The sequence below is a fragment of the Lysinibacillus sp. 10T31 genome (genome assembly GCF_056394365.1).
This window is the reverse complement of record NZ_JBFTHS010000033.1, coordinates 1-50,778: the sequence shown is the minus strand read 5'-3', so window position 1 is coordinate 50,778 and position 50,778 is coordinate 1. Positions and strand designations below refer to the sequence as shown.

The 50,778-nt window shown below is 35.8% G+C and carries 51 protein-coding genes and 2 riboswitches; of the genes, 35 read left to right on the top strand and 16 right to left on the bottom strand.

The window, feature by feature from the left end; translation table 11 throughout:
• Positions 1-225 precede the first annotated feature (225 nt).
• Both AC1DCY_RS18430 and AC1DCY_RS18425 read left to right on the top strand, forming a co-directional pair.
• Complete coding sequence (locus AC1DCY_RS18430; RefSeq protein ID WP_477352512.1) at positions 226-543, top strand: PadR family transcriptional regulator; 318 nt, start codon at positions 226-228, stop codon at positions 541-543.
• On the top strand, positions 543-1,088 hold the full coding sequence (locus AC1DCY_RS18425; RefSeq protein WP_477352510.1) for a DUF2812 domain-containing protein: 546 nt from the start codon (positions 543-545) through the stop codon (positions 1,086-1,088). The genes AC1DCY_RS18430 and AC1DCY_RS18425 overlap by 1 nt, the downstream gene beginning before the upstream one ends.
• A gap of 166 nt (positions 1,089-1,254) precedes the next feature.
• Here AC1DCY_RS18425 and AC1DCY_RS18420 read toward each other — a convergent pair whose 3' ends face one another.
• From AC1DCY_RS18420 to AC1DCY_RS18395, 6 genes are all read right to left on the bottom strand, one after another.
• Positions 1,255-2,169, bottom strand: coding sequence for a Nif3-like dinuclear metal center hexameric protein (locus tag AC1DCY_RS18420; RefSeq protein WP_477352508.1), 915 nt, complete (start codon positions 2,167-2,169; stop codon positions 1,255-1,257).
• Positions 2,170-2,835: 666 nt separating this feature from the next.
• On the bottom strand, positions 2,836-4,116 hold the full coding sequence (locus AC1DCY_RS18415) for a Na+/H+ antiporter NhaC family protein (RefSeq protein WP_477352506.1): 1,281 nt from the start codon (positions 4,114-4,116) through the stop codon (positions 2,836-2,838).
• A gap of 108 nt (positions 4,117-4,224) precedes the next feature.
• Positions 4,225-4,331: riboswitch (SAM riboswitch) on the bottom strand.
• A gap of 232 nt (positions 4,332-4,563) precedes the next feature.
• Complete coding sequence (locus AC1DCY_RS18410; protein WP_477352504.1) at positions 4,564-4,911, bottom strand: hypothetical protein; 348 nt, start codon at positions 4,909-4,911, stop codon at positions 4,564-4,566.
• Between the two features lie 30 nt (positions 4,912-4,941).
• Complete coding sequence (locus AC1DCY_RS18405) at positions 4,942-5,271, bottom strand: fluoride efflux transporter FluC (protein ID WP_477352502.1); 330 nt, start codon at positions 5,269-5,271, stop codon at positions 4,942-4,944.
• Positions 5,268-5,630 carry a fluoride efflux transporter CrcB gene (gene crcB / locus AC1DCY_RS18400; protein ID WP_477352500.1) on the bottom strand — a complete coding sequence of 121 codons (363 nt, stop codon included), beginning with the start codon at positions 5,628-5,630 and terminating at the stop codon, positions 5,268-5,270. The genes AC1DCY_RS18405 and crcB overlap by 4 nt, the downstream gene beginning before the upstream one ends.
• A 1,294-nt stretch (positions 5,631-6,924) precedes the next feature.
• Positions 6,925-7,215, bottom strand: a complete 291-nt coding sequence (locus AC1DCY_RS18395) for a VOC family protein (protein ID WP_477352498.1) — start codon at positions 7,213-7,215, stop codon at positions 6,925-6,927.
• Positions 7,216-8,043: 828 nt separating this feature from the next.
• Between AC1DCY_RS18395 and AC1DCY_RS18390 the strand changes: the two genes are divergently transcribed.
• Positions 8,044-9,786, top strand: coding sequence for an ABC transporter ATP-binding protein (locus AC1DCY_RS18390; RefSeq protein ID WP_477352496.1), 1,743 nt, complete (start codon positions 8,044-8,046; stop codon positions 9,784-9,786).
• Entirely contained in the window at positions 9,783-11,516 is a 1,734-nt protein-coding gene (locus tag AC1DCY_RS18385; protein WP_477352494.1) for an ABC transporter ATP-binding protein, read from the top strand. Before AC1DCY_RS18390 ends, AC1DCY_RS18385 begins: the two co-directional genes overlap by 4 nt.
• Positions 11,517-11,577: 61 nt before the next feature.
• Here the strand turns inward: AC1DCY_RS18385 and AC1DCY_RS18380 are convergent, their stop codons facing one another.
• Entirely contained in the window at positions 11,578-11,949 is a 372-nt protein-coding gene (locus AC1DCY_RS18380) for a hypothetical protein (RefSeq protein ID WP_477352492.1), read from the bottom strand.
• 174 nt (positions 11,950-12,123) lie between these two features.
• Here AC1DCY_RS18380 and dacB point away from each other — a divergent pair, with 174 nt between their 5' ends.
• From dacB to fdhA, 12 genes are all read left to right on the top strand, one after another.
• Positions 12,124-13,557 carry a D-alanyl-D-alanine carboxypeptidase/D-alanyl-D-alanine endopeptidase gene (gene dacB, locus AC1DCY_RS18375; protein ID WP_477352490.1) on the top strand — a complete coding sequence of 478 codons (1,434 nt, stop codon included), beginning with the start codon at positions 12,124-12,126 and terminating at the stop codon, positions 13,555-13,557.
• Positions 13,558-13,879: 322 nt separating this feature from the next.
• Positions 13,880-14,380: a sigma-70 family RNA polymerase sigma factor gene (locus AC1DCY_RS18370; protein ID WP_477352488.1), complete on the top strand. Its 501-nt coding sequence runs from the start codon at positions 13,880-13,882 to the stop codon at positions 14,378-14,380.
• Entirely contained in the window at positions 14,377-15,636 is a 1,260-nt protein-coding gene (locus AC1DCY_RS18365; RefSeq protein WP_477352487.1) for a DUF4179 domain-containing protein, read from the top strand. Before AC1DCY_RS18370 ends, AC1DCY_RS18365 begins: the two co-directional genes overlap by 4 nt.
• 181 nt (positions 15,637-15,817) lie before the next feature.
• On the top strand, positions 15,818-15,955 hold the full coding sequence (locus AC1DCY_RS18360; RefSeq protein WP_477352486.1) for a DUF3953 domain-containing protein: 138 nt from the start codon (positions 15,818-15,820) through the stop codon (positions 15,953-15,955).
• 69 nt (positions 15,956-16,024) lie between these two features.
• A complete protein-coding gene (locus tag AC1DCY_RS18355; RefSeq protein WP_477352484.1) occupies positions 16,025-16,465 on the top strand; it encodes a hypothetical protein in 441 nt (146 codons plus the stop codon).
• Between the two features lie 120 nt (positions 16,466-16,585).
• Positions 16,586-16,792 carry a transcription initiation factor TFIIIB gene (locus AC1DCY_RS18350; RefSeq protein WP_477352483.1) on the top strand — a complete coding sequence of 69 codons (207 nt, stop codon included), beginning with the start codon at positions 16,586-16,588 and terminating at the stop codon, positions 16,790-16,792.
• 157 nt (positions 16,793-16,949) lie between these two features.
• Positions 16,950-17,414 (top strand): DUF3291 domain-containing protein, encoded by a 465-nt coding sequence (locus AC1DCY_RS18345; RefSeq protein WP_477352482.1) that lies wholly within the window; start codon positions 16,950-16,952, stop codon positions 17,412-17,414.
• A gap of 551 nt (positions 17,415-17,965) precedes the next feature.
• A complete protein-coding gene (locus AC1DCY_RS18340; protein WP_477352480.1) occupies positions 17,966-19,585 on the top strand; it encodes a spore germination protein in 1,620 nt (539 codons plus the stop codon).
• A 3-nt stretch (positions 19,586-19,588) separates the two neighbouring features.
• Entirely contained in the window at positions 19,589-20,779 is a 1,191-nt protein-coding gene (locus AC1DCY_RS18335) for a Ger(x)C family spore germination protein (RefSeq protein ID WP_477352478.1), read from the top strand.
• Between the two features lie 2 nt (positions 20,780-20,781).
• The gene (locus AC1DCY_RS18330) at positions 20,782-21,018 is read left to right on the top strand and encodes a hypothetical protein (protein ID WP_427424064.1); all 237 of its coding nucleotides are present in this window, start codon (positions 20,782-20,784) and stop codon (positions 21,016-21,018) included.
• Between the two features lie 34 nt (positions 21,019-21,052).
• Positions 21,053-22,171 carry a GerAB/ArcD/ProY family transporter gene (locus AC1DCY_RS18325; RefSeq protein WP_477352476.1) on the top strand — a complete coding sequence of 373 codons (1,119 nt, stop codon included), beginning with the start codon at positions 21,053-21,055 and terminating at the stop codon, positions 22,169-22,171.
• A 1,126-nt stretch (positions 22,172-23,297) separates the two neighbouring features.
• On the top strand, positions 23,298-24,512 hold the full coding sequence (gene fdhA, locus AC1DCY_RS18320) for a formaldehyde dehydrogenase, glutathione-independent (RefSeq protein WP_477352474.1): 1,215 nt from the start codon (positions 23,298-23,300) through the stop codon (positions 24,510-24,512).
• A gap of 894 nt (positions 24,513-25,406) precedes the next feature.
• On the opposite strand, the gene AC1DCY_RS18315 is transcribed toward fdhA, so the two are convergent.
• A complete protein-coding gene (locus AC1DCY_RS18315) occupies positions 25,407-25,835 on the bottom strand; it encodes a HEAT repeat domain-containing protein (protein ID WP_477352472.1) in 429 nt (142 codons plus the stop codon).
• A 940-nt stretch (positions 25,836-26,775) separates the two neighbouring features.
• Positions 26,776-27,108 carry a hypothetical protein gene (locus AC1DCY_RS18310; RefSeq protein WP_477352469.1) on the bottom strand — a complete coding sequence of 111 codons (333 nt, stop codon included), beginning with the start codon at positions 27,106-27,108 and terminating at the stop codon, positions 26,776-26,778.
• Positions 27,109-27,785: 677 nt separating this feature from the next.
• On the opposite strand from AC1DCY_RS18310, the gene AC1DCY_RS18305 reads away from it, so the two are divergent.
• From AC1DCY_RS18305 to lepB, 3 genes are all read left to right on the top strand, one after another.
• The gene (locus AC1DCY_RS18305) at positions 27,786-28,718 is read left to right on the top strand and encodes an LCP family glycopolymer transferase (protein WP_477352468.1); all 933 of its coding nucleotides are present in this window, start codon (positions 27,786-27,788) and stop codon (positions 28,716-28,718) included.
• A 251-nt stretch (positions 28,719-28,969) separates the two neighbouring features.
• Positions 28,970-29,182 (top strand): hypothetical protein, encoded by a 213-nt coding sequence (locus tag AC1DCY_RS18300; protein ID WP_477352466.1) that lies wholly within the window; start codon positions 28,970-28,972, stop codon positions 29,180-29,182.
• A 323-nt stretch (positions 29,183-29,505) separates the two neighbouring features.
• Positions 29,506-30,063, top strand: a complete 558-nt coding sequence (lepB, locus tag AC1DCY_RS18295; protein ID WP_477352464.1) for a signal peptidase I — start codon at positions 29,506-29,508, stop codon at positions 30,061-30,063.
• A gap of 50 nt (positions 30,064-30,113) precedes the next feature.
• On the opposite strand, the gene AC1DCY_RS18290 is transcribed toward lepB, so the two are convergent.
• Positions 30,114-30,320 carry a hypothetical protein gene (locus tag AC1DCY_RS18290; RefSeq protein ID WP_477352462.1) on the bottom strand — a complete coding sequence of 69 codons (207 nt, stop codon included), beginning with the start codon at positions 30,318-30,320 and terminating at the stop codon, positions 30,114-30,116.
• A 217-nt stretch (positions 30,321-30,537) separates the two neighbouring features.
• A riboswitch (purine riboswitch) is annotated at positions 30,538-30,637 on the top strand.
• Between the two features lie 65 nt (positions 30,638-30,702).
• Here AC1DCY_RS18290 and AC1DCY_RS18285 point away from each other — a divergent pair.
• From AC1DCY_RS18285 to AC1DCY_RS18265, 5 genes are all read left to right on the top strand, one after another.
• Positions 30,703-31,893 (top strand): MFS transporter, encoded by a 1,191-nt coding sequence (locus tag AC1DCY_RS18285; protein ID WP_477352460.1) that lies wholly within the window; start codon positions 30,703-30,705, stop codon positions 31,891-31,893.
• 41 nt (positions 31,894-31,934) lie between these two features.
• Positions 31,935-32,114 carry a hypothetical protein gene (locus tag AC1DCY_RS18280; RefSeq protein ID WP_477352458.1) on the top strand — a complete coding sequence of 60 codons (180 nt, stop codon included), beginning with the start codon at positions 31,935-31,937 and terminating at the stop codon, positions 32,112-32,114.
• Positions 32,081-32,287 carry a hypothetical protein gene (locus AC1DCY_RS18275; protein WP_477352456.1) on the top strand — a complete coding sequence of 69 codons (207 nt, stop codon included), beginning with the start codon at positions 32,081-32,083 and terminating at the stop codon, positions 32,285-32,287. The genes AC1DCY_RS18280 and AC1DCY_RS18275 overlap by 34 nt, the downstream gene beginning before the upstream one ends.
• Positions 32,288-32,367: 80 nt before the next feature.
• Positions 32,368-32,676, top strand: coding sequence for a hypothetical protein (locus AC1DCY_RS18270; RefSeq protein ID WP_477352454.1), 309 nt, complete (start codon positions 32,368-32,370; stop codon positions 32,674-32,676).
• A gap of 437 nt (positions 32,677-33,113) precedes the next feature.
• Positions 33,114-35,720 (top strand): cation-translocating P-type ATPase, encoded by a 2,607-nt coding sequence (locus AC1DCY_RS18265; RefSeq protein WP_477352452.1) that lies wholly within the window; start codon positions 33,114-33,116, stop codon positions 35,718-35,720.
• A 55-nt stretch (positions 35,721-35,775) separates the two neighbouring features.
• Here the strand turns inward: AC1DCY_RS18265 and AC1DCY_RS18260 are convergent, their stop codons facing one another.
• The 3 genes from AC1DCY_RS18260 to AC1DCY_RS18250 all read right to left on the bottom strand — a co-directional run bounded on the left by AC1DCY_RS18260 (position 35,776) and on the right by AC1DCY_RS18250 (position 37,930).
• The gene (locus AC1DCY_RS18260; RefSeq protein WP_477352450.1) at positions 35,776-36,261 is read right to left on the bottom strand and encodes a DUF3231 family protein; all 486 of its coding nucleotides are present in this window, start codon (positions 36,259-36,261) and stop codon (positions 35,776-35,778) included.
• 519 nt (positions 36,262-36,780) lie between these two features.
• Positions 36,781-37,068 (bottom strand): hypothetical protein, encoded by a 288-nt coding sequence (locus AC1DCY_RS18255; protein ID WP_400934886.1) that lies wholly within the window; start codon positions 37,066-37,068, stop codon positions 36,781-36,783.
• Between the two features lie 151 nt (positions 37,069-37,219).
• Positions 37,220-37,930, bottom strand: coding sequence for a cupin domain-containing protein (locus AC1DCY_RS18250; protein ID WP_477352514.1), 711 nt, complete (start codon positions 37,928-37,930; stop codon positions 37,220-37,222).
• A 49-nt stretch (positions 37,931-37,979) separates the two neighbouring features.
• Here AC1DCY_RS18250 and AC1DCY_RS18245 point away from each other — a divergent pair, with 49 nt between their 5' ends.
• From AC1DCY_RS18245 to AC1DCY_RS18215, 7 genes are all read left to right on the top strand, one after another.
• Positions 37,980-38,111: a hypothetical protein gene (locus AC1DCY_RS18245; protein WP_477352447.1), complete on the top strand. Its 132-nt coding sequence runs from the start codon at positions 37,980-37,982 to the stop codon at positions 38,109-38,111.
• A gap of 351 nt (positions 38,112-38,462) precedes the next feature.
• Complete coding sequence (locus AC1DCY_RS18240) at positions 38,463-38,822, top strand: BlaI/MecI/CopY family transcriptional regulator (RefSeq protein ID WP_049664645.1); 360 nt, start codon at positions 38,463-38,465, stop codon at positions 38,820-38,822.
• Positions 38,823-38,833: 11 nt separating this feature from the next.
• Positions 38,834-40,129, top strand: coding sequence for a M56 family metallopeptidase (locus AC1DCY_RS18235; protein ID WP_477352445.1), 1,296 nt, complete (start codon positions 38,834-38,836; stop codon positions 40,127-40,129).
• 415 nt (positions 40,130-40,544) lie between these two features.
• Positions 40,545-40,766, top strand: coding sequence for a transcriptional regulator (locus AC1DCY_RS18230; RefSeq protein ID WP_402993337.1), 222 nt, complete (start codon positions 40,545-40,547; stop codon positions 40,764-40,766).
• 430 nt (positions 40,767-41,196) lie between these two features.
• Positions 41,197-42,027, top strand: coding sequence for a helix-turn-helix domain-containing protein (locus AC1DCY_RS18225; RefSeq protein WP_477352442.1), 831 nt, complete (start codon positions 41,197-41,199; stop codon positions 42,025-42,027).
• Positions 42,028-42,333: 306 nt separating this feature from the next.
• A complete protein-coding gene (locus AC1DCY_RS18220) occupies positions 42,334-43,695 on the top strand; it encodes an NtaA/DmoA family FMN-dependent monooxygenase (RefSeq protein ID WP_477352440.1) in 1,362 nt (453 codons plus the stop codon).
• The gene (locus tag AC1DCY_RS18215; protein ID WP_477352438.1) at positions 43,688-44,683 is read left to right on the top strand and encodes an ABC transporter substrate-binding protein; all 996 of its coding nucleotides are present in this window, start codon (positions 43,688-43,690) and stop codon (positions 44,681-44,683) included. The genes AC1DCY_RS18220 and AC1DCY_RS18215 overlap by 8 nt, the downstream gene beginning before the upstream one ends.
• Positions 44,684-45,005: 322 nt before the next feature.
• On the opposite strand, the gene AC1DCY_RS18210 is transcribed toward AC1DCY_RS18215, so the two are convergent.
• The 3 genes from AC1DCY_RS18210 to AC1DCY_RS18200 all read right to left on the bottom strand — a co-directional run bounded on the left by AC1DCY_RS18210 (position 45,006) and on the right by AC1DCY_RS18200 (position 48,409).
• The gene (locus AC1DCY_RS18210; RefSeq protein ID WP_477352436.1) at positions 45,006-45,563 is read right to left on the bottom strand and encodes a methyltransferase family protein; all 558 of its coding nucleotides are present in this window, start codon (positions 45,561-45,563) and stop codon (positions 45,006-45,008) included.
• A gap of 112 nt (positions 45,564-45,675) precedes the next feature.
• On the bottom strand, positions 45,676-48,054 hold the full coding sequence (locus AC1DCY_RS18205) for a heavy metal translocating P-type ATPase (protein WP_477352434.1): 2,379 nt from the start codon (positions 48,052-48,054) through the stop codon (positions 45,676-45,678).
• On the bottom strand, positions 48,047-48,409 hold the full coding sequence (locus AC1DCY_RS18200) for an ArsR/SmtB family transcription factor (RefSeq protein ID WP_049664658.1): 363 nt from the start codon (positions 48,407-48,409) through the stop codon (positions 48,047-48,049). The genes AC1DCY_RS18205 and AC1DCY_RS18200 overlap by 8 nt, the downstream gene beginning before the upstream one ends.
• A 327-nt stretch (positions 48,410-48,736) precedes the next feature.
• Between AC1DCY_RS18200 and AC1DCY_RS18195 the strand changes: the two genes are divergently transcribed.
• The 4 genes from AC1DCY_RS18195 to AC1DCY_RS18180 all read left to right on the top strand — a co-directional run bounded on the left by AC1DCY_RS18195 (position 48,737) and on the right by AC1DCY_RS18180 (position 50,575).
• A complete protein-coding gene (locus tag AC1DCY_RS18195) occupies positions 48,737-48,958 on the top strand; it encodes a hypothetical protein (RefSeq protein ID WP_477352432.1) in 222 nt (73 codons plus the stop codon).
• Positions 48,939-49,160, top strand: coding sequence for a transcriptional regulator (locus AC1DCY_RS18190; RefSeq protein ID WP_477352430.1), 222 nt, complete (start codon positions 48,939-48,941; stop codon positions 49,158-49,160). Before AC1DCY_RS18195 ends, AC1DCY_RS18190 begins: the two co-directional genes overlap by 20 nt.
• Positions 49,157-49,399 (top strand): Y-family DNA polymerase, encoded by a 243-nt coding sequence (locus AC1DCY_RS18185; protein WP_477352428.1) that lies wholly within the window; start codon positions 49,157-49,159, stop codon positions 49,397-49,399. Before AC1DCY_RS18190 ends, AC1DCY_RS18185 begins: the two co-directional genes overlap by 4 nt.
• A 675-nt stretch (positions 49,400-50,074) precedes the next feature.
• Positions 50,075-50,575, top strand: a complete 501-nt coding sequence (locus tag AC1DCY_RS18180; RefSeq protein ID WP_477352426.1) for a hypothetical protein — start codon at positions 50,075-50,077, stop codon at positions 50,573-50,575.
• Positions 50,576-50,778 lie beyond the last annotated feature (203 nt).

Sequence of the window (50,778 nt, the reverse complement as noted above, 5' to 3'; positions counted from 1 at the left end):
TTTGTAAAGAAGTCTTAGAACTGCTAATTTTTCATCTTTTGAGTGGTTACTTCGAGCCATAAAAAAATGCCCCCCTAGATAAACAGATTTTTATTTTTTAATCTGTCTACCTAAAGGGGAGCATATCAGACTTGTGAGGGGATTTTTTTAGAGTTGCTCTATATATCACAAAATGATATATTATTTAATGATATATCGTTTTATGATATATTGGAGGTGTAGACAATGAAATCATTAGAGCAGTTAACAGATTCTGTTTTTTATATTATGGCTGCCTTAACGGAGCCTCGACATGGCTATGCAGTGATGAGTTTAATAGAGGAGACAACAAAGGGTACTTTTGTAGTTGGTCCAGCATCCCTTTATACAATTATTAAAAAACTATTAGCTGAACATCTTATTCAGTTACATGATGATTCGGATTCTCGGAGAAAGGTCTATGTCTTAACGGATAAAGGTCGAGAAATATTGCTCGAAGATATTGAAAGAAGAAAGGTCATGATTCAGTTGGCAGAGCAGGGACTACAAAGGGGGCAAAAATAGTGCGAAATAAGAGATATATGGCATCATATGGTTTAGCCTTTTCTGAGGAGCGCGATATGAAAAAATTAAGCGATAAAGCGGCAAAAGGCTGGCATTTAAAAAAAATTCGATGTGCTGGCTATGGGCTAGAGAAAGGTGAACCAGAAGACGTCATTTTTAGTATTGATTATCGTAAATTACCGAAGGATGAAGAAGAGGAGTATTTTGAGCTATTTGCTTACGGTGGCTGGACACATGTTTGTTCTAGTGCCGATATGCATATATTTAAGGCAGCACCAGAAACTACCCCCATTTATAGTGACGCCGAGTCTTCGATTGATAAATTAGCGCGTCTTGCAAAGCCTGTAAATCTAGTAGCATCCATATCTCTTGCTTTAACGATGGTTTTGTGGGTATTTATGACATTTACCACTGGGACAATTCATCACATTGCAGAGCAAGGATTTACATATTCCTTTATTTTTACTGTTCCAGCAGTGATGACTTCTGGTGGAGTTTACTATCATATGTGGAAAAACCTACGATTAAAATCAAAGCTTATATAAAGAACGAACAGCTGAAGCTTTAACGGGTTTACTTCTGGGGTGCAAAATTAATAATCACAATGAAATTCACAGGCTAAAACACATAATTTTCTTTATGTAAATCACAGTTAAATTCGCAAAAAAAGAGCTTGGGCTACCAAGCTCTTTTAAATATCGTTTAATACCTTTATAACCACCATTTCTCTTGTGGGATTAAAACTGTCTCAATGTTAAAGTTCTTCTCGAACCACCCCTTCATCAAAGTTTTGTGAACAAGATATTCTGATGCCGAATGGGAAACACCAATTAAAGACATCGAAGTATTTGAAACATATTTCATCATTTGTTTATATTTTTGTTTCCCATAATCATTATCAATATGGCAATGAATTTCACCAGTAATATAGGCTTGGACACCGTTTTCTTCTGCTTCTTTCATCCAATCAACTACATCACCACAACCAGCAACAATCGCAACCTTTTGAATGTTATCTAATTCCTGACCCTCAAAATCAACATAAGGGATGTCAAAAGTATTCTCTAAGACGGAAATCAAGTTAGCGGTATTTGTTATTTCGATATTGCAATATAAGACATATTCATTTTTTGTATTTAATGTATCATCAACAAGAACTTGTGCATTTAGTTCTTTTGCCATTGCAATATTCGTCCCCAATTGTTTATGACAATCCAAAGGAATGTGGCAAGTATAAACTGATAGATTTTTTTCTTTGATTTTGTTGATGTATTTTTCTTTAATTGGTATAAAGCCTTGTCCCCATTTCCCCTTTGGGTCTCCGCACTCCATCAACAAGGGATGGTGCATAAATAATAAATCTCCACTATTGCTTTCTTCTAAAAACCGTTCCAATACTTTATCGGTAGGGAAAACGGCAAGAAAAACTTTCTCGACAGTTGAATTCCCTTTTAACATCAGACCATTAAATAATTCCACAAAGTTTTTTTCGAAAGCGGTTTGCCAATCAAAGTTTAATGGGTCATAAACCCTTGGAATGAACCGACTAAAAGAATCATCCTTTCCAAATGAATTTATATCGAGTTCAGCATCTAATTTAGACACTATTTCCTTTAGCTCAACCATAAAATTATTCCCCCAAATAAATTGATTTTTATTATTTTCTTAGAAAATAACTCTAACTAAATATTGGGAATATTTTAACATAAAATTTCATTTTTCCTTATAAAAAAATCATTCCTGTTTTTTCGGAGTGATATTACATGAAATACAATATATCATTCAGGGTAAATTGTTTATCCGTGATGTTAAGCTGTTGAGCGGGAGTTAATTCGTCTTTTCCTTTTGTATTCATCCCTAAGCAAAACGCAGGATGGTGACAGTCATCTGAGCATACTTCGGATAATGTGTTCCTTATATGCCTCTGGAAGCTCTTTCTCACGGTCCGATTTACATAGGAAATGTGGACATGTATTTTAAGGATAAGGAGTAATAATTCTCAAACAAACAATATCGAATCAAACGAACCAGAATTTATCTTTATTAACAGTTGTGGAACACATTCGGTCCGCAATCAGTTCATGGAGTAGGAGAGGGCGACTAGCCCCTTAATCTCTCACACCACTGTACGTTGTTCCGTATACGGCGGTACAAATCAGATAATTAACGCAGTTGTTCATAGCTTGATTGCAGACTTGCCTCAAATAGAAAAATCCAATCGTTTTGATTAATCTTTTTTCAAAACAATTGGATTATTTTAATGTAAAATCAATTTTTTTAAAGTGATAAAGTTCAGGCTGCCTTTTTTGCCGGGTATCCGATGAGGATAGCGATGATTCCGCAAATTCCTATAAGGACTGGATAGAAAGAGTATTGCAGCATGCTCACAGGTGATATTCCGGCTACACTTGCGGCTGCCAGGAATTGGGCTCCGTATGGTAGAAGGCCTTGGATCGTACAGGAGAAAATATCTAATATACTTGCGGACTTTTTCGGCTCAATCCCATACTGTTCAGCAATATTTTTTGCAAGCGGACCAGCAATTAAAATAGCAATCGTATTATTAGCCGTAGATAAATTTGTTAAGCCCACTAGGCCGGCAATGCCAAATTCAGCACCTTTTTTCGATTTAATCCTTTTTGTTGCAAGGTGAAGAAGAAAGTCAATCCCTCCGTTAAACTTAATAACCTCCACCATTCCAGCTATTAGTATCGCAAGAAATGCCATTTCATACATGCCTGACATTCCTTCGCCGATCTTTTGAAAAAGGCTCATTAAATTATAGCTGCCATCCGCTAAGCCAACAGCCCCGGCGAGAACAATCCCAGATACCAGAACAAGGAAAACATTCATTCCAGCTAACGCTAAAATAATAACCAAAACATAGGGAACAATTTTTATCCAACTATAGCTTAAATGTTCCACTTGTGCCGTCTCACCCATTGTGATAATCCCTAAAATAATGCTCGTTACAATAGCTGCCGGCAACACAATCCAAAAATTCACCTTAAATTTATCTTTCATTTGTGCACCTTGTGAACGAACGGCAGTAATTGTTGTATCTGAAATAAAGGATAAATTATCGCCAAACATCGAACCGCCAACAATCGCTGCCATTACTAAAGCCATGGAAAGTTCGATATGCTCGCTTATCCCAACTCCAATTGGCGCCAGTGCAACAATCGTTCCTACCGATGTACCCATCGATAGGGAGATAAAGCAGGCAATGATGAACAAGCCTACGACAAGCAGGTTTGGTGGTACGACCGATAAAGCAAAGTTTACAGTGGAGTCCACTGCCCCCATGCCTTTTGCTACCGCTGAAAAGGCACCAGCCAAGAGAAAARTAATAACCATCAGCATAACATTTAAATTTCCTGCGCCTTTGCAAAAAATATCAACCTTTTGCGTAAACGATTCTTTTCGATTCATCGCCAAAGCCACAGCGCCTGAAATGGTAATGGCTACAATGACAGGGAAGGCGTAAAAATCACCTGTAATAACCCCTGAGCCAATAAATAAAATCAAAAAAACAACAAATGGGATCAACGCCCATGGATTCTCTTTCTTCATGTCTACCTCCAAAAAATAAAATTGGACACGTCTTTTGTCCATTCTTTTTTACGAAAAAAGGCCTCTTCTTGTAACAACAAGAAGAGGCCTTATATCTATAAAACACTCCTCTTATCTATCAAGCCTTTGCCTGCTGGATTTGGCACAGTAACTTAATCATAAGTTCCGCTGCCGAGATATCATCGGGCCAGTCCCTCCATCTCTCTTGATAAGAAGCAAATATATTATTTTTTTTCACAATAATAAATATTATAATAAAAAATCAATATTTGCAACATATTTTTAATTAAAGCTATATTCTGAAATATTTAAGAAGGAATTTGAACAAGTAACAGGGGATAGTGAACTGCGATTTTTTGTACTGCTGTGGAAATTTGGTGTAACAATTGAAGGGGACTTAAAAGAAGTAAATATAAAAGAAGGCGCCCTTGAGAGATCGAGAGGCGCCTAAAACATTTGGGGTAAAAATTCATTCATAAAGCGTTGATTTTTCCGTAGCCATATTTTTAAAATCATACGATGTGTTAGGAGGCGTTGTCTTTTATGTGGTCTAGCCTTTGCCTCTATTAAACTTTTTAGTAGAATACATGTTTCTGTAGCAAATGCTTGAGGGTCAACGAGGACATCAAGTTTATAATCAATTAACTGAGCTGCTTGAACCTTTGCAAGCAATTGTGCAAAGCGTGTATTCATTTCCGGAAAGTTTTCTTCTAGTTCTAGGTCGATTAAAGTGTATAGTGTTTGTTCAATTTCAGCTTCGAGCGCTTCTAATTGTTCAATGGATGGCTGTGTCAAAAAATCACCTCTAGTTTCTCATAAATGCTGCTACCCAAGGAAAAAGCCAAGTGTCGCGAAAAGTAAACCGAATAAAACTGTAGTGCCTATATAAATAATTGCTTGTCTCCATTTTTTCTGCTCAAAGAGCTGCAAACATTCAAAACCAAATGTTGAAAAAGTCGTATAGGCTCCTAAAAAACCAAGCCCTATAAAATGCCAAATCCAATCAGTTGGATGTAATGCAAATAGAAAGCCAAGCGCAAAAGAACCCGTTATATTAATAAAAAATGTTGCCCATGGGTATGTATGGACAATCAATTTTCCTAGATAAAATCTTGTTAGTGCACCCAAAAAGCCACCGATGCCAATAATTATCATACGATGCGCCCCTTTGCTACCTTAAATCCTAGCCATGCAGAAGCTAAACCGCCAAAAACACTCCCTAAAATATAAAGAACCGCTTGTAGCCATTTACTATCCTGCAAAAGTAATAGCGTCTCTAAAGAGAATGTCGAAAAGGTTGTAAAGGCACCAAAAAAGCCAGTACCAATTCCTAAAATTATAGGCGTACGCTTTGTAAACGTTGTAAATAGCCATGCTAAACAAAAGCAACCAATTATGTTTATGCAAAGTGTCGCAAATGGAAAACCACCGTTATTTGAAAGTGCCAGACCAAGGCTATATCGACAGATGGCACCCAAAAATCCGCCAATTCCAACAGCTAAAAATGATTTCAATGTAAAGACTCCTAACTAAAATGTCTATATTGAAAAGTGTATCATGAGATACCCACTTTAGATATATTTCTATAGTTCTATGGATTCAAATATATCAAAGAGTGCTCAAATTTAAAATGACATGATTTTTTTATTATATCTTATACCGTTTTACCAGCTTTGGTTCAAATGTTTTCGTTCTATAGTTTATTTTGATTTCTTGAATATTATTTTATTATATCGGCTGCTAAGATTCTTATATTTCCTGCCAAAATACTTCGTAGTTGATGTCCCTATATCATCTCTTAATATGTATATAACTAACAAGGAGGCATTAATCTCAGTAGTTCTGATCGAGAAACTCTTTAGTATTCAAATACTATTACACCGCCGACTGAAAATCCGATAACGGTTACTCCATTGACGGAAAACCCGCTAACGGATTAACCGTCACTACTAATTAATAATTAATTACTAAATAATAAATTACTAAATAATAATAATAATTATAATAGACCTGATGCCTTGAAAAGCACACTGTAAAATTCAAAACAGTAAACGATGTTTCAGTTTGGCGTTCGTGTCTCTTATATTCAACTTGCACTGATGGATGTTGGAGTGAGCAAAGGTGGACGTCATTTTCACAAAACTCGCAGGAGTTAGCTATTCTTTGATTTTATTGGGAAGATGGGCGATAAATTAAAAATGTTGGGTGATAAATTAAAGTTGGTAGATAAATTAAAAAAGTTGGGTGATAAATAAAACAAGTTGGTAGATAAATTTAAAAAGGTGGTAGATAAATTTAAAAAGTTGAGCGATAAATTAAAGTTAGGCGATAAATTTAAAAATTAGGGCGATAAACCTTGAAATTGTTCCGATAAATCAATAAATTGTTCCGATAAACCATAGGATTGTTCCGATAAATCCAAAAAATGTTCCGATAAATTGATTTGGACCCTATCAAACTAGCTTTGTTCGATAGGGTCTTCCAGCAATGATTCAATAACATGTTTTAATTGAAAAATAGAAGCATGTTGACTTTCGCTCTTCTTGTAAATAAAGACAGTTTCTATTATTTTGTTTAACTGCGTTGGAGTAGTAATAAAGATCAATTAGTTAACACAGCAATCGTATTGTCTATTTGTAGGAATCAAGGATACTACTTACCGATTTTATTTCCTTCAATGTAAATGGAACTTGATTCTTTTTAATCACTCTGCAATCGCACTTGAATACATACAGCCTCTATTAAACACAAGTAGTGTAACAAGCGAACGTGTTTCTGCTGTTGCAAACATGTCATAATTTATTATTACTATAATTGACTTTTAACATTGTCAATGACAGTATCAAAATCTTTATTGGCATCCACGCTTTCTGTTACTGTGAAAACATAACCATCAGGATCCTCTAAAATTAATTCTTTGGCATTCCATGGTTGAACTGTCGGTTGTTGAATTATTTTCGTTTTATTTTTCAATGCTGCTTGATAAATACTATAAATATCACTAGAGAATAAATTAATAATGAATGAGTCAGAAGTGTTAACTTCTTCAGCCTTTAATAACATCAAATCTTGGTACTTTGCTCCTCTCAAATGTGTCATTGAAGTTGTTCCGTTAGCATCTGGAAAATCAAATACTGAATTGAAATTTTAACTTCTTTCAGCGGGTGTCCAAACACCCACTGGAAGAAGTTAAAGCCTCCGGCGGATGTCACGGAATCGGAAAGGAGTTCTTTGTGCAAGCACAAAGCCGATTCCGGACGCAATTATGCCGAGGCATAATTGATTACGTTTGCATACCATTTCTTAGACTCTTCAATATTTCTTACTTTTAACTTTACGAATAAGGGCATTTGATAATATTCATTCATGTTTACTTCCTCCTTTAAGTTCATACAAGCTAACCATAAAGGTTTACGCAGCGTGAAAGTCAATACAAAAAGTTATAGTATTTAAGGTACCCCGTTTAATTTATTTTTAGATTGTAATTTTAGCAATTCGCTGCTTTAAAGCGTTAATTATTTCCTGAAAAAAGTAAAAAATAACAGTTAGTTGGTTGACAAATATTTCTAAAGTGTGATAATCTTCAAGAACACTATAACAATCTTAAGTAGAGGAGGACATGACGATGTTAATTTTATCAGTATCAGTACCATATCAAAGCACAACTGCATACATTGTCCATGTCTTCTAACTTTTTTATTTTGCGTTACAAATAAAGGGCATGGGTAACTCCTGGCCTTTTATGAAGAGACACATGCTCTTTTTTGGGGGTATGTGTCTTTTTTGTTGCAAAAAAGGGTTGTAGTGACCATAAAAAAGGAGTGCATGTGTATGCGAAACAAAGTACAAAAAATGATTTTCATCAAGGTATTTCTGGATAGTGGGTAGCACAGCTTTAACAGCACTAGAGAAAGAAGGTTATAATGTATGTTTGATGTTTTAAGCAAATTAAGCTGGTTTTTTAAAAAATACTGGAAGCAATATACAATAGCCGTTTTGCTATTAATGATAGCAAGTGGCTTAGAAGTTGTTCCACCGTATTTACTAGGGTCAATTATTGATATATTGACTGCTGGAGAAATGACATCAGCTCTTTTAACGAAGTATATTTTGATTTTTGTGTGTATCATGATTGGGGGTTATGTCCTTAATTTTGTGTGGCAATTCAGATTGTTTGAAGGGGCTATTAACCTAGAGAAAATTTTACGTCGAAATCTTATGCAGCATTTTTTGCGTATGACACCAACGTTTTATGAGAAAAACCGTACCGGAGATTTAATGGCACGTGCGACGAATGATTTAAACGCAGTGTCGTTGACGGCTGGCTTCGGGATTATGACACTGATTGACTCCACAATCTACATGGGCTTTATTATTTTTGCCATGGGTTTTATGATTTCGTGGAAGCTTACTTTTTTTGCAATGCTGCCAGTGCCGATCATGGCCATCCTTATTCAATATTTAGGGAAAATTGTGCATGAACGCTATATGAAGGCGCAGGATGTTTTTGGAGAGCTGAATGATAGTGTTCTAGAGTCGGTTGCAGGTGTGCGAGTTGTACGGGCATACGTACAAGAAAAAAAGGACGAATCAAATTTTGCGGAAATGAGCGAGATTGTGTATGAAAAAAATATGCATACCGCAAAAATTAACGCCTTATTCGGACCGATTACAAAGGTCGGTACTGGGATTAGTTATGTTGTAGCGCTTGGCTATGGTGCCCATCTAGTAGCGACTGAGGCTATGACAGTTGGGCAGCTTGTAACGTTCAATGTTTACTTGGGGCTAGCAGTTTGGCCAATATTTGCAATTGGGGAACTTATAAATGTCATGCAGCAAGGAAACGCTTCTCTTGATCGTGTACAGGAAACGCTAAACTATGAGGCAGATGTTCGGAATATTGTGAATCCACAAACGATTATGACGCCAAATGCGATTGGCTTTGATGATTTAACATTCCAATATCCGATGAGTCAGGTGAAAAATCTCCAGGAAATTTCGTTGTCGTTGAAAAAGGGGCAAACACTTGGGATTGTTGGTAAAACAGGAGCGGGTAAAACGACCTTCCTACGACAATTATTACGTGAGTATCCAATTGGCGAGGGTCAGCTATCGATTGATGGAGTCGATATTACTGCACAAACGAAGGAGCAGTTACTCGACTGGATTGGTTATGTTCCACAGGATCATGTTCTATTCTCACGTACTATTCGTGAAAATATTTTATTTGGGAAAGAAGATGCTACACAGTCTGAATTGCAGCAGGCGGTTCGTGCAGCATACTTTGAAAAGGATTTAAAAAATTTACCAATGGGCTTAGAGACACTTGTTGGTGAAAAGGGTGTATCTCTTTCAGGTGGTCAAAAGCAACGTGTTTCAATTGCGCGTGCTCTTATTAAAGACCCTGAAATTTTAATGCTTGATGACTCGCTTTCTGCTGTAGACGCCAAAACAGAGGCAAGAATTATTGAGAATATTCAGCGAGAACGACAAGATAAAACGACGATTATTACAACTCATCGTTTATCAGGAATTCAGCACGCCGATTTAATTATCGTGCTAGATGAAGGCCAAATTGTAGAGCAGGGAACACATGAGCAGCTTCTTTCACAACAAGGATGGTATAAAGAGCAATTTGACCGTCAGCAGCTAGAAGGAGGTGCCTCATGAGTACGAGTCAACGTTTAACACGCTATGCAATGTATTTCAAAAAGCCGATACTACTTGGACTATTTTTCTTAACAATCGCCGTCTTTACGGAGCTTGTTGGGCCGTTTATTGCGAAGCATATCATTGATAATTACATGACAATTGGCCGGATTGAATTAAAACCAATTACTTGGCTATTACTTGTCTATTTACTTTTAGCAATAGCTACAGCTGTTTTGCGCTATTTTATGTATATCTATTTACAAATGGGTGCCAATCGTGTCGTACAAAAATTACGTAAAGATGTATTTGAGCATATTCAAACATTGCCAATTCAATACTTCGATAATTTACCAGCAGGGAAAATTGTAGCCCGTGTCACGAATGATACCGAGGCTGTTCGTAATTTATATGTTCAAGTACTGTCAAACTTCGCCACGAGTTTAATTTCTATTGCGGGTGTTTATATCGCACTCTTCATTTTAAATTGGAAAATGGCACTCCTAGCATTGGGTATGGTACCAGTTGTTTATTTATGGATGATCTTATACCGTAAAGTGGCTTCGAAATATAATGATGTTATTAGAACGAAAATAGCCGATATTAACGCAATGATTAATGAGTCGATTCAAGGGATGACGATTATTCAAGCATTCCGTCGTGAGCAGCAAATGACGAAGGAATTTGATGACATGAATAATGAGCATTATGCATATGAACGCAAGCTGCTTTTCCTTGATTCTGCAACTTCCTTCAACCTTGTTAATACATTAAGACTTCTTATGTTTACGATCTTTATTTTCTACTTTGGTACACAGTCATTTACGGCAACGGAAGTTATTTCTGCGGGGACATTATATGCCTTTGTTGATTATTTAACGCGATTATTTAATCCGATAACGAATATTGTCAATCAATTCTCTCAGCTTGAGCGCTCACTTGTTGCAGGAAAGCGTGTCTTTGAGGTGTTAGATATTAACGGGGAGCCAGTATCTGAAAAAAGCTTGCCTAGATATAAAGGAAATGTAGCGTTCGAAGATGTTTCCTTTGCTTATAAAAATGATGAGTACGTATTGAAGAACCTATCATTTGAAGCACACCAAGGTGAAACCATTGCCTTAGTTGGTCATACAGGATCTGGGAAAAGTTCTATTATGAATTTATTGTTCCGTTTCTATGACCCATCTAAAGGAAAAATTACGATTGATGGAATTGATATCACTTCTGTTCCTCGTCAAACTATGCGTGAACATATGGGTATTGTTCTACAGGATCCATACTTATTTACAGGTACTATTGCTTCGAACGTCAGCCTGAATAATCCTAAAATTTCACGTAAAAAAATAGAAACTTCATTAAAGGCAGTTGGTGGGGAAAGGGTTTTGGCGAACTTGCCAAATGGCTATGATGAGCCTGTTATTGAGAAGGGGAGCACACTGTCATCTGGACAGCGTCAGTTAATTTCCTTTGCGCGTGCGCTTGCCTTTGACCCGGCTATTTTAATTTTAGATGAGGCTACTTCTAATATAGATACGGAAACAGAGGAGATTATTCAACATGCGATGGATGTACTGAAAAAAGGACGTACAACATTCATTATCGCTCACCGACTTTCTACTATAAAAAATGCAGATCGTATTCTTGTCTTAGATCGAGGTAAGATTGTTGAGCGTGGTACACATGATGAGCTCTTAGCACAGGGCGGCATTTACGAAAAAATGTATCAAATGCAGGCGAATTCATTGCAATAATAATTTGAATGGTTACAGTATAAATGAAGCCCCACTTTTCGAAAAAAGTGGGGCTTTCTATTTAAGATTTTACATTTTTAAAGACATTGACAAAAAAGAACAGCACTGAAATTGCCACTGCGATACCGCCACCAGATACAAAGAGCTCAAATAACCAGTTCGGTACATCTATATGAACCATCATCATACCGACCAAGAGGAACGGCAATCCGAGATTGTAGAACCAAAATTGTGCTTTGGCCAGTCCTGTCTCGGCTGCATCTTTATATATGGAATAAATTAAACCGATTAAACCAGTTGTCAACCAACCTACTACACCGATGTGTGCGTGTGTCGCCGTCCATTCGAGTTGAATTGTATAATGCATAAACAGTCCAAAGGCCAAAACAATCACTAAATATAAAACTGAAATCTTTATCCATTTAGCACCCATTTATAAACAACTCCTTTCCCGAAATGATTTAGCTAGCTATTACAGTTTATTCTTGTCGAATAAAAAAGATGACACATTATTCTTTGTAAAATAAAAAAGAGTTTTATTGTAAAATGTCAATTTTTTCCGTAGAATAAAAGCGTGAAAAGTAGAAATTTTCCAATCGGAGGGTCTATGAAAAAGAAAATTATTCTTTTAATGATGATTATAATGCTCTGTTACTTGCCCATCACTTTTGTCAAGAAGGCACGTTCTAGTGTGCAAACGATGACAGCAAAAGTGAATAGTGTCATTGCGGAAAATTGGAAGACCAACGAGTATAGCATTACCGTACGAGATTTAGAAACAGGGAATGTGCTTTACGATAATAATGGTGAAAAAATGATACGCCCTGCTTCTACGCATAAGCTTTTAGTTAGTGCTGCTGCATTGGATTTATTAGGACCTGATTATCGCTTTGCTACGAAGACATATATCGATGGACCAATTGAAAATGGTGTACTTAACGGTAATATTTATTTACAGGGTGGAGGAGATCCAACACTTTTACCTAATCATTTAGAATCGTTTGCTAATGGATTGAAAGAAATGGGTATCTTGAAAATAACGGGTTCCTTAATCGGAGATGATACTTGGTTTGATGCAGATCGTTTACCGAAGGGGATTGTACCCCAAGAAGAGGCTGAATCTTATGCTTCCCGTATTTCGGCATTAACGATTTCGCCAAATGATCAATATGATATTGCAACTGTGCAAGTGGAAGTGACAGGCTTAAAGGTTGGCACTACGGCTAATGTTCAGCTTGTTCCGTTTGCAAGTACTATTCCAGTTGTCAATAAAACAAAAATTGTTAAAAAGGGCGAGGAAAGCACTGTAAATATTACAAGAGAATATGGTGCAGATCGAATCATTGTAACTGGTAACTTACCAGCAGGTTCACAGGAAAATATATTTGTAACTGTTTTTAATCCAACTCAGTATACACTCGATGTATTTCGTGAAAAATTAGTAGCCAAAGGTATCCAATCAATGCCTCTAGAAACTGGGAAGGTACCTAAAAATGCACAGCGAGTAGGTATTTCGTATTCAAAGCCATTAACTGATATTAACTTTAAATATTTAAAGTTAAGCATTAATGGCATGGGAGACATGTTGACAAAACAACTAGGGCGAGAGCTACTTGGGGAAGGAAGTTGGACCGCTGGCATCCAAGCGATTCAAACTTACGGTAATGATAGTGGGCTTAATATGGATCAGTGGTATTTTGAAGATGGTTCAGGATTAAGTCATCAAAATCGAGTAAGTAGTATACAAGAAAGTCTATTATTATATAAAGTTCAAAGTAAATCCTGGTATAACTCATATTTAGATGCATTACCACATGCAGGAAAAAAGGGTAGCCTCGTTGGTGCAACTTTAGAAAATCGTATGAAGGGCTATAGTGTATCTGCTAAAACAGGCTATATTTCTGGAACCTATTCTTTGAGTGGTTATGTAAAAGGAAAAAGTGGTAAGTGGTATATCTTTAGCATTTTGACACAGGCCAATAATACTTCGGCTATCCCAACTATTGATGAAATTGTTAAACAGATTGCAAATGAAATGTAAGCTTAATACTTGTATGAGCATGTACAAAGACGATAAAAGTAAAAATCTCGCTAGTTCGATTTTGTGATGATGAAATTGCACTGTATTTGCTGATTCAAGATAAATTATTTTAAATAAGTACATGCCCTGGTCAACATCTATTCAATCGACCTGTGGAAAATAAGTAGCTGTATATCTGATCATAACATCAAAGATATACAGCTATTCGTCGTGTGTATTCAGAAGTACTTATATTTTTTATGTCGGGATTCCTAAATAATTTTTAAATTTTTTGAACGAAATGAAGCATCGCTGAGTCTAATTAGGGAAGGAGGCGAAAAGGATGGAATTTGAAATCGTACAGCGTGCTATTCGAGGGGATCATCAAGCGATACTTTCACTTATTGAAATGGATGAAGATATTTTATATCGTATGGCTTTTACATATCTGAAAAATGAGCAAGACGCTTTAGACGTGATGCAGGAGCTAGTTTACAAGGCGCTGAAAAAAATGCATACCGTTAAACAGTACGAATATGCCAGAACATGGCTCGTGCGCGYCTTAATCAATTGTTGTAAAGACCATTTACGAAAACGCCAACCAACCGTTTCAATTGAGGAACATCACCTAGTTGAATGGGTCATCTACTCTGATATGGAGCGGTTATTGGAACATTTATCCTTGTCGGAGCAGCAACTCGTCTATATGAAATATTTTCAGCAACTAAAAAACAAAGAAATTGCCGAGCTAAATCAAATTCCGGAGGGTACTGTAAAGTCTAAGCTTCATCACATACTAAAGAAGCTTAGAAACTTCGCCGGAGAAAAGGAGGACTGGCTATGAGTAAACTACCGATTGACGTTCCAAAGGAGAAACTTCAACAAGTTCGGATGGATATGTTTCGTAAAGTTCAACGAGAAAAAAGAACAAAGAAGCGCATTTTTTCCGTAGCAATAGTCTTTTTGCTGTGCCTAAGCTTTTTATTTTCTATTCGCGTTTCTCCTACGATTGCTAGCTATGTTGCAAAAATTCCTGGCTTTCAATCAATTGTATTAGCGGTTGTAAGAGATAAAGGGATAAAAGATATTGTGGACAATGGATACTATGAAGAAATCAATACGACGCAGTCTAAAAATGGTCTATCGCTTACATTGCAAGGCGTAATTGCAGATAATACGGGATTAGTACTTTACTATGACGCCGATGCCTCATTTGATATGTCGGAATTACACTTGGAGGAAGTTCATTTGTTCCAAGGGGACGAAGAAATTAAAGGCGGTGGTTCATTTACAAGCCATCAATCACATCAAACGCGCATCTCTTCTTCAGTTGACTATGGTTTTTCAAAGCCTTTCGCTTATGCTTCAAAGGATTTTAAAGTGGTTTTTCGTTTTTATGAAAAAGATAAGGGGAACATTGAAATTACGATACCGTTTTCACTACAAAACGAAATCGCAAAGGAAAAAATTATTACTGCGAATCGTATTGTAGACGTCGGTGGTCAGAAATTTACGATTACACAAATTCGCCGTTCTCCACTAAGAACAGCAATCGATATTGAATTAGATGAAGCGAATACGATGCAAATTTTAGCGCTTGATGATATTGCGGTCGAGACGGAAAATGGGGAGCGAAGAGAAGGCATTAAATATGGCTTGTCATTACGCGGTGATATTCGCACCGGCAAATTCACGATATATTTGCAAAGTAATTATTTCCATGATTCAGATTCACTCAAAATATTAATTGGAGCTGTTCATGCCGTTCCAAAGGGCGAGGATTTTATCGAAGTTGATTTTGGTAAAAAAGAAGTACTCACGAAGCCCGATTATTTGGATTGGGATATTTCTGTAACACAGCAAAGTGTATCAGTTGCTGCAAAGAAATGGGATTATAGAAGGGCACATTCGTTTTTTAATAGTGCTGTAAAAGCAGATGGCACGACGTTAGAATCTCCAAGTAGCTCGTTCTCAGATGATGCGGAGTACCTTTATGAGACGGAGAACTTTGAAAATTATGATGGCAAAGCAAAATTATATTTAAACTATTTCTACAATCCTATTGGAAAAGATATTGAACTGAATATTCCATTGAAATAAAGTACAGATGTTCAAAAAGGCTATCCAGTCAGTAGTCAAAGTAATTCAGTTAATACATCAGTATCCTGTATACAATGAGCAACATTATAATAAGCTGTTTTAAGCTGAACTAATTTTTGTATTAGTTCAGCTTTTACTATTGATTAAAGATATAATTTGGAATGCTTAAAAATAACAAGTAATGCCGTATATGTTATTTTTCTTAGGTCTATTGGGGTTAGTGATAGGTATTTCTGAAGCAAATCCAAAAATAAGTGCAATCATATCTTTCCTTGGATCTGCGTTTGCTCTTTTTGTTTGCTTCTATAGTTTTAACTAACAAGGGCGTTGATCCACGAAAGATCAGTTTAGTGGAATATGGGTCTTTTGAAACAATGGGGGGAAGTGTATGAAAAAGGTATTAATTGCTTTGTTAGCTGTAGTTGTATTAGTAGGTGGGATTTATTTTGTATTTAACCTTAAACCACCTAAACCAACTATAACTATTGAAAATAATACTGTAGAAGTGGCACAAGGTTCTTATTGTTGGGGTGGGCTTATTAACGTTCAATGTGTTGATAAGATTTCCTCGCCAGATATTATTAAACATCAAAAACTTAAACCTGTTGTTGTATCACCTGGAGCTGAATTAAAAATAGAATTTAATCGTAAACCACTAGAAAATACGTTGAGCGCATCTATATGGTTTAATAAAAACGAAATGGAGAATGTCCGATTAAATGACAATGTTCTATTAGTGCCAAAAGAAAAAGGGGTTTATATTTATAGTGTTTCTGCACATTGGGAAAAAGGAAGTTCGAGTTATGACTTTGTAATTGAAGTTAAGTAAGTCTTTTTTCACTATCGGGGCAATTTAGTTGAACAAGATGAAAGCAAATTATTGTTCATTCATAATTACATAAAGAACATCGTAATAATATTTATATAAAACCAAAGTGGAGGTTTACAAATGAAACATACTACGAAAGTAACAGAATGCCCTAAATGTGGTGGAAAAGAATTGGGGAAAGGTCATCAACATAGTAGTTATTCAGTTATGATTCCATATAATAAGTTAAGCTTTGGGTATGATGTTGAATATATTATTTGTACAGAATGTGGGTTAATAATTGAAAGTTATGTAGAAAAACCAGAGAAATTTAAGGGGACACTTTAGATGTTCTTCAAGTAACGGGGTGCTTTACTTCAAGATGGGATTCCACAGAGATCCCATCTTTTTCTTCTTCAACTAACGTTGCAGGATAGTAGAAGAAGGAATTTCGCACTTTTATTAGAAATATATCTATAAACAGACTATAGATGGAGGGCTGATTATGGCATTAGTTTCAATCTTTACTGTTGGTAGGCTAAACCACCCCTATGACCACCCTAGCTCTCGTGAATTTTATCAAGTGGGAAATGAAGTATATCGTCAGGCAACTAAATCAGGACTTATAGAGGCATTTTCACCTGTAGGAGTCCCTTTCCCTGAAGAAACCGTAAAGGGAAATGGTTCACCTATTCTTACTCTTACAGTATGGAGAAATCTTCAATCCTTATATCGCTTTACCTATTCGGGACAGCATATACAAGCATTACGAGATAGAAGCAAATGGATGGAGCAATATCCAGAGAAACACCTTTCTTATGTAGTTTGGTGGACAGAAAAGGTGAAGGATGTCTCATGGGAGGAAGCATTTAAGAGATACAACTATTATATTCAGCATGGTCCAACTCCTTTTGCATTTGATTTTAAGCATACATTTGATGAAAAAGGGGAGAGGTTCTTGATTAAGTAGCAGGGGTTCACTCTGAAGGGAATTGTGAAGTATTACACTTAAACTAACGGGGGCTTCGTATTATATAGTTCAGCCAGAACTTTCTGGTTGAACTTTTTTTATTTAGATTTAATCTATCAGTAGCCAGGGTAGAACGTACGGGGGCTATCACCACTTTTTTGAAGCTTTACCCATTCTTCATAAATAACTTAAAGTTGTATGTTATCGTCTTTAAATAAATATATGGGTAGGGGCCAATTAAGTTTGATTGTCATGAATTAAATTTCAAAGTTTTTCATGGTCAAAACTATATTGTCACATTACTTTTTTTGTCCCTTAAATAGAAGTTTTGTCGAAAACATCTTGCTATTTTAATAAAAGTAGTATCATTTATTTTCTAGAACAAATTAGATGTGTTTTATGACTTTTCTGTTAAAAGGAGTTTTAATCTATATAACATCAACATGCTTAATAGAAAAGTTCACGGATCAATCAAATATATTCCTAACTAGCAAAGTAATAAACAAAATTATATGTAAGTACAAAAAAATAAACAGTAAGTGAGGTAGTCTATGGGCTTTTTCAAAAAGAAAAGTAATTCTAAATTACATTCCAATTCTATTTCAACTAGCCAAATGTTGAAGACAAGTTCAACAAATGAATTAAAAACAAATCTTCAAGAAAATTTACAAAGAATAAAGGATTCCCTTGGGAAAAGCTCGGATATTATCATTCGAGAAATTCGATTTGGAAAAGAAGAAACTATTAAAGCAGGTATTATCTATACAGATGGATTAACCGATACTACCTCATTACAAAATTTTATTTTAGAAACGCTCATGCTAGATATCGAAGGGACCGAAATACAGAAAAAGCTATCTCCTGATCAAAATCTGATTAGCGTATTAATAGATTCTGCTATGACAGTAGGAGAAATTAAAGAACTAACTAATTTTGAAGCGCTTTTTTCTGGTCTTTTATCGGGGGATACGATTATTTTAATCGATGGATATGCCCAAGGCTTAATCATTTCCAATAAGCATTGGGTTGAACGTGGAGTAACGGAAGCATCAGCCCAGGTGGTAGTAAGAGGACCACGTGAAGGATTCTCTGAAAATTTGCGTGTAAATACCGCCTTAGTTCGTAGAAGACTGAAAGATCCGAATCTCTGGATGGAATCAAAAGTTATTGGAAAACGCACGAAAACGAATGTTGCCATGATGTATATCAAAGGAATTGCGAATGACAAAATAGTGAAAGAAGTCCGTTTACGTTTGGATAAAATAGATATTGATGGAATTCTTGAAAGTGGAAATATCGAGGAATTGATTCAGGATACACCTTATACACCTTTTCCAACCATATATAATACAGAACGTCCGGATGTAGTAGCTGCAGCATTATTGGAAGGTCGCATAGCCATTTTGGTAGATGGAACACCATTTGTCCTTATTGTTCCAGCATTATTCGTGCAATTTTTTCAATCTTCAGAAGACTACTATCTAAGTTCGGGTATTGCAAGTCTTATTAGAATCCTTCGTTTTTTTGCATTTGGGATTTCAATGCTTGCACCTGCAATATTTATTGCGGTCACAACTTTTAATCATGTAATGCTACCTACTGGATTCCTTATAAGTCTGGCAGCCCAACGAGAAGGTGCTCCATTTCCGGCATTTGTTGAAGCAATCATAATGGAAGTCACCTTTGAAATCTTGCGTGAAGCAGGTTTAAGAATGCCACGAAGCATCGGTTCAGCCATTTCTATTGTAGGGGCATTTGTAATTGGAACAGCAGCGGTTGAAGCAGGCATAATCTCTGCTGCGATGGTAATCGTGGTTTCAATAACTGCCATTTCTAGTTTCGTTTCTCCAGCTTACAACTTAGCTATCTCTGGCAGGATACTACGCTTTGGGTTTATGGCAATAGCTGCTTCTTTTGGTTTATTAGGAATAACGATTGGTTTAATCGCTCTACTTCTGCATTTATGTAGTTTGCGTTCTTTTGGTGTGCCTTATATGTCTTCACTAGGTCCATTTAATCTTTCCAATCAAAAGGATACGTTTATTCGCTTGCCTATATGGAAAATGTTTACTCGACCTCCTCTAATCAATCAACAAAATACCGTTAGGCAACAAAATTCAGCCTCTGCAAAGCCAGAACCACCAAAAAATAAGGAGTCTGAAGGGGGTTAAACGATGAAAAAGTGCATTTTTGTTTTCCTGATTCTGATCCCCCTTCTTACGGGGTGTTGGGACAAGAGGGAATTAAATGAGATTGGCATTGTGTTGGCAATGGGAATCGATAAAGTAGAAGATGAATACAGAGTAACTGCTCAAGTGGTTGTACCTTCGGAAGTATCCACGAAAACAAGTACTGGGCGTACACCAGTCATCCTGTATCAGGAGAACGGAGAAACGGTATTTGAAGCCTTACAAAAAATAACAAAAGAGTCGCCCCGGGAAGTATATACTGGACATCTTCGAATGCTTGTGCTGGGTGAGGATTTAGCTGAAGAAGGCATAGCCAAATCCTTAGAGTTATTGTCAAGATATTGGGAACTTCGATCTGATTTCTATGTTGCTATTGCTAAGGATAAGACCGCAGAGGAATTGCTGAATGTCAGAACAACGATTGAAAATATACCCGCCAATGAAATGTTTAACACGCTTAAAACGCCAGAAGCTACCTCGACTTCAACAAACGGCTTTACATTAGATGAGTTGATAGCCAGTCTTACAAGTGCTGGAAAGGAATCTGTATTAACAGGGATTCTAGTAAAAGGAGAACTAGAAAAGGGATCAAATAAACAGAATGTGGAATCGATTACTCCTTCTGTGCAAATTAAATATGATGATTTAGCAGTGTTTAAAAAAGATAAACTGGTGGGCTGGTTAACTGAACGAGAAAGCAGAGGGTATAATGCTATACTCAACAAAGTGCATAATTCTGTAACTGCTATATCTTGTCCTAAAGGGGGGGAAGCCACTTTAGAGATTATTCAATCGGATTCTAAAATGAAAGGCAATATAAACAAAGGTAAGCCTGAAGTGGATGTCAATATTAAAGTAAAAGGAAACGTTGAGGAAGTAGAGTGTCAAATTAATCTTAATGACCAAAAAACAATTGTTGAGCTAGAGAAAAATACTGAAAAACAGTTAGAAAAGACCATTATGCTGACCATTGAAACGGCACAAAAACAATATAAGTCAGATATATTTGGATTTGGTGAAGCCATTCATCGATCTAATCCGAAAGAATGGAAAAAGATCAAAGAGCAGTGGGATGAGGAGTTCTCTGAGATGACAGCGAATGTTAAAGTTGACGTAAAACTTGTACACACGGGTACAGAAGGTAATTCCTTCTTAAAAAAGATAGAGGTTAAATAATTATGATAAAAACTATGGGAATATTACTGATTGCAGCAGTTATTCTGTGGATTGAAGTTCCACCTCTCTTGGAAAAAAAATATAAAAAAGAGTTGCTTGTATTTTTAATTCTTCTTGCAATTGGGGTAGGTCTAAGTATTACACTTTTTGGATTTGAAAAATCTATTCCAAATCCATTTGATTTACTCACTTTTATTTTTAAACCACTTAATGACTTAATTTCTCTTTTGTTGAAATAAAAGCACAGTGTGTAGAGGGGAAGGTCTGATATGAATGATGCAAGACGTTAAAATAAATTCTTACCAATTTCTAGTTTTAGTTATTTTATTTACGATTGGTACGAGCATCTTAACTGTACCATCAGCATTAGCAACCGACGCAAAGCAAGACGCCTGGATTTCCACTATAATTGGTACAGGAATCGGTTTATTAGTCGTATGGCTATTCATCACTATAGCAAATTGGTTCCCTCACCTCACTTATGTCCAAATCATTGAAAAACTATTTGGAAGATGGATAGGTAAAGCCATTTCTGCTTTTTTTGTATTTATAACTCTACTTTATGCTTCAGAACTTTTGTATTATTTTGGGATATTTCTAAACATCCATATGCTGCCGAATACCCCAATGGTAGTCCTTAATATTCTTATGGCGGGGATTGTGGTGATGGGAGTCCGTCTTGGATTGGAAACTTTCGCTCGTACTGCAGAAATCCTAATTGTCGTGTTCTTCGTCTTTTTTCTCATTTTAGTAGTGTGTATTTCACCTGAAATAAAGTTTGAAAACATACAGCCTGTATATGAGATGGGGACAAAAAAGATCGTTCAATCATCCATGTTTTATGTTATAGTATCTTCAGTAAATGCCGTTGTTTTCTTAATGATTTTTCCTTCTTTTGTTAATAAAATGAAACAAGGTAAAAAAACTTTTTTAATTGGAAACTTAATAGGCGGCATCGTCATCATCGTTATTACATTTTTGTGTGTTACAGTATTAGGTTCTGAGAAAACTGCAGGAGAGATTTATCCAAGCTATGAATTGACCAAAAAGATAAATATCGGGAATTTTATACAGCGTATTGAGGGATTAATGGCATCGCTTTGGATTATCACTCTCTATTTTAAGACGACCATATATTTTTACGTTTCCGTTTTAGGGATGGCACAAATTCTGAATTTGAAAGATTACCGCCCTTTAACATTACCGTTAGGCATGATTGCCGTTATCCTTTCTCTCGTGATTTATCCTAATATCATCTACCAAAAATATTTTGACGATACAACGGGTAATTCTTTAACATTATCAATCGGACTTTTTTTACCTCTTTTGTTGGTAGTCGTATATGCAATACGAAAAATAACGAAAAAGAACGAAGTAGAAATAAACCAATAGATGATTATTTTGAAAAATCTATAGATAAGCCTTTAATTTGGCTAAAAATATAGATAGAAACTCTATAATATATAGAGAATATAGATTTGAGAAATATATAGTATTCACTTGGAATGGAAACACAGAAAGGGCGAATACCAGGTTCTTATTGTACTAATGGGTGCTTTCGTATTATATAGTTCAGCCAGAACTTTCTGGTTGAACTTTTTTTATTTAGATTTAATCTATCAGTAGCCAGGGTAGAACGTACGGGGGGGGGGGACATTGATCCCGTCAACTAAACTGTTCACCCCCTACTTGTAGAAATATGTTTGAGGCTGGTTGGGACTTAGATCTCGTATAACAAGCGAAGCTATAATACTACTTGGAGGTAATAGTTGCTTGTATTAATAAACTTCTTCAATGGATATATGCTTTATTAAAGAGGAAAGAAGTTTTCCTTGATTTATCTTAATTTATTATATTGACCATTAGATGAAAAGCCTTCCACAATACACTTGGAGGTTTATTTGGTATGCCCAAAAACAGTATAACATAAAGAAAAGTGCCATTTTACAAATAGATATTGACAACCTATTAGCTGGTTTAATTGAATAGCTAGAAAGATGTATCCATCTCATACGAGGTGGTTTTTTATTTACAAGGTGTCAGGACTTAAGAGTTGTGGACTGGATTCTTCTTCAACTAACGGTGCATGTTAGTTTAATAAGGTGTTTGTTTTATCATTAAACAATAAAGATAGATGATCAAAGAAAAGAAGTAATACAATTTAATAGTAGTTTCGATGAACCGTACCACAAGTAAGTGAGATTCTATTCATTTAGTGGAGCGTTGATTAAATAGAAAAAATAGACCTAATAGTATGAACTAAAAGAAGAGAGTCAGTTCTTTATGGACTAACTCTCTTTTTTTAGTTCATATGCAGTTTGCAAGGAAAAAAAATCTCTACTTAATTGAAATGGGTGAATTCAATTGTAAAGTAGAGAAATAGACGTGAGAGATAGAGCCATTTCGTTAAACAAGAAATGAATAATTTGAACGAATATTATTTTTCATAGGAATGATTAGGACAAAGTGGCTATATATATAGATTGTATGAATTTATGATATAGGGGAGGGATTGCAAGTGGTTGGAAATAGAGCTGTGGCCTATATGGGCTCCGGAAAAGTAGAAGTGCAAGATATTGGTTTTCCAGATTTGGTTTTACGAGATGGACCAGGGGTAAATCCACTTAATGTAGGACGCAAATGTGATCATGGTGTTATTTTAAAGGTAGTAACAACTAATATTTGTGGAAGCGATCAGCATATGGTGAGGGGGAGAACTACAGCTCCGACAGGATTAGTCCTAGGCCACGAAATTACAGGAGAAGTGATTGAAGTAGGCCGAGATGTTGAATTTATTAAAAAAGGTGATTTAGTTTCTGTTCCATTTAATATAGCTTGCGGTCGGTGCCGTAGCTGTAAGGAGCGGAATACTCATATTTGTGAGAATGTAAATCCAGATCGTCCTGGTTCAGCATATGGTTATGTCGATATGGGAGGATGGGTTGGAGGTCAATCTGAGTATGTAATGGTGCCATATGCCGACTTCCAATTATTAAAATTTCCTGATAAAGACCAAGCAATGGAGAAAATTAGAGATTTAACAATGCTTTCAGATATATTTCCAACTGGATATCATGGTGCCGTAAGTGCAGGTGTGAAACCGGGATCAACTGTGTATATCGCAGGTGCAGGTCCGGTTGGTCTCGCTGCTGCTCATTCAGCTCAGTTACTAGGAGCCGCTGTAGTAATTGTAGGAGATTTAAATGAAGAAAGGTTAGCTCAAGCTAGAAGCTTTGGTTGCGAAACAGTTAATTTACGAAATCATTCAAACCTAGGAGAGCAAATCGACCAAATACTTGGAGCACCTGAAGTAGATTGTGCTGTAGATTGTGTAGGATTTGAAGCATCTGCACATGGAGCTAATACAGTTGAAGCACCTGCTACTGTTTTAAATTCTATTATGCAAATAACACGTGCTGGAGGACGTTTAGGTATACCGGGTCTTTACGTAACCGGGGACCCTGGTGGAATTGATGAGGATGCAAAAATTGGTACATTAAAAATTCGTCTTGGCTTAGGATGGGCTAAAGCACATACTTTTGTAACTGGTCAAACACCTGTTATGAAATATCATCGCGATTTAATGGCGGCAATTTTGAGTGGAAGAGCTCAAATTGCGAAAGCTGTTAATGCTACAGTAATATCAATAGACGAAGCTCCAAAGGCATATCAAGATTTTGATAAAGGGGCTGCCAGAAAATTCGTCATCGACCCACACGGTCTAGTAAAGTAAGAGATTTCTACAGGGGTTAAATTGAAATAAGCATAGAGGACAAACCTTTGGCTACTTTTCAATAAGAACTAGATAGAATGCTGATATTCTAAGGAGACTTTGAGCTTCATTTCTCAAAGTCTCCTTTTTTTCGTTGCTTATTTATCACAAGTATATTTGTATTCAGGTTGTGTCTGAATGAGGAAACCACTTCGAACTTGTCCTGTCCAGTTTTGTAAGGATTCGTACCATTGTACGCTATCAAAAAAGTCATCTACTGTTGTAGTATTTGAAAACCAGATAAGTGGAGTGAAAGAAACAAGCTGTCCAGCATCTCCCCAAACACCGCCAGCCGGAATAGTACTTTGTTTAACCAGCAGTAAAGGAAGCCCATATTAGAAAGCCAAAGAAGGTTCAATTTGTAGGAATGGTAAATATGATTCACCTTGAGGAGTAAGAGTTAATAGGTTTTAGTAGAGCGGCTGCACAGCCATAGCTTAACTTATGGCTTGTAGTTAATAATCGTGTAGAAATCGAAGATGAAGATTGGTCGAAAAATATTGAAGTTAAACAAGTACTTGATGGATTAAATTCAATAAATTCTTTACTTACTATTTAACTTATACTTTTTTAATATTATAATACTCTGTGTATTTGATTGTTTATCATTATCTTGGAGCTTGTGTTGATTTTAAAAGAAGAGACGAAACTAGCTTTTCAATGGATTCTAATAAAATCAACCATTGTGTTTAACAGAGCCTATAGTTTTTACATCCCAGCGAGTTAATCAGCGAATTGGTTTCAAAAGAACCTCATATAGATACATTACGGGGAACCGCAGCGTAAGATAAGAAAAAGCCATTCCCTCCACAAGCGGAGAGAATGACTTTCCTTCATAAATCGCAAAACTACTGATTATAGTTTTGCCCAACGTTCCTCTAACCAGTTCATAAATTCTACACCTTTGTCGCCTTCATACGCATCAAAGACATCTAAACGCATACGTTTTAGTTTATCCGCAAAGTCTGCCACTGTATGGTCCTTCGGCAAGCTCTTTTTCACCCGCAGGAAAATTTTGTCTGTGCCTTTGATAATATCAAAACGTGCAGGTAATGGCTTCTCTACGTCCTCACCAAACGCCGCGAGTGCTTCATAGGCTGCTAATTGCACCTTGTGGACAGTATCATGCTGCATACGATTTTTTAATAAATCTATGATTTTGTCATGTTGATAAGCCGATAACATTTCGACTGCGTCTAAACGCTCTCGCCAGCTAGACGTATAATTGGCCTGTTTTTTTAATGTTTCATACTGCTCAGGTAATGCTGTTTCAAATTGTTTCAAGTAATTGCACCTCTTTTTTTAACTAGAGGAAAAATGAATTCTTCTTCTGCTTTTCTTATTATACGTTGTCTGGGCGAAAATAGCTATGAATCGCTGGTAAGGATATATATAGAAAATGGAAACTAACTACATTAAGGTGAATCGTATCATAAGTATGTACTATTCTTTATTAGATTTGCTTATCTTATTAAACTCCCATAAAAGAACTTAAACATCTTTCATATTCTGTGGTGTAGCACTGGTTTTGCGCTACATAGATGGCTAACGGGGGCTATTGCTCAAATTGAACAATCGCCCCCGTTAGTTAAAGTATGATTCTTCACAAATTCTTTGGTATTCGCAGTAAGTAGTTCATAACCCTACTTATTAATTTCCTCATATTGTGCAGTGAAATTCTGATTACATAAACCAACATAACATCTAAAACACAGTATTTGCGAAGCCATTAAATAATTCAAATCTATTAAAATAACCAGATTTACTTTTCTTTTTTATTTCGCAACACTACACTAATAATTATGTAGATGAAACTTAATAAAAGAAGAAATAAGCCACCTAGAATGATTATTCCTATAAATTTCAAAACTATGCTCCTCCTTCCAATACGTAAAGCTGAACATTATCTTTCAGATATCAATTCAATATAGTGATGAAATTTAAAATCCCACTTTTGTATATCTATTTAAAATAACCTTCTACTCCTTATTATTCAACTAAACAGCTCCGTTAGTACAATAAGAAAAAAGAGCTGTCTAAGCAGCTCGGTCTTCAAGTAAAGCCTCCGATAGTTCAACAATCCATTTTCAAGTTAACCCTTATCTTTGAATGTTTTATAATATTCATACGCTAAAATAATAAACCCTAATAGAGAAAATATTACTATAACAAATGGGAATCCTAAAAATAAAGATTCATTGACTACATCCCCATGCATTTTTCATCAGTCTATGTATCTATTTGTTGCTTCCTTATGTAAAATCAGAAAATCTCTTAATGACCAAATGAAGAATAGAAATGGTAAACCAGAGATGAATGAAAAACTTAAAAGAAATGAAATCATCCCGTATTCTCCGCTATCATTTCCCAAAACACCCATTATAAACGCTACTGGAATAGTCGCGAAAAAAATCAAGAAATTCATCCCACAGGTAAATTTATAATGCTTTAAAGAAGATTCTTTAGGTTCTTTTTTTCTGAAAAAGAAATAAAAGATAATTTGATAAAGATAAAAAATTGGTATACATATTTCTGCAAACGTTACGACTATTGACATTTAATTCACCTATTTTTCAAATAAAATAATAATGCACGAAGTCAAGTGTGTATAGGGTAACTTAAATAATGAATATAACGCTTCATTTTTATCCTTCCTAAATATAAATATTTAAACAATATCCCTTTGTTATGGAAATTCCCCCATAGAATGTTTGACCTAAAAAATCTTAACAATATATTGCCTTATTTCATATATGTAATTTTTTCCACTAAACCGCTCCATTAGTTGAATAACAGATAGATAAGCTGAACTAATATCAAAATTAGTTCAGCTTAAAATTAGCATATTATAATGTTGCACATTGTATATAAAATCCTGAAATATTAAGTGCATTACTTTAACTCTTGACTTTTAATAAAATGTAAAGCTTCTTGAGCCTTTTGCTATTGTTATTTAATTTTTTTACAAATGTTTTTGTTGCGAAAGTGAAACATCAGCTACAAAAGATTCCCACCTCGTATAGTGGAATCATATAAGGCTCTTTGTCTTAAATTTAGCTGACACCAAATAATGAAGGTGATTCACAAATAAAGGAATAAAATATCATGCATTTAGTACATACTAGTGTACGTCTTTTTTTCGTCCAATATGCATATAATTAGACTATATTAACTTTTTTCCAACTTAAAACGTCAAAAAGAGTGGTAAATTTTTTTGCAAGAGAGGACTTATGTATGGAAAAAAATATGAAACGCTCTAAGGAAAAAAAGAGCAAGAAGAAAATTTGGCTATGGATAGTAGGTAGCTTATTAACAATTTTTTTAATTTTTATAGGTACTGCTTATTATACAATCCAAAAAACGATGAATAAAATAAATACACCATTAATTGAAGCAACAGGTGCTGAAAATGAAGATCAAAAAATAGTTACGAAAAAGGACCCGTTTTCAGTGTTAATGCTTGGTGTGGATGAACGTAAAAATGATAGTGGCCGTTCAGACACGATGATAGTCATTACGGTAAATCCTGAAAAACACACGATGAAAATGCTCAGTATACCCCGAGATACTCGTACTGAAATTATTGGCCATAATTCCGTCGATAAAATCAACCATGCCTATGCATTTGGAGGCGTCCCAATGGCGGTCAACACGGTAAAGCATTTTTTAGATATACCAATTGATTATTATGTGTTTATTAATATGGAAGGCTTCCTGCAAATTATCGACACAATTGGTGGGGTAACGATTGATAATGACATGGATTTAACCTATAACTCCTACCATTATCCGAAGGGTGAGATCACTTTAGACGGTGAAAATGCACTGATTTTTTCACGTATTCGTTATGAAGATCCACGTGGTGATTTCGGTCGTCAAATTCGACAACGACAAATTATTGAAGCGGTTCTGAAAAAAGCCTCAACACCATCTATATTATTAAAGGCTACAGATATGCTTGATGTAGTAGGAGAAAATGTTCGTATGAATTTTTCGATGAAGGACTTAATCCAATTACAAAGTATTTATAAACAAATGGATGGTAATATTGAGCAGCTATCGTTTAAAGAGGGAGATGGTAAAAGGATTAACAACATATGGTATTTCATCCCTAAAGAGACAGAGCTAGAACAAATAAAATTGGATTTAAAAGCCAGTTTGCAATAAATACTATAGAATGACAATTTGAGTATGATAGCTGTAAAACTTTTGACAATGAAGGGAGGGAGATCAATGAATGGGAGGACCCAGGTGCTTAGGTATACAGCTGTAAACAATTGCATGCAAAGCTATGTGCCTAAGCGTAAGGTTCAAAAAAGTCGAGTCAGTTCAGCTATGCGACATTTACAACTATTGTGTTTAAAAATTTTCATGTAAAAAATAAAAAAATCATTCAGGTAGGGTGCATGCCTAGTTGAATGGTTTTTTTATTTCATGGGATGTTTGAAATTTCGGAAAACGGGTGTATAATTTTATTAGAAATGGTTGAGGGAGTGATTGTGTTGATTATAGGCACAATTTTATTAGTAGTTGCATTACGTGCAGGTATTGGTTTAGCAGTCGACTTAATTAATAGCAGCATCACTCTACTACGCAAAGTAACCATTCATACTCGAAAAACAAAAGAATAAAATGCATCTAGGCAAAGCTAAGTAGCTTTGTCTATTTTTGTGGTCGTTACCAAAAATCAGGGATGGCATTTGTTGAAATGTATGAGCAGATTTAGGTCTGACCCGATCAGATTTCCCTTGTACCTGACCTGACACAGATGAGACCCTGGATATCAAGAGAAGTGGGCCATCCCACGCCCTAGGAAAACGTCTAGTTGAATGGAAATTAACCTCACATTATGGTGATGAGTCATTTTTGTGAATTTGGAACAATTTATGTGATTAATTCGTCAATATACTGTAGAAAATGTTATACTATAAAAAAACAGTATCGGGGAATGAGCATGCAACAAGAGAAATCAAGTTTCAAAAAAGAAATAATATCTTATCTTAAAATTATTGTGATTACAGCTATAGTTGTTTTAGGCTGTAAGCAATTTTTATTTGCACCGATTAAAGTGCAAGGGGCTTCTATGTACCCAACTTATCATGATAAAGATATTATTATTGTAAGTAAAATGAGTAAAATTGAACGCTTTGATCAAATTGTCTTTCAATCACCAACAGAAGATGAACTATATATTAAACGAGTGATTGGCCTACCAGGTGATACTGTTGAAATGAAAGACGATGTTTTGTATGTAAATGGCAAAGCTTATAAAGAAGATTATGTGAATCGTCAAACAGATGATCCTAATCAATTACGTATTACAGAAAATTTCACGTTAGAGCAATTAGTAAATGAAAAAAAGGTTCCTGAAGGTAAGTATTTTGTACTTGGGGACAACCGTTTAAGAAGTTCTGATAGCCGCCATTATGGCTTGATTTCTAAAGATGCCATCTATGGTGAAGCTAAATTAACAGTATATCCATTTAATCGTTTCCATATCGGTTCAAAGTAAAATAAATTGACTTTTAGTGAAAAAAAGAGTTTCCTCTTTTTTTCACTTTTTTAGTTCGCTGATAATGCTTTACAAACTTTATAAGTGGGGTAATAGATACAAACTGTTGAATTTTCAACAGTTTCTTTTATGGGGATTTGCTGTTCGCTCAGACTAGTAGAAATGATTGCTTGTTTATCGATTGTGAGCTCTTCTATTACTGGTTCAACACCATAAAACAACAATAAAAAATAGCATACTAAACCTAATATTCGCAAACAATCACCTCGCAATGTTCTGTTATATTAGTATGTATGGTCAAACTTTAAAAAATATAAGTAAAATCTAAAATTTCTCTCTTATAAAATCATTTTTTTTAGGTAAGCGTTTGCACTTCAATGATTGAAAGTGCTATAGTGAACCGACTTTATGGGTGACAAGGAAGAGAGAGAATAATAAAAAATTGTTGTCATGCAATATTCAATATGCTACTATAGCTAACGTGAATATTTGATCTGTATAACCTCAATAATATGGATTGAGGGTCTCTACCAGGAACCATAAAATCCTGACTACAAAAATTTTGCTTCATTTTTGTAGTCAGGATTTTTTTCTTTTATCTCCCTGCAAAAATGAAAGTGTAACAGAAGGGTGATTACTATGAATTGGAGAGTATATATTCTTGCCATTACTACCTTTGCGGTAGGATTGGTGGAATTAATTGTAGGTGGTATATTGCCAACGATTGCAGACGATTTAAATGTGTCCTTAGCAACAGCGGGACAATTAATTACAATATTTGCTCTCGTCTATGCAATATCTGCGCCTGTCCTTTTATCGTTAACTGCAAAAGTGGAAAGGAAGCGCCTTTATCTTATTTCTTTATTTATTTTTACTTTAGGTAATGTTATGACGTATTTTAGTACGACATTCTTGATTGTCATGATTGCTAGAATTTTCACGGCAATGAGTACTGCATTGGTTATCGTCTTATCCTTAACAATTACAACAAAAATTGTTGAACCAAGACATCGTGCAAAAGCTTTAGGACTTGTTTTCATAGGTGTAAGTTCTGCACTTGTCATCGGTGTGCCGATGGGGATATTTGTGTCAGAAGCATTTGGATGGCGAGCTGTATTTTTAGGAATAGCGCTTCTTTCAACTGTATCAATGATTCTTATTGCGTTACTTCTTGAAAAAATGCCAGTTGTGGAAGTTGTTCCATTGAAGGCTCAAATTAAATCACTAGCGAATTTAAAAATCTTAAGTGCACAATTAACAACACTATTTATGCTGGCTGGTCATTATATGCTTTATGCATATTTCACACCATTTTTAGTAGAAGCATTTGATATGAGTGCTTCTTGGATTAGTATCTGTTATTTAATCTTCGGAATAGCGTCTGTCAGTGGGAATGCTTTAGGCGGTTGGCTAAGTGACAAAATTGGTACTGGTAAAGCCATTCTATTGATTGTAGCTACATTTGCTGTTGTATTATTTAGTATTCCTTACACGATTATTGCTTTACCACTCTTTTTAGTCGTAACAGTTTTATGGGGTGCACTTAGCTGGGCACTTACACCTCCATTACAAAGTTATTTAATACAAGCTGATCCAAAAACATCTGATATTCAACAAAGCTTAAATACAGCTGCATTACAAATCGGTATATCCATTGGGTCAGCTGTTGGTGGAGCTATGTTTGCTGTTACAGGATCGGCTACGCACTTAGCTAGCTTCGGTGCCATTTTAGTTTTATGTGCTTTAGGCTGTGCTATTTTCTCTCTAAAAAGAGCGCCAGTTTCACATGAGGCTGAGCTAGGGCTGAAATCTGCTCACAACAACTCATAGTTTAGAGCGGCTCATCGGACGCCCCCAGGAAGCTTTGCTCTGTGCGAAAGCGAAGCGACAGCAACAATTTTTTAACTGTGCGAAAGCGAAGCGACAGCAACAATTTTTTAACTGTGCGAAAGCGAAGCGACAGCAACAATTTTTTTAACTGTGCGAAAGCGAAGCGACAGCAACAATTTTTTTTACTGTGCGAAAGCGAAGCGACAGCAACAATTTTTTAACTGTGCGAAAGCGAAGCGACAGCAACAATTTTTTTTACTGTGCGAAAGCGAAGCGACAGCAACAATTTTTTTACTGTGCGAAAGCGAAGCGACAGCAACAAAGCGCCCAGCCGGAACGGAAATCAGCCACACCTTATGGTGATGAACTTTTAGAGTGGAGTTTTTTGGATTAAATATCCAGGGAATACTACTGAAAAAGAAGGACAATTATATAGGGAGATAGAATGTAAGTTTAGAGGAGGTTGGTAAATACATGCAAATAGATTTAACAGAATTCAAAGGATCAAATGTGAAAGTTGTCGCAACGATTGACCAGACGCTTTACCGAAATGTGGGTGCTATTATTTTATATGAAGAGGATTCACACACTTTATCTGTACGAAAATTAAAACGAAAAATCGCTGATCAATATATACCAACAGACGAACTCGAAAACTTTATGTTCGACTCTCAAGCAGATGCTATAAAATTTACTCATAAGCTTACTAGAATGAGTGCACTCGATTATTTATTAGTTGCAAATAAAGAGAGACAATATAATAATTGCAAGACTGGCCTATAGGGGGTCTATGCATGTGACGAAGGGCATTTGGAGTAGCCATATTCCAAATGTCTTTTTTTGTGCTCACATTTGCCTTAATGGTCATCACGAATTTCTACAATGGGATGAAGAAAACCCCGCTGATTCAAGCTTCACTTTATAGTATATTTTCACCTATAAACAAATATTTAATTTCTATATCGATTATTATCATACTGGAATAGGACAAGGAATAGATTGTTGTAGTTAAAGTATTTTAGGGGCTCGAGTAGATAGAGAGTCTGATGATTCAATACTATTTTTAGGATATAAAAGTTTCTCTCTGCCTAAGATAGATAATTCAAAGGAGTCTACTGTTGGGAATCTAACTTATTTACCAATAACAGCATTTTCTCCTGAATTCAGGATAGGGTGGCTGCTGTGAGTTACTTAATAATTTCAAATGGAGGGGGAATCGAATGTCAGACTATCATCAACAATCATCAGCTGAAGTTATGAAAACTTTGAACGTGACAGATCAAGGATTGAGTGATTATGACGTTCAAAAGAGGCAAGAAGTGTACGGCTATAATGTATTAGAGGAAGGAAAAAAAACAAGTGCATTTGCCGTTTTCTTTGGACAATTTAAAGATTTATTAGTCATTATTTTAATCATCGCTGCTTTCGTTTCATTTCTATTAGGGGAAGTAGGAAGCACGATTGTGATTATGGTTGTCGTTATATTGAACGCTATCCTAGGCACTGTACAGCATGTCAAGGCAGAACAGTCTTTGGATAATTTAAAAGCCTTAACCTCTCCGATTGCCAAAGTAATGCGAAATAATCAGCTCATAGAGATTTCTTCGGAAGATATAGTCGTTGGGGATCTTCTGTATTTGGAGGCTGGTGATTATATAAATGCAGATGGGAGATTATTAGAAAGCCATAATTTGCATATCAATGAAAGCTCGCTGACAGGTGAATCAATCGCTGTAGCGAAAAGTATCGATCCTATCAAGGAAGGCAATGTAACGGTTGCTGATAAAAAGAACATGGTATACTCTGGAAGCTACGTGACAACTGGTCGCGGTATTGTCATGGTGACAGCTATCGGAATGCAAACGGAAATCGGCAAAATTGCAAATTTACTCGATACTGCGAAAGAGAAGAAAACACCTTTACAAGTAAGTTTGGATAATTTCGGAGAAAAATTAGCTTTAGGGATTACATTACTCTGTTTAGCGATTTTCGTGATTGACCTTGTTAGAGGGCGTGCACTAGTAGAATCGTTTATGTTCGCGGTTTCACTTGCCGTTGCAGCAATTCCAGAAGCATTAAGCTCGATTGTTACCATTGTACTAGCATTTGGGACACAAAAAATGGCAAAGGAAAATGCCATTATTCGAAAGCTTTATGCTGTGGAAAGTCTTGGCAGTGTATCTGTCATTTGTTCAGATAAAACAGGAACATTAACTGAAAATAAAATGGTTGTACAAGAGGTCTATGTGGATGAAAAAATTATTCCACATGATCAGCTACACACTAGAAATGCAATTGAGAGAGACCTTATGTTAAAGGCAATATTATGTAATGATGCTGTAGAAAGGGACGGTAAGGAAATCGGTGATCCTACTGAGATTGCACTCGTAAAACTAGGGAAGCAATATGGTTTTGACGAATTGCAGCTAAGAGACCATTATCCAAGAGTGGCCGAAATCCCTTTTGATTCAGATAGAAAACTCATGAGTACTGTAAATACTATCAATCAGCAATCTATTTTGATTACAAAAGGAGCACTTGATGTCCTTCTTCCTAAAATTATAAAAATTGAAACTTCACAAGGTATAGTTAATATTACAAAACAACAACGCCAAAAAATCGAAGCGGTAAATCGTGATTTTTCTATGAATGGGTTGAGAGTGCTAGCAGTTGCCTACAAAGAGGTAAAGGGAAATCAAGCAATCGATGCAAGAGCTGAAAAAGATTTAATCTTTGTTGGTTTAGTCGCGATGATGGATCCGCCAAGAAAAGAATCTAAAGGTGCGGTTGAAAAATGTATAAAAGCTGGTATCAAACCGGTGATGATTACAGGGGATCATAAAATTACAGCAACGGCTATTGCCAATCAAATCGGGATTTTAAATGATCCCTCTGAAGCGATTGAAGGGCATGAAATAGAAGGCCTCACAGATCAGCAGCTGCAAGAAAAGGTTAATGATTTTTCTGTTTATGCCCGAGTAACACCAGCTCAAAAAATTCGTATCGTTAAAGCGTGGCAGGAAAAAGGACATGTCGTCGCCATGACAGGAGATGGTGTTAATGATGGCCCTGCTTTAAAACAGTCTGATATTGGTGTGGCGATGGGCATCACTGGTACAGAGGTCGCAAAAGATGCCTCCTCTATGATACTAACAGATGATAATTTTTCAACGATTGTTAAGGCTATTGCAAACGGTAGGAGTATCTATACGAATATTAAAAACGCTATTTTGTTCTTATTATCTGGGAATGCAGGTGCTATTTTTGTTGTTTTATATGCAACAATATTAGGTTTACCAGTTCCTTTTGCGGCTGTGCATCTATTATTTATTAACTTACTAACGGATAGTTTACCAGCGATTGCAATCGGTCTAGAGCCGAATAATAAAAAAACAATGAAGGACAAGCCACGAAATATTCATACACCATTATTGAATAAAGCATTTACTACTCAAGTGGTACTAGAAGGATTATTGATTGCAATTTCTACAACGATTGCCTTTGAAATCGGATTGTCAACGGGAGATACTTTAACAGCGAGCACTATGGCATTTACAACATTATGCTTGTCACGATTAGTGCATGGCTTCAACTCTAGAGCTAAAGAATCAATCTTCGCCATTGGATTATTTTCGAATAAATATACTTGGCTTGCATTCTTAATCGGTTTTTTAAGCTTACACGCAGTACTGTTTATTCCAATGCTTACAAGTGTGTTTGAGGTTGCCACGTTAAGTACCGCACAATTAGGCTTTATTTACAGCTTGTCTGTGCTACCGTTCCTTGTGAATCAGTGGTACAAGCTGTTGTTCGTGAGAAGTCGATAATAATGAGTAAAAAACATTGAAGCTCTCGTTTTGTTGAAACGAGAGCTTCTTAACATTACATTGTAGTAGGGGCTAGTAGCCAGCCTTTGTCATTACTGAGTCGTACTAGCTTTGCGCCAAGTATGGCATACCTCATATGAAGTTCTCCATATTTTGCAGTATGCTTCTTCTTAACGGATATTTCTAAAGCTTGACTAACTGAAATAAGTGAAGAAGCTATATTCATCGATAAAATGGTGCTAATTTCTGTATCATTAATGGCTTTTTTTCCTCGGGTATTGCTCATTTTCAACTGTCTGTAGTCGATTGATGTAGTAGGGGCAAGCACCCCGTTTTCCTTTAATAACACTGTTAGCTGTTTATTTTCCTCTTTTAAACATTGCACAAAATCCACGATAATCGCCTTCAATTTTTTATCAACGGCGTGCTTAAAAAATGCATGATTTGAAGCTATATAGCCATTATTAACGCCGATCTGTGTCCATATCTTAAAAATTTCCCTATAGCGTAATGATGCTAGATTTCCATTTACCAATTCCATAGTTACACATCCTAACTCATGTTCTCGTTCATTTATTTGAGATTAGGATGTGCTAATGAATAAAATTCTAATCATTTTTTACAATAAAAGGGCTCTCCGTAACGCAGGGATGATTGCGTTTTCCTAGGGGTGTCCGATGAGTAGCTCTTAGTTGATAAAAACTGAAATTGTTCCGATAAAACAAGAAATTGTTCCGATAAAGCGAGAAATTATTCCGATAAATACTGAAATTGTTCCGATAAAATGAGATTTTGTTCCGATAAATCTTCAAAGTATTCATTTAGTGATTTAATCAAAATTATAATGCCATTTCGTTTCAGCTTATCTATTCATAATAAAGATGAGGAGCTGTTGATTTTTCACGGAGAGTGGCGACTCCTGCGGGATGAGCTTGCGCTGAAAGCCCCGCAGGAACGCAGTGACGAGGAGATTGAAGCCAAGCCCGCCGAAAGCGCTAACTCGGAGTGAAAATCAACCTTTGTTTATTGTTACACATTATTTTTAGATAAGCTGAAAGTGTTATTCTTTTAATTTCTTGCTTTTATAGCTATTAATAGTTGTTTTTAATGCAGCAAAGTTTCCAATAGCTGCGTAACCATAAAAAAAGCCCATAAATATTCCTGCAATAAGATTATGTCTATGGCTAATAAAAATAGAAATAATCAAGCCAATAGCAAGGGCGATCGCGGGAACATATTTAGGCTGAACATGCATGAACACCTTAATTAGCTGTGTAATAAGTAACACAGCTGGAACGGCTATTACAGCATCCCAAAAATTCGTATGGATCACTGGAAATAATTCCATTTTCTACACCTCTTTTAGTAATAACGAAGCTATGACTTAAAATATAGATTTTCCTTTTTATTTATTTTTATGCGATGAAAGGTGTAGAGCTTATGATGTCGAGTCATACACTCTTATGAACGATTACGATTCTCCGTTTTTTGACTATTGCTTAATAATACGAGCCATAAGGATTTGGGCCATAAGGATTCATATATGGATTCATATTTGGATATTGATATGGCGGATATGGGTTCATAAATTGTGAAGGTCTATACTTATTTTTATGTTTATGATGAGGGTCTTTTTGCTCCTTTTGATCTTTTTGCTTTTCAGAAGTTGCTTTTACACGGTTGCAGTCTTTAGGTGGACCAATATATGTTGACGGTGAAATAGGCGCGATTGTATTCTTCCACTGATCTTCATCTAAACAATACGTGTGGGCCATAACATTGGAAGGTGTAAATTTCAATAGATCTGAACCTAAAATAACTTCAGGTGTTGGAGCATCAAAAATAGCTAGTAAATGCGTGTCATTCTCAGTAGCTATTTCATAATGCCACCATCCTTGCGGTATATTGGCGACTTGGCCAGGCTGGACAGGGTAGTTTTGAAGCTCTTTTGTAAAGGGATTAAATATAGAAATAATGGCAGCACCCGAAATACAATAAACAAGTTCTGTTGCATTTTGATGATAGTGAGGCTCTATCACTTTATTCTTACTTAGAAAAATATCAAGCAAGGATATATTTTCTAACGTATTTAATTGTTCTACACCTAGAATATTTATAAAATTCCGATCATCTCTTTTAAAAAGAGTGCTGTCATTTACATCAAAAGTGAACTGGGTTGATGACGAAGTATAGTCAATATTCGAGCTAATAATTACATCCTTTCTAATTAATTTTTAATACATGTCTTAAGCACAGAATATGTACAAAGCTATTATAGGCTTACACGAACGCCCATTGTCTTCATTTAACAAATGTTTTCTGTGCGAAAGCGAAGCGACAGCAACAAATGTTTTCTGTGCGAAAGCGAAGCGACAGCAACATGGGCTGTAGGGAGGCAGAAAAGTGAGTTTAAGCCTGTCTTCGGACGTTTTTTTATTAGCAATATTCCTAATGTGAAAAAGAGTGCTAGGTTCTCATTGAATTCAGATTTGCTTTAGAACCTGCACTTAAAATTGTGTAATGAGGCCGAGAAAAATTAAAAGAGCCAGCATCGGAGAAGACTTTATTAAACTTTTATTGAATTTTAAATGGGTTAGACACAGTATCCGTATATTTATGCCCTAAAAATGGATTTTCTTCAACAGACTATCGTGATAGTCTTGACAATTACGGACTACCATAGTAGTATCAATGTGTGGCAAACTATTGCAATAGTCCACTAAAGAAAAGGAGCATGCGCGTATGCAAGTTAAATTGTTTGATTCGGAATTACAAGTCATGAATATTTTATGGGAAGAAGGCGATTTGACAGCTAAACAGCTCTCACAAATGTTAAACGAACGAATAGGTTGGAATAAAAATACCACCTATACCGTCATAAAAAAATGTATAAAAAAAGAGGCCATTGAAAGAATTGAACCTAACTTTATCTGTCATCCAATCATCAGAAAAGAACAGATACAAGAACAAGAAACGACGGAATTAATTGATAAAATATTTAATGGTTCTAAATCTTTACTATTCGCATCCTTACTAGACAAGAAAAAAATGTCCGCGAGTGAGATCGAAAAATTAAAGCAAATTGTTAAAGATCTTGAGTGAGGAATTATGATATGAGTATTTTCAACATGAGTGTAGACGCATCTCTCCTCCTCCTCATTGTGTTATTGATGAGAATGTTAGTAAGAAATAAAGTGCCAAAGCAAACATTTTTAATTCTTTGGGGAATCGTTGCATTTAAACTACTCATCCCCTACTCTTTTTATTCAAAGTTGAGCATACAGCCTATGCTGAAAAACTTATTTGTTACGCTCACTCACTCAAATGATTCGGAAAGTATGCACAATACAATTGCAATCGCACATACATCAAACACGTTCTATGATCAGCTTTTGCTTGTGATGACAAACGATTTCGTTCAGTACCTTTGGGCATGTGGGGGTATCGGGGTTTTGCTATTCTTTATAGTGGCTTATATTAGATTTTATAAAGAATTTCAAACAGCCATCCCAGTGAAGAATAACGAGTATCTCGTTCAATGGCTAAACGATCATAAGTTAAAAAGAACGATTCAAATTGCCGTATCAGATAGAATTAAAACCCCGTTAACATATGGAATCTTTAAACCAGTCATCTTATTGCCGAAATCAACAAATTGGGAAGACGCTGCAAGTATTGAGTTTATTCTCACGCATGAATTAATTCATATTAAACGCTTTGACGTTTTATGGAAAGTAATTTTAACGATTATGGTAGCTTTGCATTGGTTTAATCCATTAGTTTGGTTTATGTATTTTTTAGTAAACAGAGACATTGAATTGTCTTGCGACGAAAGGGTTATTAGACAGTTTGGAGATAAGGCAAAGTCAGCATATGCACTATCTCTCATCAATATGGCAGATGAAACCTATACGGTTACGCCGCTTTGTAATCATTTTAGTAAAAACGGGATTGAAGAAAGGATAGTGTCCATTATGACCTTAAAGAAAAAGTCAGTTGTAGGAACAGCATTAGCATGTACATTAGTCATTGGAGGGATGACTGTCTTTGCGGCAACTGGCCAAGAGCCACCAACGTTGAAAGAAGGCAAAGAACGAAATGCAGTTATTGTTACTGATGCATCAAATAGTACGACGGAGCCACAGGTAATCGCAACAAATAAAGGCAAAGAACGAAATGCAGTTATTGTTACTGATGCATCAAATAGTACGACGGAACCGCAGGTAATCGCAACAAATAAAGGTAAAGAACAAAATGTAGTTATTGTTACTGATGCGTCAAATAGTACGACGGAACCACAGGTAATCGCAACAAATAAAGGCAAAGAACGAAATGCAGTTATTGTTACTGATGCATCAAATAGTACGACGGAACCGCAGGTAATCGCAACAAATAAAGGCGAAAAATGAAATGTAATTATTGTTACTGATGCGTCAAATAGTATGACGGAACCACGTTTAATCGCAACAAATGAAGAATAAATAAGTTGCTCCAAAGACTAGTCCTGAAATCCGGGACTAGTTTTTCATTTACTCCATCATTTTTCATAATAAAACTCAAATGCCTTCCACTTTGTTGGTCTTGCCAATAGCGGCATAATTGATTACCTGTCTTAAGCGCAGAATATGTACAAAGCTATTATAGGCTTACACGAACGCCCACTTGATTGATCCTCTAAAAACCTCCTTAAAAATTAGCTAAAATTACCTCTTCTAATAAAGAACGTATGTGCGTATAATGAAAAACAAACGTTTGTTCTGTTTTGAAGAACAGCTCTGTTGTGCTCACTGCATGTAACAGAGCTAGTGAAAAGGAGCAACTAGGATGAAAGAACAGTTAATAAAAGTAATGCAACGTCAACAAGTTGTTAGCATGATGTATGTAGCTAAGTCTGGTGTTATTACGAAAAGGCGTGTGAAAATCATAAAGATTGTTGGTGATTCCTTTACAGCATTTTGCTTTACGAGACAGGCAAAGCGTACGTTTATTATTAACAATGTTCTAGCAATATTACCTGTTACCCATCGGAAGCGTGAGGTGATATGAATTACGACAATCTGCCGCATAAGGACATTTTTTGTATTGACATGAAATGCTTTTACGCAAGCTGTATTGCAGTGCTAGAGGGATTAGATGTGTTGGAAGATTCCAGTAGCAACTTTGAGCAGCCCGTAGCCTCGCCGATGTAATGGGATACCCAATCTTGAGAACTGTTCAAAACAGAAATGGACTGCGAACGCATAGTTACTCAGGAATCCCACTGACATTAGTCAGCTTGTCCCTTTAGGGGTGGGAGTCTCAAAATATCGGCTAAATCATCATTCAGTAAACCTGAATTAGATAATAATGCATATAGCATTTGTCATTTGTGTATTTGCATTTGTTGCAAACCTTGCTAGACTATAGTTAATAATGAGAATCATTATTAACTATAGTCTTCATGTACAATGTTTGGATAGGGAGCAGGTGCACTATCATGATAGATTTGGATAAATTAGCCGAGATATTTGCTAGAGGTTTCTATGATATAGAAGGTGTTCACCGTTTAGTCATCCAGCCGAAAAGTATACTAAGTGAATTTAAGGCTGTCCGGCATGGATTTCTTTTTGTAATTCGTGGAGAGGCTAGAATGAGTGTGAATGGAACTGTCTATGAATTACATCCAGGCGCAGTAATTCATGTGGCCCCAGGTATGCAACTGGACGCGCAAGTTTTAAGTCAATCAGAGTACGAGTACTATTTACTGTTTTATAGATTTGACAAGTTAGATGAAGTAAATGGCGGTCATGAATGCGACTCTCATTTCAAATTGGAAGCGGGAGCAAATCCGAGAGTGCTAGAATTACTGATCATGCTTCATCAGAATGCCAATACACTTAGAGGCATTGGAAAGCTTCGTGTTAAGGAGTTATTTTTAAGTGTCATGCATCAAGTTTTGGTGGGGTGTAAGCATCGAGAGAGTGGCAGTTCACCAAGTGAAAGGGTGATAGAGGAGGCTATTGCATACATACACCGGTATTATATGAATCCGTTGACACTCGACGAATTGGCGGAGCTGCATGCAATGAGTCCCAAGCGTTTTTCCTACTTCTTTCACAAACATACTGGATTTCGTCCAATCGACTATCTTATCAATTATCGTATGGAAAGAGCGAGTGACTTACTTAAAGTAAGCAATTTTCCCATTCACAATATTGCTATTAGTGTCGGTTATGCCAACCCGCTATATTTCAGTAGAGTGTTTAAAAAGAAATTTGGTGTGTCTCCCTCGGCATACATACATAATTTAGATAATCATATAAATTGAGTTACTGATTGATAAATTACGCCTGCAACTGGTGATGAACCGGGAGTGCAGGCTTTTTCTCTTTTGTCTCATTCTTTACTTCCAGCTCTATGTTACATGTCGGCTAAATCATCATTCAGCAAATCTAGATTAGATAATAATGCATGTAGTATTTGTGATTTGTGTATTTGCATTTGTTGCAGACCTTGCTACACTGTAATCGATAATGAGAATCATTATTAACTAATAGCCTTCTAGAGGTAACATCTGATCAGAGTATTTCATGGGCGTAAAACTATTATTTCTATATAGGAAGGATTGGTAATATTGACTGTAAATAGACAATTATGTATTGGATTAGTCTTATCTGCTTGGTTGAAAGGAGGCGACTGGCGGCGCCCAGAGAGCGGTGTAGAAAAAATGGGTTCAATTGACCCTTACATTGATTTGGCAAAGATGGCGGAGAGGTCAAAGCTCGATTTTCTTTTCAGGGCGGATTATCTTTTTGTTAGTCCACAGATGCTTGGCGATTCCGCTAATTTCGGTAGTCCTGACCCTACTATGATTTTTGCAGCGATTGCTCGTGAAACAGAGCGGATCGGGTTAGTTACGACTATTTCTACAACTTTTAATCCACCATATGTTGTTGCTAGACAGCTTCAGTCTTTGCATTGGCTAAGCAATGGACGTGCTGGCTGGAATATTGTCACTTCTATTGAGGGCGCTGAAAATTTCGGTGAGTCACCTATGCCTTCATCACAAGAAAGATATGCGAAAGCAATTGAATTTACTGAGGTCGTACGCAAACTTTGGGGAAGTTTTCCGAATGAAGCCATCGTTATTGACCGTGAGTCAGGTATGTTTTCTGATTTGGGTAAGATTTCTCCAATTAATCATTCAGGTGAGTTTTTTAGTGTTAAGGGACCACTTACTTTGCCTGCCCATAAATCTGGACCAATTCCTTTATTTCAAGCAGGTGCGTCGGATACAGGACGAAATTTTGCCTCTTCAATAGCAGATGCTATTTTTGCAGCGATGCCAGACCTTGAATCGGGAGTGGAATTGCGAAATGATCTGAGAAGAAGAGCTATCGAGCATGGGCGAGATCCGGACGCCATTAAAGTTTTGCCAGGTTTATATTTTTTCTTGGCCGAAACTCGCGAGGAAGCCCATGAATTACATAAGGCCGCACACGCACATTTGACTATTGAGCGCAGACATGCATCGCTTAATTCAGTACTGGGTCTTGATTTGAGTAGCTTTGCTTTGGATCGTCGAGTAACTTCGGATATGTTACCTGATCCGAATCAGCCAGTTCGTAGCCGAACACATGCTGAGCTGTTGCGCCGGTATATTACAAATCATCAGCCTACAGTGGAAGAGGTATTAGCAAGGCCAGAGGTTGTCGGGTCTGCTCACTGGGTTTCCGTTGGAACGGTTGAAGATGTATTGAACGATATAATTGAGCGATTTGAGGCTGGAGCTATCGACGGATTTATAGCTATTCCAGGCGGTTCAGAAAAATCTTTGAAAATATTTTTTGAAAAGCTGATGCCGCAATTGGTTGAAAGAGGTTTGTTTAGAAGTGAATATACAGGTGTCACTTTGCGTGAGCATTTAGGGATTAATAATACTAATCATTATGATAGGGATACTGTTTTGAAAGGGGTTCAGGTGAAGAATGAATAAAAAGTTTATACTAGTTGGTTTGATAGCATTATTCATGATTGTTTTGGCTGCATGTGGAGGAGGAGACAAACAGAGTAAATCAAGCTCAACCTCCGGCAGCAACGGAGATTCAGTGCAATCTCAAGTGGACAATACAGAAACAAGCGAAACAAGAACGATTGAGTATCTCGGTGAAAAGTATACCGTTCCACAAAAAGCAGAAAAAATTGTGATTACTGGGGCTATGGAAGCGATGGAAGATGCGGTAATGCTTGACGTTCATCCAGTTGGGGCAATATCGGTAGGCGGAAAGTTTCCAGAAATATTTGCTTCGGTAACGGGCAAGGCGGAATCAATTGGTGAAAAAAGACAACCTAACTTTGAGAAGATATTGCAATTGGAGCCAGATGTTATTTTAGGTTCAACCAAGTTCCAAAAAGGAGTAGTGGAAAAATTGCAAAAAATTGCTCCCACTATTTTGGTGTCGCACGTTTCTACAAACTGGGAAGACAATTTGAAATTAATGGCTGAATTAACTGGAAAGCAAGATGAGGCAGAAAAAATTCTATCCCAATATAAAACAGATACACAAGCAGTAAAAGCATCATTAAAAGAAAAGCTTCAAGGTAAAAAAGTAGCCGCTGTTCGTATTCGCGGAGGGCAAACTTACATTTTCGCGAAAAATGTAGACTTTAACCCCTTTTTATACAATGACATTGGTTTAGAAATGCCAGATCAGATAGGCATGGCTAAATTGCAAGATGCAATCTCTGCCGAGCAATTGGCAGAAATGAACCCAGACTATTTGTTTGTGCAATTCGCTACGAATGATAACAAAGATGCGAAAAATGCATTCGAAGACTTGAAGAAGAATCCAATTATCCAAAATATTAATGCCTTTAAAAACGATCACGTATATGTCAATGTGGTTGATCCGCTTATGGAAGGAGGTCCTGTTTATAGTCGAATCAAGTTTTTAGAAAGTGTGCAAAAGCATCTGAACAAGTAACGGAATGGGGCAGGAAGGAATGAAATCGTTATTAAGCCATAAGTTTGTTCTAATTGTCGTTTTATGCATTCTGTTCAGTGTAGCAATAATCGTATCTCTTTTCTATGGTTCGAAATCAATGAGTTATGAGATGATATGATAGGCGTTTTTTCATTTTGATTCAGAGAACATGGGCCATTTAATCATTCAAACTTCGCGCCTTCTTAAGTCCCGAAAAATTTACAATACCATTTGTATTAGAAAGAATTAGAGCTATAGGAATCCTTTGAGAAACTTCCACGATATAGGGGAATTACAGGACTTTAAATCAGCTTCAGATCAATTAAAAAGACCAATCTAAAAAGTGTTTTTCTTCTTGAAGAATAAGGTTATGAATTGAAATTATATTTAGTAAACATATAATTAATGTAACTAAGTTAGGGAATGTCAAAAATAGACCTATAAACATTAAATTGAATCCAACGAAGGCGAGATTTCGACTATATTTGTATAAACCATTGGTGATAAGCGAAGTTTTTGTTTCTTTATCTATACCAACTCTCCAAGAGGTTTTCATTGTTATCATTGATAATATAAAGAATAGTAAACCAATGGTAATGAACAATAATCCGAAATAATGGATAATATTGTCGGTGAATAGATTTGGTAAAATATTATCAATCCAATTATCAAATATTGACTCTAAAAGCCATACGATTCCCCATATGAAAGTTGAAATTTTAACAAACATTTCTGAGGAATCAACGGATCTCCCTTTATTTCCTTTCCCTAACACATTCGCTTTTACCCATGATTTCTTCTTTAAAATAGCTAGCTTTAATGAATAGGAAGATATAAACAATGCAAACAGAATGAATGAAATAACATTTAAAAGTTCCATTTTATCTCTTCTTTCTATAATGAGTTAAATGCTTTTACAAAGAAAATTAACTATTAATCATAAAATAGATGGACTTTCATATCAAAGTCCATCTATTGATAGGTGAGTTTAATTACTCTTTAACACGCATTAAACGTAATCCATTTAAAGCTACTAACAGTGTTGCCCCCATATCAGACATTATAGCGATCCATAAAGTTAACCAACCTGGGATTACTAATAATAAGGCGATAAGTTTAATCGCTATTGCAAAGATAATGTTGGCTTTAATAGTATTTAATGATTTTCGACTTAATTTGATAGTGAATGGTAATTTGCGTAAATCATCTGCCATTAAAGCAACATCTGCTGTTTCTAATGCAGTATCTGTGCCAGCGCCACCCATAGCGATACCTACAGTAGAAGCTGCTAAAGCAGGAGCATCGTTAACACCATCACCGACCATTGCGACTTTACCATAGTCTTTTCGAAGTTGTTTGATATAGGAAAGTTTATCTTCAGGCATTAATTCAGCTTGAATTTCAGAAACCCCTACATGACGACCGATTGCATTCGCCGTCCCTTTATTATCACCAGTTAACATGATTGTTTTCTTAACACCCATGTTATGCAATTTTCCAATAATTTCTTGGCTAGATTCACGTACCTCATCAGCTACAGCAATGACTGCTAATATTTCTTTTTCTGTTCCTAAAATCATGGCAGTTTTGCCTTCATTTTGTAGCTTTATAATTTTTTCTCCTAGGCTTTCAGGAATAACTACATTTAACTCTTGGAACAATTTAGGGCTACCAATGTAATATAGTGTGCCATCTACTTCACCTTTAATTCCCTTACCAGTAATAGCGGAGAAAGCATCAACATTGATATCTTGGAATGAAACATTTTCTTCTTCAGCTCTTTTAATAATCGCAGACGCTAAAGGGTGTTGTGAGCGATATTCTAAAGCTGTAATAATCGCTAGAATTTCTTTTGAATCTTTTTGTTTGCTCATCACATCAAAGTTTGTAACGACTGGAACACCTTTTGTAAGTGTACCTGTTTTATCAAAAGCAATGGCTTTAAGCGAACCCATCTCCTCTAAGTATATGCCACCTTTTATTAACACACCTTTTTTAGCAGCATTACCTATGGCAGAAACAATTGAAATTGGTGTGGAAATAACAAGCGCACATGGACAACCAACTACAAGAACGGATAAACCTTGATAAATCCAAGTTTCCCAACTACCATCAAAAAAGAGTGGGGGAACAATTACTACAAGCCCTGCAATGACCATAATAATTGGTGTATAGTATGTAGCGAATTTATCAACAAATGCTTGTGAAGGAGCACGTTCGCCTTGAGCTTCTTCAACTAGATGTATAATTTTTGAAATTGTTGTATCTTCAACGTATTTAGTGATTTTAACTTCTAATAAACCTTCTTCATTTAGTGTACCGGCGAATACCTCATCATTTACTGTTTTTGATACTGGTACTGATTCACCTGTAATAGCTGCTTGGTTGACCGCCGAAAGGCCGCTAACAACGACACCATCCATGGCAATTTTTTGTCCAGGTTTAACAATCATAATATCGCCAATCTCAATATCATCTACGTTCACAATGATTTCTTGCCCATTGCGACGAATTAGCGCTTCTTTTGGTGCTATATCCATTAATGAACGAATTGATTGACGTGCTTTATCCATTGAGTAGCGCTCTAAGGCTTCACTAATAGCGAATAGGATAACAACAATTGATGCCTCTGCCCATTCCCCAATAACTGCAGCACCAATGACAGCAACCGTCATTAATGTTTTCATATCAAAATCAAAGCGAGTTAAATTTTTAAAACCTATTTTGAATAAATTGAAACCACCAATAACAATGGAAGCTACAAATAATAGGGAAGTAATAAGGTTTTCTTCACCATTTACGTTTTGTGATAGATAACCGAATACGATGAATAGGGTTGCATATAAAAGAGTGCTGTGTTTTTTATAAAATGGCACTTTTTTTTCAACTGGCTCATCACTTTTGTTAGAAGTTGGTGCTTTTGACTTATATGAAGGTGTATCAATTGAGACCTTTAAATTTTCAAATGCACCAGCTTTTTCAAGTTCTGCAATAGTCGTTTCACCCGTTACGGAAATTTTAGAAGCACCAAAGTTTACTTTTGCACCTTGTACTCCAGGAAGCTCTTTTACATTACGTTCAAATTTACCCGCACAGTTCGCACAAGAGAAGCCTTCAACTCTATAAGTTGTATCTGTTTGGGATGGCACAACACGTTTGGGTTTTTCTGGCGATACTTTTAAGTTTTCGAAAGCTCCTGCTTTTTCTAACTCTTCCGCGGTTGCATTGCCTGTAACTGATATTTTAGATGCCCCAAAGTTCACCTTTGCATCTTGAACACCAGGTAATTCTTTTACATTACGTTCAAATTTACTTGCACAGTTAGCACAAGAGAAACCGTTCACGCGGAATACCTGTTTTTCCTCAGTCATTACTTTCACCTTCTTTATGATCTTCAAATGCAACACTGATTAAATTCTTAAAATACGTGTCATGAATAGAGTAATAAACCAATTTACCTTCCTTACGATATTCAGCTAAACCTAAATTTCGTAGTAAACGTAAATGATGTGACGCAGTTGCTGTTGTTGATCCAATGATATTAGCAATATCACAAACGCATAATTCTTCCTCTAGTGTAAGAGCATAGGCAATTTTTACACGTGTATCATCAGAAAGAGCTTTAAAAACTTTTGCAACATCCATTGGTTTTTTCTCTTTTAACTTGTCTTGGATATGGTTTACTTTATCCTGATGAATACACGTAATTTCACAAATCTCTTTCATGTATTTCCCTCCAATTTATATTCAAACGTTCAAATAATCATTTGATTGTTTTTTATAATATAATCTAACGCTCAAATAGTCAAACAGTTATTTGAATGTTTTACTTATTATTTGCAATTTATTATTTTTGAATAGAAAAATTTTATGTAGATGCCTAACAGCAGACAAATATTTTTTTACAGCTGTCTTGTTGACAGGATAAGTCCAATTTGAGTACCTGGTCTTTTTTTATTTCCAAAAATTTAACCTTGCCAAGATGCAAACGTTTGTTCTAATATGTATACAAACAAACGTTCTTACGTATGATAGGTAAAGGGGAAAATCATTGTGCTAATAATAAATAACAATAATACACAACTAGTATTTGGTGTAGGAGACCAAATTGGATATAAAAGGTTTAAAAGTCCAAATGCCATTCAGTTTGTGGAAGTTGTTCCGTTATCAGTAGGCACATCGATAGAAATTGAACGTCTAGATATAGTGATTAGCCAATTTAAAAAATTACGAGAGGTAATGGGAGGAAGTTACGATGAGAGAACAACTGATTAAAGCTATGCAGCGCAGACAATTAGTGAACATGATGTATGTAGCAAAAGATGGTTCCGTAACAAAAAGGCGTGTAAAAGTCATTAAAATTGTTGGTGATTCATTTCAAGCATTTTGTTTTACAAGACATGCAAAACGTACTTTTTTGATCAGTAATGTTCTAGCCGTTATTCCTTTTGTGAGTAAGGAGCGTGAAGTTGTATGAATTATGAGGGTATGCCCAATAGACCTATTATGTGTATCGATATGAAATGCTTTTACGCCAGTATCGTAGCGATGTTACATGGGCTAGATGTTTTAAAAACTCCAGTTGCAGTAGTAGCAAATTTTGATCAACCAGGTAGCGTAGTACTTGCTGCATCCCCCTTAATGAAAGAGAAATTTAGTATCAAAACTGGTAGTCGTCGTTATGTTCATGAATTTTTCGGAGATAAATTAGAATAATTTTGTTTATCAATACTTATCTTAATTTTCCTCTAGAAGATAAAATAATTTGCGGGAAATTAACTTAAAGGGGACAGAGTGTGCCTAAAATCTTGACATAGATCCAGTTTCACTCAATTTAAGTAATGTAGATATATTTGGATGCGTGAATTTTTTACTCAACTCTGTATGGACACGAAGTAAAAATATCTAAGGTAAATTTAGAACAGCAATTGAAAAGCTCGAGTCAAATTAGTTTGGCTTGAGCTTTTTAATTGCTTCTTTAATTTTTTTAGCTACTACTTCTAATCGCGTTTTAGTGGTGGGCAAACGTCATCTTAACGGAGCTTAACATTAGAAATTTGGACTTCGTTTCCACTTATGTACGTGAGCATTCGTATCGATATGCTAGCTTTGATGAAAAATATCAAATCCTGAAATACACGATGTAGCTTTATAAAAAAGTTTGATCATTTATAATAAAGATTGATAATTTGTAATAAAGTTTGATTAAAAACATCTCACCTCTATAGATTTTTAGAAGTGAGATTTATTTATTGGAAATTTAGGTGATAATATCACTTTGGAGATTGTGAAGAAATGTACTTAAACTAACGGTGCAGGTTAGTGCAATAAAGAGATGATGTTCATGGTAATATCAAGGGAATAATTGATTCTTTGGTTGGGGGGATTTTCGTGTCAAATGAGATTATTGAAAAAGTGAAAAGAGGACTTAAGGGAATCGAAATCGGCTATTTTGATACAGGTCAAAGCTTTGAAAAAGAAGCGTATTACAATTATTTTGGTGTTTCAGATAAGGAAACACGTCGCTATGCGATTGCTGTATTTACAGTGTATTTAGGAAATTGGTATAGCCTTTGTAGTTTTCCGTTTTTAGATGCAGAATCTGATTTGGAAGAGTTTATTAAGGCATTCATAGAGCATCACCCGCAAATTGAAAGTGATTTCCCTAGTATGTATGAATATATCATTTCATTTTTAATTCGGATTGAAGAAGAAAATAGTGGAAAATATGCTTATTCAACTTTTGATATTGACAAGGAACTACACGAGCGATTGAAAAGGGAAGTGTTAATTCCTAAACGAGAATACTTAAATAAGCATACATCAATAAAATACTTTTTAAGGGAAATTAGAGTTAATCCTTTTTTTAAATCTGATTACTTTGAAGAATAGCATTATCAGAGTGATTTTAAAGAAAGCAAATCTTTAACTAAACCAGCTAATAGATTGTCAATAAAAATCTTTTAAATTAATAAACACTTCATGCTATACTAAAAAGCGCAACCCAAATAACCCTCCGAATTCAATTTGGAAGGTTTTTGTTGTATTTGAAAATGCTGTTACTACATAGTAATGCTGTTACTACATAGTTTCTT

What these genes read in the sequence shown, in the direction of transcription:
- AC1DCY_RS18380 (WP_477352492.1), bottom strand. Translation starts at nt 11,949, where the DNA reads ATGGGTGCTAAATGGATAAAGATTTCAGTTTTATATTTAGTGATTGTT.
- AC1DCY_RS18230 (WP_402993337.1), top strand. Translation starts at nt 40,545, where the DNA reads ATGAAAGAACAGTTAATAAAAGTAATGCAACGTCAACAAGTTGTTAGC.
- AC1DCY_RS18285 (WP_477352460.1), top strand. Translation starts at nt 30,703, where the DNA reads ATGAATTGGAGAGTATATATTCTTGCCATTACTACCTTTGCGGTAGGA.
- AC1DCY_RS18240 (WP_049664645.1), top strand. Translation starts at nt 38,463, where the DNA reads ATGCAAGTTAAATTGTTTGATTCGGAATTACAAGTCATGAATATTTTA.
- AC1DCY_RS18340 (WP_477352480.1), top strand. Translation starts at nt 17,966, where the DNA reads ATGGGCTTTTTCAAAAAGAAAAGTAATTCTAAATTACATTCCAATTCT.
- AC1DCY_RS18395 (WP_477352498.1), bottom strand. Translation starts at nt 7,215, where the DNA reads ATGACACATTTGAGAGGAGCAAAGTACCAAGATTTGATGTTATTAAAG.
- AC1DCY_RS18390 (WP_477352496.1), top strand. Translation starts at nt 8,044, where the DNA reads ATGTTTGATGTTTTAAGCAAATTAAGCTGGTTTTTTAAAAAATACTGG.
- AC1DCY_RS18265 (WP_477352452.1), top strand. Translation starts at nt 33,114, where the DNA reads ATGTCAGACTATCATCAACAATCATCAGCTGAAGTTATGAAAACTTTG.
- AC1DCY_RS18260 (WP_477352450.1), bottom strand. Translation starts at nt 36,261, where the DNA reads ATGGAATTGGTAAATGGAAATCTAGCATCATTACGCTATAGGGAAATT.
- AC1DCY_RS18225 (WP_477352442.1), top strand. Translation starts at nt 41,197, where the DNA reads ATGATAGATTTGGATAAATTAGCCGAGATATTTGCTAGAGGTTTCTAT.
- AC1DCY_RS18405 (WP_477352502.1), bottom strand. Translation starts at nt 5,271, where the DNA reads ATGATAATTATTGGCATCGGTGGCTTTTTGGGTGCACTAACAAGATTT.
- AC1DCY_RS18235 (WP_477352445.1), top strand. Translation starts at nt 38,834, where the DNA reads ATGAGTATTTTCAACATGAGTGTAGACGCATCTCTCCTCCTCCTCATT.
- AC1DCY_RS18190 (WP_477352430.1), top strand. Translation starts at nt 48,939, where the DNA reads ATGAGAGAACAACTGATTAAAGCTATGCAGCGCAGACAATTAGTGAAC.
- AC1DCY_RS18345 (WP_477352482.1), top strand. Translation starts at nt 16,950, where the DNA reads ATGGCATTAGTTTCAATCTTTACTGTTGGTAGGCTAAACCACCCCTAT.
- AC1DCY_RS18255 (WP_400934886.1), bottom strand. Translation starts at nt 37,068, where the DNA reads ATGGAATTATTTCCAGTGATCCATACGAATTTTTGGGATGCTGTAATA.
- AC1DCY_RS18215 (WP_477352438.1), top strand. Translation starts at nt 43,688, where the DNA reads ATGAATAAAAAGTTTATACTAGTTGGTTTGATAGCATTATTCATGATT.
- AC1DCY_RS18200 (WP_049664658.1), bottom strand. Translation starts at nt 48,409, where the DNA reads ATGAAAGAGATTTGTGAAATTACGTGTATTCATCAGGATAAAGTAAAC.
- AC1DCY_RS18365 (WP_477352487.1), top strand. Translation starts at nt 14,377, where the DNA reads ATGAGTAAACTACCGATTGACGTTCCAAAGGAGAAACTTCAACAAGTT.
- AC1DCY_RS18420 (WP_477352508.1), bottom strand. Translation starts at nt 2,169, where the DNA reads ATGGTTGAGCTAAAGGAAATAGTGTCTAAATTAGATGCTGAACTCGAT.
- AC1DCY_RS18335 (WP_477352478.1), top strand. Translation starts at nt 19,589, where the DNA reads ATGAAAAAGTGCATTTTTGTTTTCCTGATTCTGATCCCCCTTCTTACG.
- AC1DCY_RS18330 (WP_427424064.1), top strand. Translation starts at nt 20,782, where the DNA reads ATGATAAAAACTATGGGAATATTACTGATTGCAGCAGTTATTCTGTGG.
- AC1DCY_RS18245 (WP_477352447.1), top strand. Translation starts at nt 37,980, where the DNA reads ATGTACAAAGCTATTATAGGCTTACACGAACGCCCATTGTCTTCATTT.
- AC1DCY_RS18350 (WP_477352483.1), top strand. Translation starts at nt 16,586, where the DNA reads ATGAAACATACTACGAAAGTAACAGAATGCCCTAAATGTGGTGGAAAA.
- AC1DCY_RS18430 (WP_477352512.1), top strand. Translation starts at nt 226, where the DNA reads ATGAAATCATTAGAGCAGTTAACAGATTCTGTTTTTTATATTATGGCT.
- AC1DCY_RS18325 (WP_477352476.1), top strand. Translation starts at nt 21,053, where the DNA reads ATGATGCAAGACGTTAAAATAAATTCTTACCAATTTCTAGTTTTAGTT.
- AC1DCY_RS18205 (WP_477352434.1), bottom strand. Translation starts at nt 48,054, where the DNA reads ATGACTGAGGAAAAACAGGTATTCCGCGTGAACGGTTTCTCTTGTGCT.
- AC1DCY_RS18210 (WP_477352436.1), bottom strand. Translation starts at nt 45,563, where the DNA reads ATGGAACTTTTAAATGTTATTTCATTCATTCTGTTTGCATTGTTTATA.
- AC1DCY_RS18270 (WP_477352454.1), top strand. Translation starts at nt 32,368, where the DNA reads ATGCAAATAGATTTAACAGAATTCAAAGGATCAAATGTGAAAGTTGTC.
- AC1DCY_RS18305 (WP_477352468.1), top strand. Translation starts at nt 27,786, where the DNA reads ATGGAAAAAAATATGAAACGCTCTAAGGAAAAAAAGAGCAAGAAGAAA.
- dacB (WP_477352490.1), top strand. Translation starts at nt 12,124, where the DNA reads ATGAAAAAGAAAATTATTCTTTTAATGATGATTATAATGCTCTGTTAC.
- AC1DCY_RS18360 (WP_477352486.1), top strand. Translation starts at nt 15,818, where the DNA reads ATGCCGTATATGTTATTTTTCTTAGGTCTATTGGGGTTAGTGATAGGT.
- AC1DCY_RS18355 (WP_477352484.1), top strand. Translation starts at nt 16,025, where the DNA reads ATGAAAAAGGTATTAATTGCTTTGTTAGCTGTAGTTGTATTAGTAGGT.
- AC1DCY_RS18185 (WP_477352428.1), top strand. Translation starts at nt 49,157, where the DNA reads ATGAATTATGAGGGTATGCCCAATAGACCTATTATGTGTATCGATATG.
- AC1DCY_RS18385 (WP_477352494.1), top strand. Translation starts at nt 9,783, where the DNA reads ATGAGTACGAGTCAACGTTTAACACGCTATGCAATGTATTTCAAAAAG.
- AC1DCY_RS18300 (WP_477352466.1), top strand. Translation starts at nt 28,970, where the DNA reads ATGGTTTTTTTATTTCATGGGATGTTTGAAATTTCGGAAAACGGGTGT.
- lepB (WP_477352464.1), top strand. Translation starts at nt 29,506, where the DNA reads ATGCAACAAGAGAAATCAAGTTTCAAAAAAGAAATAATATCTTATCTT.
- AC1DCY_RS18310 (WP_477352469.1), bottom strand. Translation starts at nt 27,108, where the DNA reads ATGTCAATAGTCGTAACGTTTGCAGAAATATGTATACCAATTTTTTAT.